53 protein-coding genes (1 of these 53 running past the window's edge) are annotated in these 57671 nt (G+C 42.8%); 36 read left to right on the top strand and 17 right to left on the bottom strand.

What is annotated here, in order from left to right:
• Both ACM0OZ_RS26885 and ACM0OZ_RS26880 read right to left on the bottom strand, forming a co-directional pair.
• Positions 1-218, bottom strand: the 5' portion of a protein-coding gene (locus ACM0OZ_RS26885; RefSeq protein WP_414585885.1) for a hypothetical protein. The gene continues 97 nt to the left of window position 1, outside the view; only the first 218 of its 315 coding nucleotides appear in the window; the start codon lies at positions 216-218; the stop codon falls past the left edge of the window.
• Between the two features lie 457 nt (positions 219-675).
• Positions 676-1083: a hypothetical protein gene (locus tag ACM0OZ_RS26880; protein WP_414585884.1), complete on the bottom strand. Its 408-nt coding sequence runs from the start codon at positions 1081-1083 to the stop codon at positions 676-678.
• Positions 1084-1240: 157 nt separating this feature from the next.
• Here ACM0OZ_RS26880 and ACM0OZ_RS26875 point away from each other — a divergent pair, with 157 nt between their 5' ends.
• On the top strand, positions 1241-1918 hold the full coding sequence (locus ACM0OZ_RS26875; protein WP_414585883.1) for an SDR family oxidoreductase: 678 nt from the start codon (positions 1241-1243) through the stop codon (positions 1916-1918).
• A 210-nt stretch (positions 1919-2128) separates the two neighbouring features.
• Here the strand turns inward: ACM0OZ_RS26875 and ACM0OZ_RS26870 are convergent, their stop codons facing one another.
• From ACM0OZ_RS26870 to ACM0OZ_RS26850, 5 genes are all read right to left on the bottom strand, one after another.
• Positions 2129-3016 carry a HEAT repeat domain-containing protein gene (locus ACM0OZ_RS26870; RefSeq protein WP_414585882.1) on the bottom strand — a complete coding sequence of 296 codons (888 nt, stop codon included), beginning with the start codon at positions 3014-3016 and terminating at the stop codon, positions 2129-2131.
• Between the two features lie 12 nt (positions 3017-3028).
• Positions 3029-3253 carry a hypothetical protein gene (locus ACM0OZ_RS26865; RefSeq protein WP_414585881.1) on the bottom strand — a complete coding sequence of 75 codons (225 nt, stop codon included), beginning with the start codon at positions 3251-3253 and terminating at the stop codon, positions 3029-3031.
• 281 nt (positions 3254-3534) lie between these two features.
• Positions 3535-6570 (bottom strand): filamentous hemagglutinin N-terminal domain-containing protein, encoded by a 3036-nt coding sequence (locus tag ACM0OZ_RS26860; protein WP_414585880.1) that lies wholly within the window; start codon positions 6568-6570, stop codon positions 3535-3537.
• Between the two features lie 463 nt (positions 6571-7033).
• The gene (locus ACM0OZ_RS26855; RefSeq protein ID WP_414585879.1) at positions 7034-7474 is read right to left on the bottom strand and encodes a secondary thiamine-phosphate synthase enzyme YjbQ; all 441 of its coding nucleotides are present in this window, start codon (positions 7472-7474) and stop codon (positions 7034-7036) included.
• 528 nt (positions 7475-8002) lie between these two features.
• Complete coding sequence (locus tag ACM0OZ_RS26850; RefSeq protein WP_414585878.1) at positions 8003-9184, bottom strand: pyridoxal phosphate-dependent aminotransferase; 1182 nt, start codon at positions 9182-9184, stop codon at positions 8003-8005.
• Between the two features lie 466 nt (positions 9185-9650).
• On the opposite strand from ACM0OZ_RS26850, the gene ACM0OZ_RS26845 reads away from it, so the two are divergent.
• On the top strand, positions 9651-10226 hold the full coding sequence (locus ACM0OZ_RS26845; protein WP_414585877.1) for a Uma2 family endonuclease: 576 nt from the start codon (positions 9651-9653) through the stop codon (positions 10224-10226).
• 393 nt (positions 10227-10619) lie between these two features.
• On the opposite strand, the gene ACM0OZ_RS26840 is transcribed toward ACM0OZ_RS26845, so the two are convergent.
• Positions 10620-10958 (bottom strand): carbon dioxide-concentrating mechanism protein CcmK, encoded by a 339-nt coding sequence (locus ACM0OZ_RS26840; protein WP_414585876.1) that lies wholly within the window; start codon positions 10956-10958, stop codon positions 10620-10622.
• A 181-nt stretch (positions 10959-11139) separates the two neighbouring features.
• Positions 11140-11604 carry a hypothetical protein gene (locus tag ACM0OZ_RS26835; protein WP_414585875.1) on the bottom strand — a complete coding sequence of 155 codons (465 nt, stop codon included), beginning with the start codon at positions 11602-11604 and terminating at the stop codon, positions 11140-11142.
• Between the two features lie 79 nt (positions 11605-11683).
• On the opposite strand from ACM0OZ_RS26835, the gene petN reads away from it, so the two are divergent.
• From petN to ACM0OZ_RS26815, 4 genes are all read left to right on the top strand, one after another.
• Positions 11684-11773, top strand: a complete 90-nt coding sequence (gene petN, locus ACM0OZ_RS26830; RefSeq protein WP_071599833.1) for a cytochrome b6-f complex subunit PetN — start codon at positions 11684-11686, stop codon at positions 11771-11773.
• Positions 11774-11780: 7 nt separating this feature from the next.
• Complete coding sequence (locus ACM0OZ_RS26825; protein ID WP_414585874.1) at positions 11781-11987, top strand: hypothetical protein; 207 nt, start codon at positions 11781-11783, stop codon at positions 11985-11987.
• Positions 11988-12693: 706 nt separating this feature from the next.
• Complete coding sequence (gene tcmP, locus ACM0OZ_RS26820) at positions 12694-13983, top strand: three-Cys-motif partner protein TcmP (RefSeq protein WP_414585873.1); 1290 nt, start codon at positions 12694-12696, stop codon at positions 13981-13983.
• An 81-nt stretch (positions 13984-14064) separates the two neighbouring features.
• On the top strand, positions 14065-15030 hold the full coding sequence (locus ACM0OZ_RS26815) for an SPL family radical SAM protein (RefSeq protein ID WP_414585872.1): 966 nt from the start codon (positions 14065-14067) through the stop codon (positions 15028-15030).
• Between the two features lie 63 nt (positions 15031-15093).
• On the opposite strand, the gene ACM0OZ_RS26810 is transcribed toward ACM0OZ_RS26815, so the two are convergent.
• The 3 genes from ACM0OZ_RS26810 to ACM0OZ_RS26800 form a co-directional block, all read right to left on the bottom strand.
• Positions 15094-16500: an NAD(P)(+) transhydrogenase (Re/Si-specific) subunit beta gene (locus ACM0OZ_RS26810; protein WP_414585871.1), complete on the bottom strand. Its 1407-nt coding sequence runs from the start codon at positions 16498-16500 to the stop codon at positions 15094-15096.
• Entirely contained in the window at positions 16497-16790 is a 294-nt protein-coding gene (locus tag ACM0OZ_RS26805; RefSeq protein ID WP_414585870.1) for an NAD(P) transhydrogenase subunit alpha, read from the bottom strand. The genes ACM0OZ_RS26810 and ACM0OZ_RS26805 overlap by 4 nt, the downstream gene beginning before the upstream one ends.
• Positions 16791-16883: 93 nt before the next feature.
• Positions 16884-18044 (bottom strand): Re/Si-specific NAD(P)(+) transhydrogenase subunit alpha, encoded by a 1161-nt coding sequence (locus tag ACM0OZ_RS26800; RefSeq protein WP_414585869.1) that lies wholly within the window; start codon positions 18042-18044, stop codon positions 16884-16886.
• 851 nt (positions 18045-18895) lie between these two features.
• Here ACM0OZ_RS26800 and ACM0OZ_RS26795 point away from each other — a divergent pair.
• From ACM0OZ_RS26795 to ACM0OZ_RS26755, 9 genes are all read left to right on the top strand, one after another.
• Complete coding sequence (locus tag ACM0OZ_RS26795) at positions 18896-19408, top strand: DUF2808 domain-containing protein (RefSeq protein ID WP_414585868.1); 513 nt, start codon at positions 18896-18898, stop codon at positions 19406-19408.
• 126 nt (positions 19409-19534) lie between these two features.
• The gene (rpmH, locus tag ACM0OZ_RS26790) at positions 19535-19669 is read left to right on the top strand and encodes a 50S ribosomal protein L34 (RefSeq protein ID WP_071838482.1); all 135 of its coding nucleotides are present in this window, start codon (positions 19535-19537) and stop codon (positions 19667-19669) included.
• Between the two features lie 27 nt (positions 19670-19696).
• Positions 19697-20116 (top strand): ribonuclease P protein component, encoded by a 420-nt coding sequence (rnpA, locus tag ACM0OZ_RS26785; protein WP_414585867.1) that lies wholly within the window; start codon positions 19697-19699, stop codon positions 20114-20116.
• A complete protein-coding gene (locus ACM0OZ_RS26780; RefSeq protein WP_414585866.1) occupies positions 20103-20492 on the top strand; it encodes a PH domain-containing protein in 390 nt (129 codons plus the stop codon). Before rnpA ends, ACM0OZ_RS26780 begins: the two co-directional genes overlap by 14 nt.
• 44 nt (positions 20493-20536) lie before the next feature.
• Positions 20537-20680, top strand: coding sequence for a hypothetical protein (locus ACM0OZ_RS26775; RefSeq protein WP_414585865.1), 144 nt, complete (start codon positions 20537-20539; stop codon positions 20678-20680).
• An 82-nt stretch (positions 20681-20762) separates the two neighbouring features.
• Positions 20763-21908: a membrane protein insertase YidC gene (gene yidC / locus ACM0OZ_RS26770; protein ID WP_414585864.1), complete on the top strand. Its 1146-nt coding sequence runs from the start codon at positions 20763-20765 to the stop codon at positions 21906-21908.
• On the top strand, positions 21908-22426 hold the full coding sequence (locus tag ACM0OZ_RS26765) for a protein jag (RefSeq protein ID WP_414585863.1): 519 nt from the start codon (positions 21908-21910) through the stop codon (positions 22424-22426). The genes yidC and ACM0OZ_RS26765 overlap by 1 nt, the downstream gene beginning before the upstream one ends.
• Positions 22427-22685: 259 nt before the next feature.
• Positions 22686-23195 (top strand): YceD family protein, encoded by a 510-nt coding sequence (locus ACM0OZ_RS26760; protein WP_414585862.1) that lies wholly within the window; start codon positions 22686-22688, stop codon positions 23193-23195.
• Positions 23196-23419: 224 nt separating this feature from the next.
• On the top strand, positions 23420-23713 hold the full coding sequence (locus ACM0OZ_RS26755) for a hypothetical protein (protein WP_414585861.1): 294 nt from the start codon (positions 23420-23422) through the stop codon (positions 23711-23713).
• A gap of 498 nt (positions 23714-24211) precedes the next feature.
• Here ACM0OZ_RS26755 and ACM0OZ_RS26750 read toward each other — a convergent pair whose 3' ends face one another.
• The gene (locus ACM0OZ_RS26750; protein WP_414585860.1) at positions 24212-24442 is read right to left on the bottom strand and encodes a hypothetical protein; all 231 of its coding nucleotides are present in this window, start codon (positions 24440-24442) and stop codon (positions 24212-24214) included.
• Between the two features lie 60 nt (positions 24443-24502).
• On the opposite strand from ACM0OZ_RS26750, the gene ACM0OZ_RS26745 reads away from it, so the two are divergent.
• Both ACM0OZ_RS26745 and ACM0OZ_RS26740 read left to right on the top strand, forming a co-directional pair.
• Positions 24503-24973 (top strand): hypothetical protein, encoded by a 471-nt coding sequence (locus tag ACM0OZ_RS26745; protein WP_414585859.1) that lies wholly within the window; start codon positions 24503-24505, stop codon positions 24971-24973.
• Positions 24945-25829 carry an RNA-guided endonuclease TnpB family protein gene (locus tag ACM0OZ_RS26740; protein ID WP_414585904.1) on the top strand — a complete coding sequence of 295 codons (885 nt, stop codon included), beginning with the start codon at positions 24945-24947 and terminating at the stop codon, positions 25827-25829. Before ACM0OZ_RS26745 ends, ACM0OZ_RS26740 begins: the two co-directional genes overlap by 29 nt.
• Here the strand turns inward: ACM0OZ_RS26740 and ACM0OZ_RS26735 are convergent.
• Positions 25763-26476, bottom strand: coding sequence for a transposase (locus ACM0OZ_RS26735; protein ID WP_414585858.1), 714 nt, complete (start codon positions 26474-26476; stop codon positions 25763-25765). The genes ACM0OZ_RS26740 and ACM0OZ_RS26735 overlap by 67 nt on opposite strands.
• A 680-nt stretch (positions 26477-27156) precedes the next feature.
• Here ACM0OZ_RS26735 and ACM0OZ_RS26730 point away from each other — a divergent pair.
• The 9 genes from ACM0OZ_RS26730 (at position 27157) to ACM0OZ_RS26690 (ending at position 36138) form a co-directional block, all read left to right on the top strand.
• Positions 27157-27735: a Uma2 family endonuclease gene (locus ACM0OZ_RS26730; protein WP_414585857.1), complete on the top strand. Its 579-nt coding sequence runs from the start codon at positions 27157-27159 to the stop codon at positions 27733-27735.
• A 225-nt stretch (positions 27736-27960) separates the two neighbouring features.
• Positions 27961-29475 carry an AAA family ATPase gene (locus tag ACM0OZ_RS26725; protein ID WP_414585856.1) on the top strand — a complete coding sequence of 505 codons (1515 nt, stop codon included), beginning with the start codon at positions 27961-27963 and terminating at the stop codon, positions 29473-29475.
• Positions 29476-29562: 87 nt separating this feature from the next.
• Positions 29563-30084, top strand: coding sequence for an SH3 domain-containing protein (locus tag ACM0OZ_RS26720; RefSeq protein WP_414585855.1), 522 nt, complete (start codon positions 29563-29565; stop codon positions 30082-30084).
• A gap of 504 nt (positions 30085-30588) precedes the next feature.
• Positions 30589-30858 (top strand): hypothetical protein, encoded by a 270-nt coding sequence (locus tag ACM0OZ_RS26715; protein WP_414585854.1) that lies wholly within the window; start codon positions 30589-30591, stop codon positions 30856-30858.
• Positions 30815-31090 carry a hypothetical protein gene (locus tag ACM0OZ_RS26710; RefSeq protein WP_414585853.1) on the top strand — a complete coding sequence of 92 codons (276 nt, stop codon included), beginning with the start codon at positions 30815-30817 and terminating at the stop codon, positions 31088-31090. Before ACM0OZ_RS26715 ends, ACM0OZ_RS26710 begins: the two co-directional genes overlap by 44 nt.
• Positions 31091-31468: 378 nt before the next feature.
• A complete protein-coding gene (locus ACM0OZ_RS26705; RefSeq protein WP_414585852.1) occupies positions 31469-32998 on the top strand; it encodes a peptidoglycan-binding domain-containing protein in 1530 nt (509 codons plus the stop codon).
• Between the two features lie 92 nt (positions 32999-33090).
• On the top strand, positions 33091-33963 hold the full coding sequence (locus tag ACM0OZ_RS26700; RefSeq protein WP_414585851.1) for an S-methyl-5'-thioadenosine phosphorylase: 873 nt from the start codon (positions 33091-33093) through the stop codon (positions 33961-33963).
• A gap of 410 nt (positions 33964-34373) precedes the next feature.
• The gene (locus ACM0OZ_RS26695; protein ID WP_414585850.1) at positions 34374-34829 is read left to right on the top strand and encodes a pentapeptide repeat-containing protein; all 456 of its coding nucleotides are present in this window, start codon (positions 34374-34376) and stop codon (positions 34827-34829) included.
• An 871-nt stretch (positions 34830-35700) separates the two neighbouring features.
• Positions 35701-36138, top strand: a complete 438-nt coding sequence (locus tag ACM0OZ_RS26690; RefSeq protein ID WP_414585903.1) for a CAAD domain-containing protein — start codon at positions 35701-35703, stop codon at positions 36136-36138.
• Positions 36139-36594: 456 nt separating this feature from the next.
• Here the strand turns inward: ACM0OZ_RS26690 and ACM0OZ_RS26685 are convergent, their stop codons facing one another.
• The 3 genes from ACM0OZ_RS26685 to petH all read right to left on the bottom strand — a co-directional run bounded on the left by ACM0OZ_RS26685 (position 36595) and on the right by petH (position 40760).
• Positions 36595-37617, bottom strand: coding sequence for an S-layer homology domain-containing protein (locus ACM0OZ_RS26685; protein WP_414585849.1), 1023 nt, complete (start codon positions 37615-37617; stop codon positions 36595-36597).
• 337 nt (positions 37618-37954) lie between these two features.
• Positions 37955-39310: a homoserine dehydrogenase gene (locus ACM0OZ_RS26680; RefSeq protein WP_414585847.1), complete on the bottom strand. Its 1356-nt coding sequence runs from the start codon at positions 39308-39310 to the stop codon at positions 37955-37957.
• A 166-nt stretch (positions 39311-39476) separates the two neighbouring features.
• Positions 39477-40760 carry a ferredoxin--NADP reductase gene (petH, locus tag ACM0OZ_RS26675; protein WP_414585846.1) on the bottom strand — a complete coding sequence of 428 codons (1284 nt, stop codon included), beginning with the start codon at positions 40758-40760 and terminating at the stop codon, positions 39477-39479.
• A 1139-nt stretch (positions 40761-41899) separates the two neighbouring features.
• On the opposite strand from petH, the gene ACM0OZ_RS26670 reads away from it, so the two are divergent.
• The 10 genes from ACM0OZ_RS26670 to ACM0OZ_RS26625 all read left to right on the top strand — a co-directional run.
• Complete coding sequence (locus ACM0OZ_RS26670) at positions 41900-42901, top strand: phosphoribulokinase (RefSeq protein WP_414585845.1); 1002 nt, start codon at positions 41900-41902, stop codon at positions 42899-42901.
• A 306-nt stretch (positions 42902-43207) separates the two neighbouring features.
• Positions 43208-44470 (top strand): methionine adenosyltransferase, encoded by a 1263-nt coding sequence (gene metK, locus ACM0OZ_RS26665; protein ID WP_414585902.1) that lies wholly within the window; start codon positions 43208-43210, stop codon positions 44468-44470.
• A gap of 961 nt (positions 44471-45431) precedes the next feature.
• On the top strand, positions 45432-47156 hold the full coding sequence (locus ACM0OZ_RS26660; RefSeq protein WP_414585844.1) for an ATP-binding protein: 1725 nt from the start codon (positions 45432-45434) through the stop codon (positions 47154-47156).
• A gap of 64 nt (positions 47157-47220) precedes the next feature.
• Positions 47221-48891 (top strand): protein kinase domain-containing protein, encoded by a 1671-nt coding sequence (locus ACM0OZ_RS26655; protein ID WP_414585843.1) that lies wholly within the window; start codon positions 47221-47223, stop codon positions 48889-48891.
• Between the two features lie 185 nt (positions 48892-49076).
• Entirely contained in the window at positions 49077-50027 is a 951-nt protein-coding gene (locus tag ACM0OZ_RS26650) for a hypothetical protein (protein ID WP_414585842.1), read from the top strand.
• 213 nt (positions 50028-50240) lie between these two features.
• Positions 50241-50546 carry a hypothetical protein gene (locus ACM0OZ_RS26645; RefSeq protein WP_414585841.1) on the top strand — a complete coding sequence of 102 codons (306 nt, stop codon included), beginning with the start codon at positions 50241-50243 and terminating at the stop codon, positions 50544-50546.
• Positions 50547-50715: 169 nt separating this feature from the next.
• The gene (locus tag ACM0OZ_RS26640; protein ID WP_414585840.1) at positions 50716-53655 is read left to right on the top strand and encodes a CHAT domain-containing protein; all 2940 of its coding nucleotides are present in this window, start codon (positions 50716-50718) and stop codon (positions 53653-53655) included.
• Between the two features lie 227 nt (positions 53656-53882).
• Positions 53883-54530: a Uma2 family endonuclease gene (locus ACM0OZ_RS26635; RefSeq protein ID WP_414585839.1), complete on the top strand. Its 648-nt coding sequence runs from the start codon at positions 53883-53885 to the stop codon at positions 54528-54530.
• Positions 54531-54635: 105 nt separating this feature from the next.
• Complete coding sequence (locus tag ACM0OZ_RS26630; RefSeq protein WP_414585838.1) at positions 54636-55679, top strand: response regulator; 1044 nt, start codon at positions 54636-54638, stop codon at positions 55677-55679.
• Positions 55680-55798: 119 nt separating this feature from the next.
• On the top strand, positions 55799-57671 hold a 1873-nt coding region (locus tag ACM0OZ_RS26625; RefSeq protein WP_414585837.1), incomplete at its 3' end, for an ATP-binding protein.

The raw sequence follows: 57671 nt of genomic DNA, 5'->3' as shown, positions 1-57671 counted from the left end.
AGCAAGGTGGTTACGAAGGCAAAAAGCAAGAAAGGCAACGATAGTAGAACTACAAGTCCGACAGTGGCTAAAGCATAAACCGGTCGTCTAGCACCCATCAGCGCCAAAGCTGACGCCAAACTTATCGTAATGGTAATCAACCAAATAATGATTTGACCGTAGATATCCCCGAAGGTAAGGGTACAGACAAACCGATACTTTTGAATGTTATTCGTCATAATTTGCCTCTAGCATCTCCTTTGGTTCTACCTTAGAACCATGTTTGGATATCCGACGATTTTTAAATATTTTTGAAACAATTGTAATATCACTTCACAATTGTCTAACATTTTTTCTCTAGGAACCAGGCAATTTTACCTATAATACATCAATTATTAAATATAGCAATCCGCGCAGGATTTATGAAAAATCTTAAGTATTGTAGGGTGGGCAGTGCTTACCATATTTTGCCGACTACATCCGGGTTTTGCGTTCGCACTGCCCACCTTACGTGTCCTTCAAAAATCTGCGGAGGAGTCCTATTATATACAATTATTAAATAGTTATAATAGAACGAAAACTCATCAAATGAATAATATTATTTTAATTATGAATGAAGGCAATTGTTTAAAAATTGCCATAGGTTGCCATAAATAGAGTTGCACCTTACACAGACACGGTTTGAATGAAAATTATCTAATTGTCAGGTAGGCGGTGCCCTTGGGAGTTGCGCTCGGTGCGATTGGCTTTGCCACTGCCCCTTGGGCAATCGCTCAGTTCTAGCTGTTTAATTTTCATCCGCAAATCAAAATCCTCACTACTAACAATTGTTTCTAAGTTAGCGATTCTTTGCTCTAACAGTTCTACTTTCTGCTGAGGCAAAGAGCTACTTTTTGATTTTTTGTCATCAGAACGCCACACAGCAGCTGTACCCACTGCTGCGCCTGTCAGAGTCGCTAAAGGTAGAATTGGACCACTTCTCGTCACCACTGAAAGCGGAATACAAATTGCTAGCATTCCCACAGCAATACCCCAAATTCTTGAGGTAGCAGCAACTCGTACATCTTGATGTTCTTCCAGGTCTTTTTTTAATTTTTTACCCATAAGTTTATTTGAGCGCCATTATCTAATACCTTGGCATGAACTTCTACAAAAGTGCTTCCTACTATTGGATTAAGTATATCTGCTTATAATAAAATAATTAAGTAAGATTGCTGTATATTGATGAGTTGTTACACGATTGTTACTTAAAAACATATCTATGACAACGACATCCTATATTTTTGTAGCTGGGGCAAGTCGCGGCGTTGGTTTAGAAATTGCCAAGTGTTTGATCCAACAACAGCTAAAGGTAAAAGCACTTCTTAGAACAGAAGCAGCTCGTGCAGAACTAGAAGCAATGGGCATTAAGGTAGTTCTGGGAGACGCCTTAAATGTGGACGATGTAGAACGTGCCATACTGACAAATGAACCGATTTATGCAGTTATAAGTACAATTGGTGGTTTACCCAAAGACGGTGAAAGAGCAGATTATATAGGTAATAAAAATCTTATTGATGCAGCAGTCAAAGCAGGAGTGCAAAAATTTATTCTTGTTTCTTCTATTGGTAGTGGAAACAGTGTTGTTGCTTTACCTCCCCAAGTTTTGCAAACATTAGGACCCGTTTTAGTAGAAAAGGAAAAAGCTGAAAATCACTTGATTGAAAGTGGGCTGACTTACACCATCATCCGTCCTGGTGGACTTGTGTCGGAACCCGCAACTGGAAATGGAGTTTTAACCGAAGAACCACGCATTTCTGGTAGCATCCATCGTGCAGATGTTGCTCAGTTAGTTTGTCGATGTTTGAATTCTGATCGCGCCAACAATAAAGTTTTCTCAGCGGTAGATCGAAATATGCTGTTTGGGCAACCTAAGTTTGAGGAATTTACCTTGGATTAGTTATTAGTCATGAGTTTATAGCCTAAGGTCGGTGAGATTATAGGTCAATACGCTTCAGTTAAGGTTGATGTGTAAAAAATCACGTGTGTAGAGACGCGCCATCCGAGAGTTCAACATTGTGTTCCTGATAAGGGTTTTGGTCTTATCTGAACCGTATTGGTTTATAGCCTAAGGTCGGTGAGTTTACAGGTGAAATTTAGAATGAAAATTTCACCTAGCCGACTGTGACTTTAGCCGCTTGAGTCTCTCGTTCTTTAAGGCGGCGAGGGGGTCGCTTACAGACGTAATTGCTTGGGGGCGGAATTGTAGTGAAGGGTTTTGCAACACTTTCAAAGCTTTTTCCAAGTCTGTGACAACTGTGTCCAATTCTTTTGTAGATACCTGATTAAGATTTTCCTGCAAACTTAAACTGATATCACCCAAAGCATACGCTGCACTGTAGCGAACTGTTTCATCTGTATCTTGCAAACGAGCAACTAAAGCAGGTACTGCAGGTACTGCTGCTTTCCCAATACTACCTAAAGCAGAGCCAGCATTCTGGCGCATCCAAGGATCTTCATCTTGTAACTTTTTGATTAAAGCAGGTACAGCAGATGCAGCGTCTTTTCCCATAGCGCGTAAAGCATGGGCTGCACTGTAGCGTTCCCATTTCTTCTCGCTGTCTAAAGCAGCGATATAGTGAGGAACGTAGGCTTGTTTGCCAATTTTCCCGATCGCTTGGACTGCATGAGAACGAACGGTAGGATCTTTGTCATCTATTGCTCGTACTAGGGGGACTGCAGCTTGGGCGGCTGCTGGTCCAATTTTACCGAGAATGATTGCAGCACTAGCACGCACTTGGGCATCGCTATCCTGCAAAGCTGTAATTAACGCGGGGACGGCTGGTTTACCCACAGTTGCTAAATAATCTATTGCAGCAGAACGCTGTTGAGGGTTCTTTAACTGTTGAATATAAGAACTAATTTGTGTCTCAGTCTGTGGTTGTGCGCAAGCGGTGTTTATAACTAGTAAAGGTGATGAAAAACAGACTAAAGCGATCGCTATTTGGGATGCAATGACATTGAAGCGCAGTTTCTGGGTATATCTAGTCACAGGCATGATTCTAGAAATTTATTGAGAAAATCTTATAGATATATCAACTTCAAACTCGCGATATAAGAATTGTGCATCTCGTCTCAATTCTTTGAGCGCAAAATCTAAAGTATAAAGGATTTTTAACCCATAGCGTTGTTTTTTGTCTAGATACAGCAATCCTAGACACGGCGTACACATTATGCTTTTCAGATAAACCACCAAGCCAGCCCTCAAGCGATCGCCTAAGGTGGGTGAGTTCATAAGTAAAATCTCGCAATTCTCGCTTTACCCCACCCCGGTTTTGTCTTGCGCCAAAACCTCCCCTCCCCTTAGCAAGGGGAGGGGACGTGAAGCGTAGCTTTACGGGGGTGGGGTAAATCAACGTGGAATCAAGGCTTAAACGTGATTGTTTACACGTATGGCATTTGGTCTGCCCGGATATAGGACGGGCAAGATGCCCATCCCACAAGAATCTAGAACTGTATGCTATTCAAATAATATGTTCTTCACCCAGAATATGCTGAATATAAAGGTATATCCTTTTACTTATTTGAACACCCAGCAGGAGTAGACCCCAAACCATTGGCATTGGATGCATGGGAGATGAGGGTAACATTCCCCTTGCCGTCGAACACCCAACCTGTAGCAGGCACAATTTTCACAACGTTACTCTTAGATGGTGGTTTAGCAGCGCTTCCTTGTGAACGTTGTTGCTGTGTTGTAATAGCTGACAATCGAGTGTCTAACCAGACGACATCAGTGCTGAGGGGTTCGTAGGGGCTGGGAGGCAAACCACCGCGTCCGGTGATCGTAAATTTGTTTTTTTCTATGTCAGAATCTGTGCGAGCAATGGCAGCACAGCCAATGTCTGCTATTAGGTTTGATGTATCTGGTAACACTGTGGGGAGTTCGACTAATCCCAGGCTTTGGTCAGCATCCGGTGTATTGATAATGACCTGACCGCTAAAAGTTGGGTTGGTTAGGGAAATTGCTGTGATGTCGTTAGTTTGTAACCGTTCAGGTTTAAGTAGTTCTGGGTCGTTAGTTCCCAACTCGCGCACCAAGTCTTCTCGACTACGCTGAGTGAAGTTAAAAATGCCTAATGAGTTGATATCGATTGTACCACCTTTGCCTCTGTAAGCATTGGCGGTAATGTCGCTGTTTTCATTTGGAGCGCTGACAATAAAGCCCGACGGAGCATTGATAGTGATGTTACCGCCATCACCTCCCTGCTGTGCAGTACCTGCAGTAGCAGAGATGAGACTACCACGGCGTAGCAGCAGTAAGTCTCCGACTCGCAGGTTGATATTGCCGCCATTACCTGATGCAGAATCAGCGATGAACCTTGCGGAGTTATCCAACTGAACTTTAGGTGAGGTTACTTCAATATCTCCTGCACTTCCTGAACCTTGAGAACGTACAAACAAGCCACTGGCACCATTCTCAATATTTCTTGTAAAACCAAATTTGGCAATTCGCTCATTGAAAGTCGCATCACTGCCATAGACGATTACCTGGTCGGTAGCGTTAACCGTAATCTTACCTGCATTTCCCCTGCCAGAGGAGGTGGCGAGAAACTGTCCCCCATTGATAGCTTCAACCCGGTTCGCAGTCACTTTAATATTGCCACCATTGCCATCATTAGAGGTTGCGGTATTCAAAACTGCACCATCTGACACGGTAAAGGTGCGGGTGTTGATAATCAGATCCCCTCCTCTACCTGAGGAGCCGGTTCCTGTAGATAATTGACTGGAATATCCATAAGTGGAATTCGTTCCAGAAATCCTGACAGCATCAGTAGCATTAATTTGAATTGTGCCTGCATTCCCTTGTCCTGCGGTGTTGGCAGATATGACAGCACCATCAATTAAAGAGAACGAGCCAGCAGTAATATTGATGTTACCCCCATTGCCAACTCCCCCCGATGACAAGCTGACAATGGCGCTGGGGAATTCGTTCACCCCGGCAATCGTCACCCCACCTGTGACATCAATGTTGACATTCCCCGCATCTCCCTGTCCTGCTAACTGGTCAGGATTTACAAAAATTGCGCTTTGTAGTTGAGCGCCATCTGTGACGGACAGTGTTGCTGCACTGATGTTGATGTCGCCTCCTTTGCCCACACCACTTGGGAACACACCGCTAGTAATGAAGGTATTTCTACCTGTTATCGAAATAGAATCCTTTGCTTGCAGGAACACACTGCCTGCATCCCCTTGTCCGTTGGTACGAGTTATTAGTTGAGCATCATTTAAAGACAAGGAACCAGAGGTGATATTAATATTCCCCCCTTTGCCCACACCCCCATATGCCACATTGCTGAAGATGGTGCTCCTATTGGCAAGAGAAACAGAATCCTTTGCTTGCACGAACACACTGCCTGCATTCCCTTGTCCATAGGTGCTGGTATCGAGTTGAGCACCATCAGTTAAGGAAAGTGAGCCTGCTTGTACGAATACACTGCCTGCATCCCCTTGTCCAAAGATGCTGGTATCGACTAGAGCATCATTAGTTAAGGAAAGTGAGCCAGTGGTGAGAATAATGTTCCCCCCATTGCCATTTGCGCCTTCATAGGCTCCAGTGAATATCCCCGTTGGATAAGTGGCTCCTAAACCATCGAGTTGAATTGATTCAGAACCCGTGACTTCCAAGGTTCCTCCTGACTGAAACTCCAAACCTAAAGTACTCGCTTCAATCTGAGACCCTTGTTTGAGGGTGATTCGTCTGCCTTGTACACGAACATTTCCACCCCCGATTCCACTTGCATCTACAATTGCTTGTTGTGAAAGTTGAATATCTCGAAAATTTTGCACACCGCGATAATCCAAACTCCACCCGTTCGCAACCGGCACGAGACCCACCAAACTCTCTGACCCCACACTGCCCAATTCAATCCGCCCGCCTGTACTCTTTAGCGTTCCACCCAAGAATTCTAAATCACCACCAACCAATCCCAGGGTTTGATTGGCTCCTAACCGCAGCGCATTTGCTGTATCAATCAAATCAGTTGTTAACCTTGTCCCTTGACCATCCCCCTGTACTTGAATTTTTCCTGGATTCGCCCCAAATTGCAGACCCAATGGAACACTTATAGTCAGCAATGGTGTTGTTTGGGTACCGTCTGTCCTAAACTCTGTGCCATCAGCAAATTTCAGACTACTAGCGGTACTTGCAAAGAAAGAGCCGCCAATATCCAACCGCGCATTTGGTCCAAAGACAATTCCATTGGGATTAATCAAAAACAGGTTAGCTGTACCATTAGCGCGGATGAAACCATCAATGGTAGAGATTGACCCACCAGTCACGCGACTAATGATATTTTGAATATCTACAGCATTGTTAAAGAAAGCTCCTTCAGGTTGGCGAACAGAAAACTTTTGGAAGCTGTGGAATAGATTGGTTCCTGCTTGCGTTCCACCAGTGATATTGATGGTGTTACCATTGATGTTAACGATGGAATTATTGGGGAGAGTGGCATCCGGTGTAATTTGAGCCTGAACACAATTTGGACTCAAAGTATATGCACCACCAATGGCAATTCCTAATAACCAGCCCCAACGAGTAGTCATGGCAGACATTGCACCCCTCCAGATAGCAAGAGTTACTCAGTGTCTAGGAAACCAAAATTATCAAAAATCAAAATTATTGGTTTGATTTTTATTGTCAACTGCTCTATGCCTAAAATTACCTAAAATTAATAAAATTTTGTAGTAAGCGCTTAAGCGCTCACTACGAGATGCAATTACATTGAGATAAAAAATGTGACGATTTTGTTCAATCTTGTACCTTACTTTTCACGGGTTCGGTCGAACCTCGCTTCCATTCCTCTCTCCTGCAAGGAGAGAGGCTTTGACCTTACCCCCTTCCAGCTACAAACATTATTCCTTTTCCCTCTCCTTTTAGGAGAGGGCTAGGGAGAGGTGGGAAGGGGGCTGGGGGGTTAGGTTTCGCGTTGGTTTTTACACATGACGTGAAAAGTCAGAATCTTGTACTTGTCTGGCATAATTAGCCTTTGTATCGCCAAGTACTTTTGCTAATAGCTCACTCGCCAGAAATTTGGCAAAACACAGTCCTTTTGCGCGGTCCATCTAACTCAAAAAACAACACAGATTGATAAGTTCCCAAACCTAATTTTCCATCCACAATAGGAATGACTTCACTTGTACTTAAAGTCATAGCCATTAAGTGAGAATGAGCATTCATTGGTTCATCTGGTGGAATGTTTTCTCTTAAGTGCAGGTCATTGTGTAAATAGCGGTCTGATTCCGGTGCCAATTTTTGCAAATAAACTTTGATATCTTCTAACAATCTTTCTTCATATTCATTGATAGCTAATGCTGTAGTTGTATGGCGAGAAAAAATTAAAACTTGACCATTGATAATTGAGGTTAACGCTATCAAGTCTTGGATTTGGGGTGTGAGATTATGAATATTAATTTTTGGTTGTCTTTCGATTTCAATTAAGTTATTAATGATTGGCATATTGTCAATATTGTGTTGTTTATTTAGAAAGTTGTAGAGTGGGTATTTGAAAAGGTTCAGATTCCCGACTTCTTCAAGAAGTCGGGAATCTTGTTGTTGACAAATATTTAGGATTGCTATAGTTTCAAGTTCATGCGTTACACTGCCTTAACCCACCTTATACTAAGTTGCAGATCAAAACCTCACCCCTAACCCCTCTCCTTGCAAAGGAGAGGGGAAATAAAGCGCAGCTTTATTGGGGTAAGGTGTAATATCATGTTCGGCTAATTAGTTATAATTCAATACGGTTCAGATAAGACGAAAACCCTTAGTAGAACCACATTGTAGAGACGCGCCATGGCGCGTCTCTACAGAGAACGCGAATGCCACTAAAATCCTTAACTGAACCCTATTGAGTTATAATTCCCACGTTGACTGAACCCCACCCCTTAATCCCCTCCCCTTGCTAAGGGGAGGGGAGCCTAAGCGCAGCTTTGGCGGGGTGGGGTTCTTGAGGAATGATAAGTAATCAACCGAACCTGGTATAAGTCATGAACGCAACTTGGTATTAGAAATTATCCCTTGCAAACCGCGCACTAATCGCTCAATTCCTTCTTGTGCTGTCTCTTTTTGTAGCGCACCATAAGCGACGCGCAGATAGCATCCGTCATCCATGCCAAAAGTCGTCCCTGGAATGACGGCTACTCTATATTCGCGGATGAGTCGTTCGACTAGCTCAAAGGCGTTCATTGTAGTATGAACTTTCAGGAAAAAATAGAAAGCGCCATCAGCAGGGGCAATGGTACATAAGTCTTGTAAGCTGTTGAGATTAAGTACGACTTGCCTAACTTGGGCGATCGCCCCAATATGATTCTTCAAATAGTCCTCTTTTGCTTGCAACGCTCCCAAAGCTGCATACTGAGAAATCACAGGCGGACAAATCAGAATTGTATCTTGAACTTTTTTGACAGCGACAAGCAGGTGTTTGGGAATCACCATGTAGCCAATACGCCAGCTAGCAAAACCATAAGCTTTGGAAAGGCTAAACAGGGAAATAGTATACTCGTTACTTCCAGCGAATGCACCCGGAGAAATGTGTTTCACCCCGTCATAGGTAAAGTATTCATAAGCTTCATCGCTGATGTGGTAGATACCGCGATCGCGACAAATTTGATTTACTTGGCGCAACGCCTCTTGTGAATACACAGCCCCAGTAGGATTATTCGGGGAAATCGTCACCACTGCTCGTGTTTTTGGAGTGATAGCACAGGCGATCGCCTCTGGACGTAGCTGGTAATTTTCATCACATTTCACCAACACCGGATAGCAACCCGCCATTGTAATTGCCATTTCATGGTTGAAATAGTAAGGCGTATTAAGAATAACTTCATCCCCCACCGAAGTGATAGCGAGAATAGCGTTCATAAACGCCATATTGCTACCTGCGGTAACGACGATACAGTTTTCCTCATCAATTTCAATACCGTTGAAGGCTTGCAATTTTGCTGCTAGTGCAGTTCGTAATAAAGGAATTCCCTCAACATCTTTGTATAAATTATGAGTTGGTTCGGCAAGGAATTTCGGTAAAAATTCTATAGCTTCGGGCGGTGGACTATAGGAAACAACGCCTTGTCCAAGAGAAATGGTTCCGGGACAGCTTTTAATCAGTTCCCCAACAACAGGAATAATAGGCGACTGTACCGCCGTCATGCGAGAGATGAGAGATTCCATGCAATGTCACATTTAAGCTAAATTCAATTTTCTCTCAAAAGTTCATCTCATAGAAACTCATGCCAGTTAGAGCAGCCTAGAATGCAATATATAGCCGTTCTCATTTCGATGCAGTACGATTTCTTCCCCTCCCCGAAGCGCGAGGAGACAAAATACCTGACTTTTCACGTCATGTGGAAAAACCAACGTGAAACCTAACCCCCTAGCCCCCTTCCCTATAAGGGAAGGGGGAAAATTAAAAGCCTCTCTTCTACAAGGAGAGAGGAATGGAAGCGAGGTTTTCGGTGATACCGTGAAAAGTCAGGACAAAATACTCCCCCTCTCTGCTTGCGGAGAGGGGGCTGGGGGGTGAGGTTCCAATTCTCCCCCTCTCTGCTTGCGGAGAGGGGGCTGGGAGGTGAGGTTCCGTGTATTGCAACCAAAAGAGAAAAGCTACATATGATTGTTTCTTAACTCTTCACTTCTGATGAACACTATTACCCTCAACCTCAAACCTGTAATTGAACTAACCGACGAGCAATTTTATCAACTTTGTCGGAAGAATCCTGATATAAAATTTGAACGAAATGCTAAGGGAGAACTTCTTATCATGTCCCCAACCGGAGGAGAAACAGGAAACCACAACTCAGAAATTAATGCTGATTTTGTTATTTGGAATCGTCAAACTAAGCTAGGTAAAGTCTTTGATTCTTCAACTGGCTTTAAACTCCCTAATGGCGCTGATCGTTCTCCAGATGTCGCGTGGATAAAACAAGAAAGATGGGATACTCTCACACCCGAACAAAAAGAGAAATTTCCCCCAATCGCCCCAGATTTTGTTTTAGAGTTAATGTCACCTTATGATGATTTACAAAAAGTACAAGAAAAAATGCAAGAATACATGGAAAATCAAGTAAAACTCGGCTGGTTAATTGATAGAAAAACCCGTAGAGTAGAAATATATCGCTTGGGGAAAGAGGTAGAAGTTTTGGAATCACCAACAGAATTATCCGGGGAAGATGTTTTACCTGGTTTTATCCTCAATTTGCAAACTGTCTTTTAAAATTAGTAAGAATAAAAACTCAACATCAAGCCTCTTATACCAATTTTCCATAAAGATGCTCTTAAAAAATGAGGCGGAGCCTCCCTAACTCGTTCCCAGGCTCAGCCTGGGAACAAGAAGTTGGATGCTCTGCATCCTTAAAATCCAGAGGTTTTATAGACTGAGGGAAGATTAAGTGCAAGTTTACAAAGAATTGGTATTACAAAAGTCAAGAGTAATGAAAATTAAACCACAGATGTAGGCGTAAGCCGTGCCGTAGGCTACACAGATGCACACAGATGATTTATCTGTGTTAATCAGTGTTCATCTGTGGTTCTAAATATTCTTATGTTCTTTTTACAAAAAGTCTAATAAGTACGGGTGCAATGTATACACCCCTGTACTCAGCAGTTTTTACGCCGATAATGGCGGTGGAAATTTTATATCAGAATTGAATTGCTCAATATTTCCTGAACGATGAATCGGCAAAACATATTCTAGATTTTCATGGGGACGGGGAATAATGTGATGAGAAAGCACCTCACCACCATTCACTCGCGGTATCGCCTCCAATCCTGCGGCTACAGCAACATTAACTTCACCCACTACCCCCCGAATCAGCACAGTAATTCGCCCTAAATCAGTATTTTCATACCCGACAAGGGTAATGCGAGCAGCTTTACACATAGCGTCCCCTGCTTCTACTGCTGTGGGAACACCATAAACTTCAATCATTCCAAGTGCCAATGTCATGCTTGCCCACTCTAAACACTTGCTACAGCTTTTGGAGAGTTTATACGATTCCGTTTTCCTGTGATGATTATCTTAACTCTACCACTAGGAGCAACAGTGATTCCTCGCCGTTGAGGTTGTTCAGGTTAATTGGCAAAACTTATCTCAGACGAATATGTTGACATAATTTGTGTTTTATGTATTATTTTGATTGAAAAGGCTTAATCCAGCCAAGTTGCATGGCTGTATCCAGGAAAAATGCTGCCAATGCAAACCACAAAATACTCTCGACTCCCAGAACCACAAAAGGCAAAACACTTTTAGAATCGGACAACCCAACTTCCACCTGCGTCAAACCTCGCACTAAGCCAAATGCTAAGACTCCCCCGGCTTTGAGTTGAGGATTTTTATCTGAACGGATGATATAGCGGTAGGTAACACCAAAGAGCAAACCACAGAAACAAACAATTCCAGCACTTACTAACCATTGCAAATTGAACGAACCCGTGGCTAGACTCGCCAATTGGTCAAAATTTGTTGCTAGCACGAGATTATTTACCAAAGTAGTCAGAAAAAAGGCTACTGTCAGGCATAAACCCGCTAAGAACCCAGCTTTGAGGGATTCAATGCGTTCTGCCATGAGTTGATGATCAAAAATCTTGTTCACATCCAAACTTCAGTTCAAAGCGTGGTTCTAGTATTATTAATATTAGAGACGTTTGCTAAATAAGTTTAAAACTATCACTATGGACATTTTGACACTGGGTTGGGTTTCTTTACTGGTTGTTTTCACTTGGTCAATTTCAATGGTAGTTTGGGGTCGCAACGGACTCTAAGAAAATCGTGGAAAGTCCATTCCTGAGTATTTTAGTTTTAGTTGCTGCAGTGCTGCTTGTCGGAGTCACAGGAGGGGTTGGTTATTTGACGCTTGCAGATTGGCGCGATCGCCGTCTGCGAGAACAAGAAAAACGCGAAACACGAAGCACCACTCCTAAGAACACTGCTCCTAAGAAGAGTGATTCTAAGAACACTGCTAAGAAGCGCAAATAATTGCTTTTTTATCTCGCGCAAAGACGCGGAGGCGCAAAGTTTAACGCGCGTCTTTGTGTCTTTGTGCTTCGTTTCTCTGCCACATGGAAAAAGTGCAGAGAGTGTTTGTAGTACAATTGTTTTGTAAGACTACAAGGTAAGACTGATAGTCAAAATCACAATTACCTTAGAAGAAGACGTTCTCCCGTTTATAGATCAGCCAAGGCGATAGCTTCGCTGCTGCCTTCGGCAGATCACAGTGGCTATATTAATGCGCTGCTGACACAACACCGTTGTTAGATTTTGGAAGCAAAAATGATTGCAGCCCTCAAGCAGGATGCTGAAGATCCAGAGTATCAGCCTAAAATTGCTGCTTGGGATAGTGTTGCTAGAGATGCCATTAATGGGTTTATGGTTTAAAGCTATCAAGGAATTATAAAAAAAATTAGAATCAGGCGATCGCATTGTGGAGATTTTTTAGGCGATCGCTGTTCACATTACGTGTTTTCTTGCTTAGCTGGCTAAATAATATACTATATTCTAAAATATTCTAGTACTTTTGGTAAATTGGGTTTCACTTTGCTTAACCAAACCTATACAGGTTTAAGGTGATATTTTTGAACACAACTTGTTATCAGCTAAGTCCTCTTGCTACTTGGCGCAGAAGTAACGCCTACACTGGTATTTCCTTAAGTTAGTATTTCATTTTTTTCTGGAGACAATTAACGTGAGTGGAACACAAGCAACTTGGAGTGCCGATGGAAGCCATATTCCTTTTATAGATCCTCATACCAAAGCCAAGCATCAAATTCTTGAAACATATCTTGAAAATCTAATTTATACATTATATGGAAAAGCCAGGCGTGGAGTAACAACATTCACTTTTGTTGATGGATTTTGTGGAGGTGGTATGTATTATGACCAGGATAATAAAACAGAGTGGCAAGGCTCACCTATCAGATTTATAGAAGCTATTCGCGCAGGTTATAAGAAGTCAAAGCGCCATTATGACTTAAATGTAAAGTTCATTTTTATAGATAACAATCCAGATCATTTAGCTTGTCTTAAAAATTATTCCATGCTAAAAGCTGGTCTAGGCGAGTTAGTTAATGGGCAACCACATGAATTTAAAAGCGAAGTTGGAAAGTTAGTAGAAGAATGTGAATTTTTATGTGGCGAATTTGAGAACTTGGTAAATGAAATTATATTGAAAATCGATATTCGCAAAGGACACTCGTTCTTTTTTCTCGATCCCTTTGGATGGACTGATGTTTCTATGCAAAGTATTAGGAAAATTAATTGTTTAAGAGGATCTGAAATACTATATACATATATGATCAATTCTATTAAAAGATTTGTTCTTGATAGAGATGAAAAAGATAAAGATACATTTAATAGAATGCTAGAGGCAGAAGAATACTATAAATTGGATAACTTGAATAATTTTGAGAGAACTGGAGGTCAATGTTATCTCAGAAATGAATCTATGAGGTTATTTAGAGATAAAGGCAAGGCTAAGTATGTATTTACTTTTTCAATGATTCCTAGAGGAGATGTTAGTGTTTTATATTATCTCATGCATCTTTCTCAAAAACTTACCGCTTTAGAAGTAATCAAAGAAAGTTTTTGGCAAGAAAATAACTTAGATTATCAATATTATTTTGAATTATATGGGCATGGATTTAAAACAGCAGATTTTTATGAAGAAAACCAACTGGAATTGAAATTTGATATTACCAAAAATAGCGAAGACTTTTGTTTACAAAAATTGGATACTTCTTTAGGAAATATTATACGTAATAATCAAGACGGAATCATGTTTTCTGAGCTTTGTCATCAAACTATGGAATGTAATCCAGCTAGTAAAGAGCATTATACAAGGTATATAAATCTACTTAGAAATGAAAAAGAAGTAGAGATTTTGAGAAACGGTGAAATAGTAAAAGGGCGTAAAGTTGATTTATATAAAAAGGATATAATTAAATTAACTAGGTATAAACAGCTTTCATTTTTTTAATTTTTTTATCTAAATTATACAACAAAACTAAAGATGTGAGGGTTGTAATAATAACAAACTATATAAATAAAAGTGTGTGCTATGTCTATTGTTAAAGGCGTTGAAAAAATAGCTAATCCTCTGCAACAGAGCGCTCTTAACAAAAAAGGGCTATGTGATTATGTGGTTAATGTTGCATCAGGGTGTTTGCATGGGTGTACATTCTGTTATGTACCTTCAACGCCTGCAATTAGGACAAAGCAAGCACAATTGCATTCAAAAGGAGTAAGCGATCCTCAAATGGATTGGGGACAGTATTTATTTGTTCGAGAAGAGATACCTGAGCAACTAGAGAAAATCCTCAGCCGTAAAAGGTCTTGGCGTGAAACACCAGCAGGAAAAGGTGTAGTATTAGTCTGTTCTGGCACTGATCCCTATCAAACTAAACAGACTGCAAATGTTACGCGGGGTGTTGTTGAGGCTTTATCGAGATATAACAAAAAAGTCCGGATTCTTACTCGTGGTCTGTTATGGCTAAATGATATTGATATTCTTAATCGTACCAACGTGATTGTTGGCATGAGTTTACCATACCTAAATGATGAACTCAGTCGGCAGATTGAACCTCAAGCTCCTCCTCCTTCCGAACGTTATAAAGCAATGGTAGCAGGTCATCAAGCTGGCTGTAGGATGTATGTTGCAGTTGCTCCTACTCCTCCGAATATGACTTTAGATGATTTCAAAAGACATCTGGAAAAAATAATGTGTATAAATCCAGAGGTTATATTTTGGGAGCCTATTAATGCTCGCGGAACTAATGGAAAACGGATGATAGCAGCAGGCTTGGATTTTACCGATTCCATAAGGCATAAAAACTCATGGGCAGAATGCTTTAAAAGGCAATGGAATGACATTGAAACAGCCGCACGAGAGGTTGGATGTGAGGATCGGCTTCACATTTGGCCCGATCCTGAACTTAGAGGGTTTGTTGATGATCTCAAGCTGGATTATTGGTTGTATAAGCCAACTGTGGAAAAGTGGCATAGCTTGACATCCTCAAAAATGTAGAGACGCGAAATTTCACGTCTCTACATTTCGCGCCCTTCGCGCTATTCGCGCCTTTGCCGTTCCCTACAGTTGCTTCACTTCAGAAACCAACTTCGCCACCATATCCTTAGCACTACCAAAGAGCATCGTGGTTTTATTCTTGTAGAACAACTCATTATCTACACCAGCAAAACCAGTACTCATACCGCGCTTAATCACAATTGTCTGCTTTGCCCGATCTACTTCCAAGATAGGCATACCATAAATTGGGCTATTTGCATCACTCCGCGCCGCCGGATTTACCACATCATTTGCCCCAATCACCAAAGCTACATCTGTCTGATCAAACTGGGGATTGATATCATCCATATCATGCAGTTGCTCGTAAGGCACATTCGCTTCAGCCAGCAACACGTTCATATGCCCAGGCATTCTACCAGCAACGGGGTGAATTGCATACTTCACATCAACGCCCATGCGTTCGAGCTGATCTGCCAACTCGCGTACGCTATGCTGCGCCTGCGCCACCGCCATCCCGTAACCAGGAACAATCACCACGGAACGGGCATAACCCAACATCATCGCGCCTTCTTCTGGATCGATGCTGCGCACGGTTTGATCGGTTGTTCCACCAGCAGCAGCACCACCACCAGATGCACCAGATGAGCCAAAAGCACTGAACAGCACACTGAATAGAGAACGGTTCATCGCCTTACACATAATCTCGGTAAGGATTAAACCAGATGCTCCCACCAAAGCACCAGCGATGATCAACATATTGTTCATCACCACAAAACCAGCAGCAGCAGCGGCTATACCCGACAACGAGTTCAACAGCGAAATCACCACAGGCATATCACCGCCGCCGATGGGGATGACAAACATTACGCCCAGTACCAAAGATACAGCAACCACTCCCAAGAATACGGGTAGGCTATCCGGTGTGATGATTAAATAGGCACTACCTGCCAGATATGCAATCAGGAGAAGAGCGTTGATTGGTTGCTGCAAAGGAAATGTAATCGGGGTACCGCTGATTAAACCTTGTAACTTGGCAAACGCCAGCATACTACCCGTGAAGGTGACACCACCAATTAACACATCCAGCAGCATTGAGATGTTGACATCGAGGGGTATTGCTTCACCATTTCCCAGCAACCGCCAGAATTCAGCAACTGCGACAAGTGCTGAAGCTGCACCACCCAAGCCGTTGAGCAAACCCACCATTTGGGGCATTTCAGTCATTTGGACTTTGTAGGCGGCGATCGCCCCAATTCCAGAACCAATTGCCAATCCCACCAAAATCATCTCGTAGTTCAACACGTGCTGATCTAGCAGTGTTGCCACAATTGCTAACAGCATACCCACAGCTGCGACAACGTTACCTTGTCTTGCTGTCGCGGGTGATCCCAGCTTTTTCAAACCCAGAATGAATAAGGATGCAGCGACTAAGTACGTCAGTTGTATCCCAGTTGGTAAAAAGTCGCTCACGCCTTAATCTCCTTTTTCTTGAACATTTGCAACATTCTGTCTGTGACTAGGAAACCACCTACCACGTTAACCATTGCCAATATCACGGCAATCAATCCTAAAATGACTGACAAATTCGTATCTCTAGCACCAGAAGCCACAATTGCCCCGAGTACAGCAATGCCAGAAATCGCGTTGGAACCTGACATTAAGGGCGTATGGAGGGTTGGAGGAACTTTGTTGATAATTTCAAATCCTGTAAAGGATGCCAAAACAAACACAAATAAAGCGGCGATTAATGCTTCTGTCATCGATAAAAAAACTCCTGTTTGAAGGGAACCGCTGATGTACGCAGATGGACGCTGATAAAAACCAATCATCTGCGGTTAACATTATTCAACGTCCTAGCTCACTGTTGTCAAAGCTTGTAGCGCTTCTCGCACTCTTTGGTTGCGAATTTCGCCAGTGTGGGTAATGCAAGCGGCGTCGATGATGTCGTCGCCAAAGTTCACTTGCAACGCTTTGTCTTTAATCAAAAGCTGCATCAACGATGTCACGTTCTTGGAATATAATTGGCTGGCGTGGACTGGCAGTGATGATGGTAAGTTGATAGGACCAATGATGGTAACGCCGTTCCACACAATATCCTTACCGGGATCAGTGCAGGCGCAGTTACCACCTTGTTCGGCGGCGAGATCCACAATCACCGAACCTGGTTTCATTTGTGCCACCATCTCTTCAGTTACCAAAAGTGGTGCTTTTCTTCCAGGAACTTGGGCGGTGGTAATCACCAAATCAGCATTCTTGACGTGTTCGGCAACAAGTTCCTGGGTGCGCTGTTTGCTTGCTTCAGAAATTTCTTTGGCGTAGCCTCCGGCGGCGGTTGTTTCTTCTTCCAGTTTGACTTCGACAAATTTTGCCCCCAAACTTTGGACTTCTTCTTTGACGGCGGGGCGAATATCAAAGGCTTCTACGATCGCTCCCAAGCGTCTGGCGGTGGCGATCGCTTGCAAGCCAGCCACACCAGCACCCATGACAAATACTTTCGCTGGAGCTATTGTCCCAGCTGCTGTTGTCAACATCGGGAAATATTTTGGTAATGCTGCTGCACCAATCAGTACTGCTTTGTATCCTGCGATTGATGCTTGCGACGATAACGCATCCATACTTTGCGCCCGAGTCGTACGCGGGATCATCTCCATACTGAGAGCAGTTACCTTGCGTTCTGCTAGTTGCTGCGCTACAAATGGATTCCCCAAAGGATTAAGAAAGCTAATGAGCACAGCCCCATCATGAAGCAAGTCAATTTCTGAGCGTCCATCTTCTCGCTCTTGCGGAGGGCTGACTTTAAGCAAAATATCTGCTTCACTCCATAATGTAGCGCTATCAGCGATCACTTTAGCTCCTGCTGCCTCATAAGCAGCATCAGAAAAGAAAGCTCGCTCACCTGCACCCGTCTCTACCCACACTTCCAAACCTTGTTTTACCAATCGGGCAACGGTGTCAGGAATCAAGGCAACTCGACGCTCACAAACTTCAATTTCTTTGGCAACTGCTATTCTCATGCAATCTCCTTAAGATAAGTACCTATTTTCTTCAAGCTGTGAAATTTTTCAGGGTGAGGCAAGTACACGTATAGTGCCAGCAGCTATTAGCAGTTGGTTTGCCAAACTAGACTTAACCTTTGTCACACTTTACAATTACCTACCCAAAGCCTCAATTTTTTTCTCGCAGGATTTAAAGATTCCCATGTATTTGTATGCAAAGCCTATCTATTGCACATCCTATGTCAATCCCCAAATTTTGCTTCTTTGTCTTTAACTTCTTTTAGGAATTGAGAAATTCTGTTCCGATTTTTTTACATTCTGCAATATTGATAAAGTTCTCAAAAGCTCTCCCCAAATAATCTTAATAAATCCTGCTTTGAGTACAACTTATTTTAGCCAATTTCATCCAAGTTCACTACTCATGTCACTATTACATTACTCAATTTTTATAACAATTCTCTTAAATTTAGATACAGTTATACATATTTAGCAACACAATCAAATTTCAACAAAGGGGATTGGGGATTACGGATTAGCAAGAGTATTGTCCAGTCCCCAGTCCCCAGTACTGCCAAAAGGCGTCTCCCGACCGAGGGTTCTGGCGTCCCCCACCATACGTACTTGTTGGTGGGGGACTCCTTGCCGCCACCAGTTGAGTTCAAATCAAGAAATCCTTGTATAATGGGTTTTAAAAGTGCTATATTTTAGCATAAAAAACTTTGAATCCCGGTAAATTCCTTAAAAAGGCACTTTTGTTGGCATTTTACGTCCAATACCAATATCTAAATCTCTAGTAGTAAAGTTTAGTTACGAACCTTTAGTCCCAGTTGTTTAGACAAAAGACTTATTTCTGCCTCAGGAGCTTAACCATGCGACGTTTACTTTCTACTTTAGCCGTGACTAGCTGTTTGCTGGCTGGAATACCAGCCATAAGCTGGGCACAGAGTTTGCCAGGGTTTACGCTGTTTAGCGGTGTCAAAAGCGAAAATCAGCTACCATTCCGGTTAGATTTTGGCGGACAAAGCAATGGCTGGGATAGGTACAGACTGAAAATTTCTCAGAAAAAGCTGAAAACAGCAGTAGCTCATTTTGTCATTTCTTATCCTGATTACTACAAAGGAACCTTTGACCCCAAAGAGATTGAGGTTAGGGTTAGGGACAAAAAGATTGCATTATCAGAGGTGAAGTGGGATAAAGAAAATCGCGTCATTCAAATTTATCCCGAAGAACCAATACCAGCAGGTAACAGTGTCGAGTTGGTTCTCTCTAACGTGAAAAACCCAGCTTTTGGTGGAGTTTTCTATTTTAACTGCTCAATTCAGTCTCCTGGCGATGTGCCGCTATCGCGCTACGTCGGAACATGGATTATCAGCATTAGTTAAGTTAACAGTCCATAGTCAAGAGTGATTGGGCTATGGACTCGTTGAATAATCACATTTTTTGCATATAAAGTGATAAAATTGTAAATTGTGACTTTTTTTATAAAAATTGTCTAAGAGGATAAAAACATGAAGAGAACGCTGGAAGGCACTAGCCGTAAGAGAAAAAGAACCTCTGGTTTTCGCGCCAGGATGCGAACTCCAGACGGTAGAAACGTCATCAAGGCTAGAAGAAGAAAGGGACGCTACCGTTTGAGCGTATAAGGCATCCCAAAGCGATTCATAGCAGTTGTGGCATTGCCTAAAGCAAATCGGCTAAAATCTCACAGAGATTTCCAGGCAGTTTTCCGGGAAGGAATTCGTCGTCATGGTTTACATTTAACATTAAGAGCCTTACGACCGTCACCTTCCTGCAAACCTTCTGCGGATGCTGCTTGTGAAATGCAAACAAACGACAAAGCAAATCTGACTCCAGCCCAGATAGGCATTTCGATCAGCACAAAAGTCAGCAAACGAGCAGTCGTTCGCAACCGCCTGAAACGGCAAATAGCAGCTGCATTGTATCAGTTGTTGCCAAGGATATTACCAGGATGGCGGATTGTGGTTGTTGTCAAACCAACAGCAGCAGATATGAAGTGCGTAAGCCAACAATTTCTGCAAGAATTAGAGCAGTTGTTGGCACAAGCAGAGGTGTTCAATGGGCATTCGTGAAGAAGTTTATTTTGAGGGTGGTCCCCATATTGGGGATTTAATTACGAACATATTGATTGGGCTAACAGTTGTTGGACTACCATTGACAGTCGGGGCGATTGTTAGGGCATTGTGGCTGCGCTACCGTATCAGCGATCGCAGGGTTTCTGTGACTGGTGGTTGGAGGGGACGCGATCGCACCGATGTGATTTACTCAGAAATCGTCAAAATAGTCAAAGTTCCCCGTGGTATAGGAGCCTGGGGGGATATGGTTATCACTCTTAGAGATGGTAGTCGTCTGGAAATACGGGCAATTCCCAAGTTTCGGGAAATCTATGACTACATCGAAGAAAGAGTCATCGCCAAAAACCCTAACTATGCGGGTGCTAAGAAGTGATGCGGGGGATAAGGAGGACAAGGGAGATGAGGGGGATAAGGAGGATGAGGAGGATAAAGAGGATAAACGAGAAATTCTTTACTCCCCCATCTCCCTCATCTCCCTCATCTCCCCCATCTCCCTCATCTCCCTCATCTCCCTCATCTCCCCCATCTCCCCCATCTCATATAATGTGCGGCTATCCGTAGTACGAAGCTAGTCACATAGAAATCACGATTTAGATAAATTAGATTAAGTCAATTTACAGTATCTCAGGTTGAATTCAAAATAATGGATTTTGGTATCGGGTTTCTCTCGAACAACGTGATGCTGCCAATCATAGACTTGTTCTATAGCATTGTGCCTAGCTATGGATTGGCGATCGTAGCATTGACATTGATCATTCGTTTTGCGCTCTATCCCCTGAGTGCTGGTTCAATTCGCAGTATGCGACGAATGCGGATTGTACAACCTCTGATGAACAAGAAGATGCAAGAAATCAGAGAGCGGTATAAGGACGATCCGCAAAAGCAGAACGAAGAAATGATGAACGTCCAAAAAGAATTTGGCAACCCGCTTGCAGGTTGTTTGCCACTGCTGCTGCAAATGCCAGTTTTACTAGCACTATTTGCGACATTGCGGGGTTCACCTTTTTCTGGTGTGAACTATAGTGTTAACCTGCAAATCTTTCCTGCTGAACAAATCGAAAGAATTCAACCGCAAGCCTTTGCCACTCCCCCACAAAACATCTATGTTGCTGAAGGGGAACACCTTAAGGTATCTGCCATCCTTCCCGCAGGTAACAAATTAGCTGTGGGAGAACATACGAAGATAGAATATCAAACCCCTGAGGGCAAACCATTTCAGGCACTTTTAGCAGAACACCCTAACACTCAGTTAACCCCTGAATGGAAAATTACCAAAGGGGAAGAACGGATAAAAATTGATGCTGAGGGTAACATAGAAGCCTTACAGCCGGGAGATGTCACAATCCAGGGAACAATTCCGGGACTCGCAGCAAGTCAAGGATTTCTCTTTATTGATGCCTTAGGTAGGGTTGGTGCAACCGATCCAGACGGCACCATTCATTGGGATATCGTCGCAATGGTCGTCCTGTTTGGTATTACGCTCTACGTCAGCCAAGTCCTTTCTGGACAAAATAGCACTAATGCCAACCCACAGCAGGACACTGTAAACAAAATTACTCCCGTCATCTTTTCTGGGATGTTTTTGTTCTTCCCCCTACCGGCTGGGGTGCTAATGTATATGGTGATTGGTAATATTTTCCAGACACTACAAACCTATATTCTGACGCGCGAACCTCTGCCTGAAGAACTACAAAAAATCGTAGAGACTCAGAAGAAAGAAGAAGAAAGCGCACAACAAAAATCGCTGCCGTTTGAGCCAAAAAGTTCTAAGAAAAAGACTACAGGGTAATGATGACAGACAGTCGAATGGAACGTGGTCAGGAGTGGTTGAAAACACTGCTGCAACTTAGTGGGCTATCTGTTGATATTGAAGGTGAGATAGAAACAATCGTTAATCAGGATGAGGAATCTCCAGAACCTGATATTTACTGGTTAACGATTGATGAAACAAACCTAAGACCGGAACAAATTGAGATTTTAACTGGTCCCGATGGTTCAGTGCTAGATGCAATTCAGTATCTAGCAAATTCTATTCTCAACTTAAATCAACCACAAGAGGAGCAAGCCTCATACACTGTTGAGTTGAATGGCTACCGTGTTAAGAGATTTGCAGAAATTCGCGCAATGGCTGAAGCAGCAGCAGCGCAAGTGCGCTCTTCTGGTCAAGAAGTAGAAATCAAGTCACTCAGTTCAGCCGAACGTCGTCAAGTTCACACATTATTTAAGGAATTTGATGACTTAGAAACCTTCAGCCGAGGGAAAGAGCCGTTTCGTCAGCTTGTTGTACGCCTTGCATCAATCGAATAACTGAACAGTTAGAAGTCAACAGTCAACACTCAAGAGTCAACACTCAAGAGTCAAGAGTGAGGAGTGAAGGGTTAACACAAAAATTGATAACTCATCACTCATTACTTTTATCTCAAAATTTTCGGAAATCCGAATTTAGTAGTTATAAAACTAATTTTTAGAAAAGCTAGACTTAAATATGTATTAACAGCTGCATCGCTGATGATACGCATAATTTCTAGTTACGCACAATTTGTAGTGAGGATGTCTCACAAGTCCTATGGACGCAATTTTTATTCCGCAGCTTACTAAAGCGCCGGAACGGACAGAAGAAATCCAAGTCAATGAGTTTCTGCCCGGTTTAGAAACTTTGACACCAGTTCGCGGTCGCATTCGTGTGCAACATCACGGTAATTATTTAGATGTTTCTAGCCAAGCAGAAACAATCATTACTTGTACCTGCAGTCGGTGCTTGCAAAACTATAATCATCGTTTGACGGTTGAGCCCAAGGAAATCATCTGGTTAGATGAAGCAGCTAACGAAACAGATGACCTGCCATTAGAACGGGAAGTCGCTTTAGATGATTTAATAGAAACCCTCTCACCTGAGGGATATTTTTATCCTGATCAATGGCTGTACGAGCAAATGTGTTTGGAACTGCCCCAGCGACAGTTGTGTGATGCCAATTGTCAGGGGATTCAACCAAGCGCTGAGAGCAAGTTCAATCATTCTGTTGACAGGCGTTGGTCTTCTTTGGAATCTTTGAAAAACCAATTACCAGGAGCGTAGTTTGATAATTTTGTAGTAAGCGCTTTAGCGCTAAAGCACTTACTACAAATTAGGGTTGACTTTTGACGAGTTGACAAAATATCATATATATAATGGTAAAGGTGTGCGCAGGTAAGGTCAACCTTTCAAGAATTGTATTAGCTAAAATACTAACGCTGGATGAAACCCCGCAGTAGTCGCCACAGTATCAGCGGTGGAGTAACCTTACAGCCATTGGTGTTAAGTTGAGCTTTAAGCGTTTATTGCACGTTGATTTTACCCCACACGCCAGTCGCCTGCGGAGGGAAACCCTCCTGCAGCGCTGGCTCCCCTTAATCCCCTCCCCGCCAGCAGGGAGGGGAGGTTTTGGCGTAAGACAAAAGCCGGGTGGAGTGGAGCGAGAATTGTTGCCTCGTTCCCAGCCTCAGGCTGGGAATCCCTACTGGAAGGCTCTGCCTTGCTTAACAGCTGCTCTGCCGCTTCAAGGGCATTTCCAGGTGGAACCACCGAAACGAGATTTTAGAAGGGTTTTGGGTTAAGTTGACACCAATGGGCACAGAACAGCCCCTACAAAAAACCTGTAATTTACCCAATTGAAAACTGCTATAAGTCTACGTGGAATGAGGATGTTTTCATTTTAGGGTTGACTTTTGAGGAGTTGACAAGATATCATATATAATATGGAATAAGTGTACGCAGATAAAGTCAACCTTTCAAGAATTGCAGTTCTTAAGATTGATGCTGGAACAAGCCCGTAGTAGTCGCCACAGTATCAGCGGTGCAGCAACCTCACAGCTATTGGTGTCAACTTAAGGTTCAACCCTTTATTCCACGTTGATTTTACCCCACACGCCAGTCGCCTGCGGAGGGAAACCCTCCTGCAGCGCTGGCTCCCCTTAATCCCCTCCCCTTGGCAAGGGGAGGGGAGGTTTTGGCGCAAGACAAAACCGGGGTGGGGTGGAGCGAGAATTGTGGGCAAGTATAAAGGCATGATGTAAGGTAATTAGAAAGCTTTCAGGTCAAGTTGACACACCAAATTAACCGCGCCGGGGTAGCCCCGGGACTAGGACATGGGGGCTAGGCGCGGGCGATTTTAATCGCCGTCCAAATTCTTCTATCAATTCACTAATGCTCATGCCTCTCAAATCAGCTTCGCGCTTCATATTTTCCCAAGCTGTAGGAGTAACTACAATTTGATGTCTTTGTTTAACTTCATCGTGTAGTATTGGTGTGTTTTTTAGTCTTTTTTGCCCTTTTTTAGTTGTCATTTAACTAGATATTGTGTATGTTCTAATGATAGTCTAACATTTACAGGAGGTGATTTAATTTTGGCAGCAAAAACAACCAGTTTCGTTACAGAAATACCTTTAATTACGACTTCTAAAGACTTGTCAGTACTTGCTGCAAGATGTGAGGCAGGAAGACAACTATATAATGCCGTATTGTCTGAAGGTAAAAGCAGACTCCAGTTAGTAAGAGATTCTGACCTTTACCAACAAGCCAAACAAATAAACAAAACGGATAAAAAAGCCAAGGTAGGTGCATTTCAAAAAGCTAGGGATGTTTATCGTTTTAGTGATTATGATCTACAAGCTTTCGCTAATAAAACAGCCATTGCAAGTGTTTGGATTAAATTGCACCTTGATGCTAATACCATTCAGAAGATAGCTAGTAGAGCTTTTAAAGCTTTAGAGCGGATGGCTTTTGGTAAAGCTAAAAAGGTCAGATTTAAGCAAAAAGGTCAGTTTGCATCTCTAGAAGGTAAAACCAATAAACAGGGTATTCGCGCTTACTGGTAATGGTGTTGAATGGTCAAAGTTAAAACTACCTGCCCTCATTACTAATGACCCTGTAATATTACATGGTTTAAATTCAAAGATTAAATATGTGCGCTTGGTGCGTCGTATTCTTAATCAAAAAACCTATTGGTTTGCTCAATTAGTTTGTGAAGGCGAACCATATCAAAAGCCTAAAAATATTATCGGTGATGGCACTGTTGGTATTGATTTAGGAGTATCAACAGTTGCAATTGTTGGTGATACAGAGACTATTTGGACTCATGCGGCTGTTGAATTAAATTCAAAGCAAAAAGAGGTTAGAAAACTGCAACGTAAGATGGATAGACAGCGCCGTGCTGGTAATCCTGGTAATTTTAATCCTAACGGTACTGTCAAGAAAGGTTCAAAACGCTGGAAGAAATCCAATCGTTACAAAAAAACTGCGGCTAAAAAACGCGAAATAGAGCGTAAACAAGCGGCTTACCGTAAATCTTTACATGGCAAGCTGGTTAATCAAACTTTGAAACTCGGCAAAAATATCAAAACCGAGAAGGTATCTGTCAAAGCCTGGCAGAAAAATTGGGGTAAGTCTATTGGCTTTAAGTCCCCATCAAGTTTTCAATCAGAACTGAAACGTAAAGCTGAAAACGCTAACGGAGAAGTTCTAATGTTTTCGACGAGGTATACTGCACTGTCTCAAACCTGTTTGTGTGGTAATAAGCAGAAAAAGTCATTATCTCAACGAGTGCATAACTGCTCTAAATGCGGTTTGACAATGCAACGAGATATTTTATCTGCTTATTTGAGTCGTCACGTTGACCCTAAAACCACTTGCGGGCATTCCAATACCTGGTACTGCGACCAAAGTGTCAGCTGACCTGGTGAGCATTTCTGCTTATCCTTCTTCCGGGTAATTTTATGACCAGCCAGCAGCTGACTTCCCCAGTTAGAAAGCTTGGCTGGTTTTGTTTTCGGTTTATGTCGTTGACAAAAGCCGCGATACTTTTTAGCACATTCATCCAATGTTTTACCTAGTCCTAGAAAAGCCGGATGCCATTGAGTCAGTCCATCATTCGTTAATTGGTCATAAGTGCCGTAGTTGCTGAAATCGTAGAAAAAACTGCGTCGCATTTGGGCAGCTCTAGGATTGCCGTGAATGTAACGTAGGGTATTTAATGCTCGTTGTGTATCGGTGGGTGGAAACCCGTCACAGTAATACCGTTGTTCCCAAAAATGTCCAGTACGATTGAGCATCCGGTTGAAGCACATGGCTGTGTACCAGTTGAGAAAATGCATGATTTTAGGCAAATCTTCTGGAGTGGCTGGTTCTATCAGGTAGTGGACGTGGTTTGACATGATGCACAATGCATAAAGTTTGAAGCCATATTTGTCCAAACTTTTTTTGATTGCATACAAGAAGACTTCCCGGCATTCCCGGCGTGCTAGGTTGAATTCGCGGTTGTTGCAGCGGGTGGTAACGTGGTAGGAAAATCCGCTTTGTAAATTTCTCTTCTGGCGAGTCATTTTGTAGTGCAGGCATCTTGCCCGCTTTGTGTTCGATGTCCGGTAGAAGATATTTTATAGCGGTTCTCGGTTGGGTGCAGTACATTTTTAACCTCGCTTCCATTCCTCTCTCCACCTCTGGCTAACCCTCTCCTAAAAGGAGAGGGAAGAGGAGAGGCTTTGAATCTTACTCCCCTTCCCTACTAGGGAAGGGGTTGGGGGTTAGATCTGTATTGGACGAAACTGCAAACCGCTATAGTCCTTGTACTGGGTCATCAAGTCAATTACCAAACTATGAAGGTAAAATACCGATTCAAAAAATGTTTGCGACAGATACCCCACCCGCGAAGAGAGCGCACGCTCCCCGATTCATGGGGAGGGTTAGGGAGGGGTATTTTACTATGTGTTGCATTCTTTTTTCAAATTGGTATAACCTATGGCGATTGTGCGATCAAACTTGAAAATAATGCAAGATATCCGTTGAATCAGGCGAGGCGTGGATTGAACGATCGCAAACAGAGGAAACACAACAAGAAAGTTGTTAGAACCATAACAAACCTGAACAATGAGAGAAAGAACTGCGATGCTTCGATGATCATACCTTGTCGCCTACAACAACAAGATTCCCGACTTCTTAAAGAAGTCGGGAATCTGAACTTGATAAATGCAAAAATTGGAGAAAGTATGACAGAGGTTGTCTGATGACATCCACGACTACCCAACATTTGCTCACCTTTGAGGAATATCTCGCTTGTAAGGATGATACTGATAACCGCTATGAACTCGTGGACGGTAGGTTAGAACTGATGAATCCACGAACGTTCAGGCATATTTTAATTGCTAAGTTTATTGAAGGACAGTTGGATGGAGAAATTCGTCGTCTTGGCTTACCTTGGCTGTGCTTTCGGGAGGCTGGCGTTAGAACAGGATGGCGCAAGTCGAGATTAGCGGACGTTTGTGTCGTAAGTGCGGAACAAGTGACAGATATGCTGGATGAATCTGCTGTTTGTCAAACGCCACTACTGCTGACTGTGGAGATCATCAGCCCAGAGTCTATCAAACGCGACTATCGCTATAAGCGTTCTGAATATGCTGCTTTGGAAATTCCAGAGTACTGGATAGTAGATCCCCTAGAAGGAAAAGTGACAGTCCTGTTGTTGGAAGAAGGACTGTATGAAGAATCTGTTTTTACAGGTAAGCAGTGCATCGCCTCTTGCACTTTCCCACAGTTGACTCTTTCGGTGGAGCAAGTTTTAGCAGCAGGTAAGATTGGTGAATGAGTTGACTTTTCACTTCTGCTGTGGAAAACCTCTCTCCAAACCTCTCTCCTACAAGGAGAGAGGCTTTGAGTCTTACTCCCCTTCCCTCGTAGGGAAGGGGTTGGGGGTTAGGTTTTTCGTGGATTTTTCTACATGGCGTGAAAAGTCAGGGCGAATGAGTTGTTAGAACGATGACAAACCTGAACAATGAGAAAAGAACTAACAACTCACTCCTAACATCTACTTATGAGCTTCCGTGACGAGTTTAAACTCCTATTACGCGCCCGCTACCCCTTAATCTACATTCCTACTTACGAAGAGGAACGGGTGGAAGCGGCTATCCGGGAAGAAGCAGCGAACCAGGGTAATCGTCCAGTGTATACTTGGGATTTTGTGGATGGTTATCAAGGTAATCCCAACGATGCAGGGTTTGGTCGGCGTAACCCCTTACAAGCTTTGGAATTTGTAGAAAAACTCCCAGCTTCTGCGCCTGCGGTGTTTATTCTCCGAGATTACCATCGGTTTTTAGAAGATGTGGCGATCGCTCGCAAACTCCGCAACCTCGCCCGACTCTTCAAGTCCCAACCAAAAAATCTCGTGTTGCTGTCGCCGAGAATTGCGATTCCTGACGACTTAACAGAAGTTCTTACTGTCCTTGAATTTCCTTTACCCGCAGCCGCCGAAATTAAAGTGGAAGTGGAACGTTTGATAGCCGCGACTGGTAACTCGCTTTCTGGTAAGATATTGGATGATTTGGTGCGCTCTTGTCAAGGGCTATCGATGGAACGCATTCGTCGGGTTTTGGCACGAGCAATAGCTACCCACGGAGAATTACAACCAGAAGACGTGGATCTCGTTTTGGAAGAAAAGCGGCAAACGATTCGCCAAACTCAAATACTCGACTTTTACCCAGCCACTGAGCAAATTTCTGATATTGGTGGACTGGATAACCTCAAAGACTGGCTGCTCCGCCGAGGTGGAGCATTTACCGAACGAGCGCGACAGTACGGATTACCGCACCCTCGTGGTTTGATGTTGGTGGGAATTCAGGGAACTGGGAAATCGTTAACTGCAAAGGCGATCGCCCATCATTGGCACTTACCTTTGCTACGTCTCGATGTGGGACGATTGTTTGGGGGTTTGGTAGGTGAATCGGAATCCCGCACTCGACAAATGATACAAGTAGCAGAAGCCCTCGCTCCTTGTGTATTGTGGATAGATGAAATAGATAAAGCCTTTTCCGGGCTTGGTAGCAAAGGTGATGCGGGAACTACGAGCCGTGTTTTTGGTACATTTATTACTTGGTTAGCCGAAAAAACCTCACCTGTCTTTGTTGTTTCCACCGCTAACGACATTCAAGCGCTACCACCAGAAATGCTGCGAAAAGGGCGGTTTGATGAAATTTTCTTTGTTGGTTTGCCGAGTCAAGAAGAGAGAAAAGCAATTTTTACCGTGCATTTATCTCGACTGCGTGCGCATAACTTAAAAAATTACGATATCGACAGGTTAGCTTACGAAACACCTGATTTTTCTGGGGCAGAAATAGAGCAAACTTTGATTGAAGCAATGCACATCGGGTTTAGCCAAAACAGGGACTTCAATACCGATGACATATTAGAAGCTGCCAGTCAGATCATACCCCTAGCACGAACCGCTGTCGAGCAAATTCAGCAACTGCAAGAATGGGCGGCGGCTGGTAGAGCGCGTCTGGCTTCCAAACACAATCCTTTGAGCGATCGCATTCAACGCCAGTTGCAATAATGAGTTAAAAATTATGAATTATGAACAGTAAAAATTTTCATAATTCATAATTTATAATTCATAAATTTGTAGGGTAAGTTGTCCACTATGATTAACATACTGAAGTATACACTTGGGATTTTCTTGGCGCTTGCTATCTTAGCTGGCGGTGGAGTCGCTGCTGCTTTGTATTTTATGAATCGAACCTCAGCACCTCCCAGCAAACCCATTTTTGCCAATGATAGCCCGGCTGTGAGAGGGGTAAAGCCAAAACCAACTGTACCTAAAGCAGCAAAAGTAGCGTCTAAGCCTGAAGCGAAGGGTAAAGCTTCTCCTAAGCCAACCCCCACTCCAAAGGCTAGTGAATCGCCCAAGCCATTACCACTAGGAGCTTACCAAGCGCGTGTCACTTGGAAGCAAGGCTTGATTTTGCGATCAGAACCAAACTTGGATGCTGAACGTGTTGGTGGGATTGGTTTTAATTCAAGAGTGATCGTTCTCGAACAAAGCGAAGATAATGTCTGGCAAAAGATTCGCTTGGAAGGTGAGGAACAAGAAGGTTGGGTGAAAGCAGGTAATACCCAGAAAGTGGACGAAGAGGATTCCCAGGAGACACAGACAGACCAATAACCTAAAGACAACAATAACTAGACAACAACAGTAAAACCAGCAACCTCCCAAGACTCATAAACTAAAACACAAATAAAAATGCACAATCATTTATTAGAATCGTTGCCCGCTAACTGTTGAGAGTCAACAGTTAACAGTGAACGGTCTACACGATAAAGCAATGTAACTTTTCTGTGGAACAGCTTACTATTCTTTTCATTGCCTGCTCGGGATGAAAATACAATCGCTTTGCTTTTAAAAATCAAACTCTCATAGGGACTTAGCATGGGTTTAGGCTTTTCCATCACCTAATTTGTCTTTCATTGAAACGAGAAACGCTATAGCAGCCATTTTTTTATTAAGAAATTTAGTCAAATTTAAAGCTTCATTGCAATCATTTGAGAAGTTGAAAAAACACGATTCTACACAATCAGCAGCTTTGGCAATTTTTGACTGGCTTTGAGCTGATCTTTTACAACAGCAGGTTAGCTTAAGCTTAAGAAAAAGGAAATTTATACAATAAAAATGACAAACAATCATGCGATTGTCATAGGCGGTAGTATGGCTGGGTTAGTCGTGGCTCGGATTTTGAGCGATCGCTTCCTTGCAGTCACGCTCATTGAACGAGATCAATTTCCTGAGAAAGCTATTCCGCGCAAGGGCACTCCTCAATTTCGCCACATACATGTACTTTTGCTACAAGCTCAGATCATCCTCGAAAAACTTTTCCCTGGACTGCCTAAGGAAATGATTGCTATTAGTCACAAGCGAAGATTACCGTTATCGAGGCACTGAGGGTCAACCACCCAGCCTACTGACCCGACTTATGCACCGATACATGGATGAAGTTTTGCAGTTGACGACAAACAACGCTGATGTCCGCTTAGCACTGCTGGAAGTGATGCATATGCTCAAACCGCCCGCCAGGCTGTTTCAACCCAGGATAGCTATCCAAGTGCTGAAGCAGGCGTTCAAGCTGAGTTCTGTGTTCCCGGCAACAACTTCACATAGCCAGCAGGTAGGATAAAGGCTGCATATTATAACGAAATTGGCTTCCACGTGCTTCCACATATAGATACCGATTGCTACATAAGATCAACAGATAAACGCCGTATGTCTCAAGCTAAATAAAGCAATTTACTTAAGAAACTGGTATATTTTTTGTAGAAGTCGATTTGTGCAATTAAGTCAATTGGGGGGTTAGTTGCTTGCTGTATCAAACCTCTGTAAACAGTATTTTCAAGGTTTTCTTAATCTAGGGTTTTCAGCAGTAAAGATTTGGTACGACTTCCGTGCATTTACGTAATCAATAAGTATTTAATTATTATAAAACAAGTTGTAAGAAATTACCTGTTACACAGGTGTATCAATAATGGTATATACAAACAATTAACTAACGCTCTGTATGGGGTCAAATCTACAACAGGGAAATATTGGAAACTACAAACTTGAAACAAGTATGGAAAAAATTGGTTATCTTCAGCTTGCTTCAGCAAACGAGGCATCAACAAGAAATGAGGATGTTCCTGTCCGAGTTCATTCTAATCTTTTTGCACACTTAAATTGGAAAACAGTCTCTAGCAGTGCTGCAATACATCTTTTATCTGTAGCACTGACTTTAGCAGTTCTAAGTCTAGCTCAGCGTGCGGTAGCAGCTGAGAAAGTAGGAAGTAGCGGTTCTCAAGTCTCCGAAATCCAAAGATGTTTGAGCAGGCTGGGCTATTATAATGGTCCGGTAACAGGTAAGTTTGCTTCCTTAACCCAGAATGCTGTGATTCGGTTCCAGCGAGCCAATGGACTACCAGCTGTTGGAGTTGTGGGTGCTAGAACTCAACAAGCCTTGCAATCTCAATGTCAAAGTAGAAGACCTGGTAGTAATGTAAGCGGGGCTTTGCAACCAGGTAGCAGAGGTCCAGCCGTTACTAGGTTACAAGAGGATTTGCGGCGTTTAGGTTACTTTAATGGTCCGATTACAGGCAATTTTGGTTCAGAAACTCAACGAGCAGTCGTGAGATTCCAGCAATCAAATGGAATACGTGCTGATGGTGTTGTCGGTGCGACAACAAAACAAGCAATACGTATCAGTCTTAACACAAATAATTCTTCAAGTTACACCTCAACTTACAATTCCTCAAATAATTCCTCAAATTACTCCTCAACTTACTCCTCAACTTACTCCTCAGACGGTATTGGTGGAGATAACTCGCCCTATGCTTTAAATTTGGGTGACTCAGGTGCCCAAGTCAGAGAATTACAACAGGATTTGCAGCAGTTGGGCTACTTTAGAGTGAACCCCACTGGCTACTTTGGTCCAACAACCCAGGAAGCTGTGGCACGTTTTCAACAAGATTATCGAATAAGACCCAGCGGTGCCGCCGACTCACAAACCTTAGGAGCCATAACGACAGCTCTTAGAGGGCAAAATTATGGGCAGTATCCTGAGCAAAATTATGGGCAATATCCTGAGCAAAATTATGGTTGTTCAACAACCGGAGATATTTGTCAAGGTGAGAGGAGTCAACGAGTTAGAGTCGTGCAACAGCGTTTGCAGAATTTGCGATTCTTTAACGGTGATGTCACTGGTTATTATGGTTCAGCAACTAGAGATGCTGTAGCTCAATTCCAGCGATCCTATGGACTGGAAACGACTGGGTTCGTCAATTATCAAACCTGGCAAGCATTAGGGATAAGCAATAATCCAGACAATTCTACAGGATGGAGCCCTAACCAGGAGAATCGCTTTGTCGTGGTCGTACCGATTTCTAGAAATGACACTTTGAATCAAGTGCGTCAGTACATTCCCGAGGCTTTCCAAGCTGAATCTAGACTTGGTCCTTTTGTAAATGCTGGACAATTTAGAGAACGCTCACAAGCGGAAGAGTTGTCTAAATGGTTACGTTCGCGTGGGTTAGATGCACGGGTAGATTACTTCTAAAAGTTAAGAGTTAAGAGTTATGAGTTATGAGTTATTATTTATAACTCGTAACTCTTAATTTTATTCCCTACCCCTAACGAAATTTAAAGATAATGGCAGAAACTCGTATTGGAATTATTGGTGGCAGCGGTTTATACAAAATGGATGCCCTCAAAGATATCGAAGAGGTGCAAGTCCAGACGCCCTTTGGTTCACCATCTGATGCTTTGATAGTAGGAACTTTAGAGGGTACGCGAGTCGCTTTTTTAGCGCGACATGGTCGTAATCACACGTTGTTACCTTCCGAATTGCCATTTCGTGCCAATATCTATGCAATGAAGCAACTGGGTGTAGAGTATTTAATTTCTGCTTCAGCTGTCGGTTCATTGAAGGAAGAAGTGAAACCACTGGATTTGGTGGTTCCCGATCAATTTATTGATAGAACGAAAAATCGGGTTTCAACGTTTTTCGGTGAGGGAATTGTTGCTCATATCGCTTTTGGCGACCCAATTTGTAAAAATTTGGCTGGAGTTGTCGCTTCGGCGATCGCATCTCTGAACTTACCAGATATCACGCTTCATCGTAGCGGTACCTATGTGTGTATGGAAGGACCAGCATTTTCGACAAAAGCAGAGTCAAATCTTTACCGCAGTTGGGGTGCAACGGTGATTGGGATGACGAATTTGCCAGAAGCGAAGTTAGCACGGGAAGCAGAAATTGCTTATGCGACTTTAGCGCTAGCGACAGATTACGATTGTTGGCATCCAGATCACGATAACGTGACGGTGGACATGGTGATTGCTAATTTGCAGCGAAATGCAGTTAATGCTCAGAAAGTAATTCAAGAAACAGTGCGGCGTTTAAGTGAAAACCCACCCCCAAGTGATGCACATTCAGCCTTAAAGTATGCGATTTTGACGAACCTGGAAAAGGCTCCAGCAGTCACCAAAGAGAAGTTAGGGTTGTTGCTGAAAAAGTATATGTAGAAACCTCTTTACCATTGTTTATTGTGGTCTTTTAGCAAAAATTCATACCACCCTGGTAGTAGTACTATCAGGGTGTTGCTTTGCCAGTAAATACCTATAAAGTAAGAAAGCTTTGCTCAGCTACCTGTTCTGCCATTTACGCCTCATAGCAGATATTGATTAACGCCCTATGGCAGAACTTACCGCTGAAACCAGGTGTTATTATTTTTTTCAGTGGTGGATGGATAAGGTTCATATATTCATACATCAGCGGTTCCTCAAAACCAAGAGGACTGTCTACCATCACAAAAAAAAGCTGACGTAACTCACAACCTATTTATGTCGTCAATCTATACCAAAAAAGCTATACAGGCGATAATGGAACTGTGAGGAGAAAACGGAAGCGACTTGTATTAGAAAGGGGAAATATCATGAAATCCAAGATTTTAGCAGCTCTAACCTTAGTAACTCCCCTGCTCTTAGCAACTTCAGTTAACGCTGCTAATCCGCAGCACGTAAAAAAGCTAATTTCAACTGGGGAATGTAGCGGGTGCGATCTATCGAAAGCTAACCTCAGTGGTGCGCATTTAATTGGTGCTGACTTGAGAAATGCGAATCTCAAGGGAGCTAACTTGACAAACGCGAATCTTGAAGGCGCTGACTTAACGGGTGCGAACTTAGCAGGAGCTAATTTAACGTCAGCTTTCGCAACAAACGTTGACTTCAAGAAAGCCAATCTTAACGGCGTCAATTTTAGTCGTGCTACGATTTATGACTCTAATGTTTATGGGGCATCCATGAATGACCTCAATATTACCAACGCTGAAATATTTAACACAGGTATCGGTGTTGGTGGTGAAGATGGAGAAATTCCTGATTGGAAATAGAACCTACCATAGCTTCGATTGTGGGAAGTAGGGACTAAAGATTGGTAAATTCCTTGCACACGAATTTTCTGAGTCGATTGATTAGTTTTGCTTATCTCTGTCATTAGGTGGCACAGCTTGAGAAACAGGCTAACTATGGAGATGATTCCATAAACCTACTTCTTTTGAAAAGATTTTTGTTTTGATTTTGCATTACCTTGCGTGGGAAGCTAAAAATTCCTTGGCAATAGCAATAGGGATTTAGGGATGACTCGTTTAATTATCATGGCTAATTTAGCTTCCCCCCTAATGCATAAATTATTCAGGTGTAAACTTACAATATGTTGACACTGCCTGAAGATACTTATGTTAATTGTTGGTAGATATAAATATTTTTAAATTATCAAACTTATTTTTAGTGGCAATTTAGTATAAGTAATAACTTCTCTCAACTGGAACTATCAATATAAATGTATTAATTGAGGACGACACCTTAAAATAGCTTAAATATCGGGTAAAATCGGCATTTAGACTTGTATAAATGAAAGGTGGACTGATTTTTGCATGATTTGTACTTAGACGAGTACCATTGTTCGCAACTCATAGGTATGGAATAGCCCTAGATTCAAGATTCTAGTTCACTCAAAAATGAACTTAGAATGCTATTTCCCAGTCATCCTACTGCATTATGACTGCTACCCTCTGAGTGGTTTTCTACCTTGTAGTTGATGAAGTAATGGTTCAGGGACAATTATGGTTATAGGCAACTAAAACCTCGTTGTACCCCAAAGTCAGTTGTGCTGATGCGCTGGTGCATCGCCTAGTCAACAGCCTTTTGGATGTAACAGTCCGGATTTAAAGTAACTGAAGTGTGAAAATTAAGGAAGCCCAAATGCAAGAACCGGAAATTGTGGAAACTAAGTCTCCAGAGGCAACAGTGCCAAATATTAACAACCAAACAGGAACCATAACTAAACTCCAGCCAAGCGCCCAGTCTCAAGATCAATGGCTAAAATACGGAGAGCAAGTTTCTGGTTTTTTAGCGACACTGCCCGACTATCTGGGAACCTTCTTTAATAGATACAAACAGCCCCTGATTACCATTGGTTTGATTGTGACAGCGATTGTCACCGTTAGGGTTGTCTTGGCAATCTTGGATGCTTTGAATGACATTCCCTTAGTCGCACCTACCTTTGAGTTAATTGGTATTGGTTACTCTGCATGGTTTGTTTACCGCTATCTACTCAAAGCTTCAAATCGGCAAGAGTTAACCAATGAAATTGCAGCGCTCAAATCACAAGTTGTTGGCAAACAAATTCCAGAAAGCTAAATAGCTGCTATTGATGTAGTGCATAAGCCATTCGGGCTTATGCACTATCAATTTTTTCTAAAGCCCTGCCTCCCTCATTTTACGCCCTCACACTGGGAGTTCAGGGCTACCAAAACAAAGCCTGCCCCTACGCAGGCTTTTAGTTTACAGTGGTTTTCGCGCGTTGCTGAATCAAGATATGAATTTATAATTCATGGCTGTGTAGAGACGTTGCATGCAACGTCTCTACAAAGATTTTCCATCAAACTAAAAAAATGTCTACAAACATAATTCATGACTAAATTCAGCAACGCCGTTTTCTATAAGGTGGGCATTGCTTACCAATATCTCAAATGTCTACCACATGAGCTTTAAGAAGCAATGCCCACCCTACGATTTGTGGTCTAATCATAAGAATCACCGCTGTGTGAGTCCGTCTACTCGGTTAATTTTGCTTGCCCACTTGCACAGCAAAGCTTAACGAGGCACTGTCACGATGCTCTGAGATTTCATCGGTTGTAACTTTCCCATTCGCACCAAAGCTTGATGAACCATAGCAGCTACCTCAGCACGGGTAGCTTCTTGATTTGGAGCAAAGGTTTGTGGATCTGGATGGTTTACCACAAGACTATTTTCTGTAGCTGCTGCTACCTTATCAAGAGCATATTTAGGAATTTCTTGGGCATCTTTATAAACGCTTAAAAGTTTATCTGGAGAAGAAGGTACTTTTAGATTCAACCCACTCACAAGAGCAACTAAAACTTGTACTCGTGGAATCTTTTGCTCTGGTTGGAAAGTTTGGTCTGGGTAACCTTTTAAAAATCCAGTACTGATCGATTGGTTAATGGCTGGAATTGCCCAGAACTGCGCTGGTACATCCTTGAAACTTGTTGTTGAAGTACTATCAACTCTTTTACCAAAAGCTTGTTGCAAAATGGCAGCAAATTCCGCACGGGTGACAGGCTGATTCGGTCTAAAAGAGTAATCAGCAAAGCCTTTGATTATCCCACGAGAAGAAAGAACATCAATAAAACGCCGTCCCCAAAACTCACTAGGTACATCCGTAAAAGCGAGTGGCGGGGGAATTGTTGGCAATTTTTCACCAGGGGCGACTACAGAATATTGTTCTCTAGTTGTTGTCTGAGAAGATGTTGATTCGTCTTCTGGCTGTGGCTCGTTTGGGGCTAAGTTAGAAACCGGAGGTAACTCATCTTCAAAGGTATTTTGGTCAGTTGGGGATGGAGTGACTGTTGGCTTTACACTAGGAACAATAAATGGAACGACTTGTTGACGAGGGGTAGCGGGGGTAACAGGAGGAGTAGAGGAACTAGGGGAGGGCAATAGCAAATTATTTATGTTCCAACCAGAATCTTTACGGGAAAATGACCAAAATAAAATCAACCCAATGGTAGAAAAAGCAACAAGAATACCGATAAATTCATCAAAGCCAAGGGTATTTCTTTGAGATGACTTTGGATCTGAAGGAGGGATATCTGTCATCTTTTTGGGGATAGGGAATAGGTTTGAGGGTCTTAGGTAATAGGTTACAGCTTTGCGGTTACGGATTTATTAAATTCCGCCTGTCCACTATAAACTTTGTTTTCTGAGATCTTGCACCCTTCGGGTTCGCCAGTCCCCTAGGTTGGGAAACCCGCCTGCAGGGCTGGACTCACCATTCTCAATAACTGTAGGGTGGGCACTGCCACAACGTAAAAATAAGGTTTTGATCGAACTCTAGGCAGTGCCCCGAAGTTCCCTACGGCGGGAAACCCGCCTGCAGGACTTCTCTCCACCTTACAAAAATTGCAATAACGCAACTGGTGCAAGATGTAAGTTTTCAAACTACTCGCAGCAAGCTAGGGATACTGTCTACTGCTGTGAGGCTTTGAATTTCTGTTAATGCTTGCCGAAAATCACCTTCTCGGACATCATGAGTGACAACAACAATTTCTGCGAGTTCTCCCTGAAAGCCTGTTTGAACGACGGACTCTAAGCTGACTCCGTGGTTGCCAAAGCAAGTTCCCAATTTCCCAATCACTCCGGGTTGGTCTTTTGTAAGAAAACGAGCATAAAATCGGGTGACGAGTTCTGCCATTGGCACAATTTGGCAGTAGTCTTGATGTGCGCAAGCAAGCAGCGGATTTAGTGCTGTTTTGCTCTTTTTGAGTGCTGCTACTAAGTTCAAAATATCCGATGATACAGCACTAGCAGTTGCCCCAGCACCTGCACCAGGACCAAAAAACATTACCTGTCCTATAGGTTCGCCTTCAATCAGAATGGCGTTATTTACGCCGTTAATGCTGGCTAAGGGGTGTGCTTTAGGAACTAAGGTGGGATGGACTCTGACTGAGATGAGAGGGGATGAGGGGGATGAGGGGGATGAGGGGGATGAGGGGGATGAGGGGGTCGTTCTGTTGGCGATCGCCGCAAGCGGCGCTGCGCTTTGCGCAATCGCCAGGAGTTTGATCACAAATCCTAATTTCTCGGCATAAGCAATATCTGTTTTGCTGACTTGCCGAATTCCCTCACTGTAGACATCTTTTAACTTGATGCGTCCACCAAAGGCTAATGATGCGAGGATGGCGATTTTATCTGCGGCGTCTAAGCCATCGACATCAGCAGTGGGGTCAGCCTCAGCATAACCTAAGCGTTGCGCATCCGCTAAAACATCGCTAAAGTTACCACCTTCTGTTTGCATCCGTGTGAGGATGTAGTTTGTCGTGCCGTTAATGATGCCAGTGACGGTGTGAATGCGGTTGACACTTAAAGATTGCTTCAAAGGTTGAATCACTGGAATACCACCACCAACGGCGGCTTCCAGCATGACGTATACCCCAGCTTGATTCGCTGCTGTAAAGATTTCATCACCAAAACGGGAAATCACCGCTTTGTTGGCAGTCACCACGTGTTTGCCATTTTCAATTCCCTTGAGGATGAGCGATCGCGCTGGTTCGAGTCCACCCATCACCTCAACTACAATATCTACCGCAGGGTCAATGACAATTGCTTCTAATTCTGTTGTCAATACGGACTCTGGCAATGTGACGGCGCGGGGTTTGTCGAGCGATCGCACTCCCACGCGATAAATTTCTACTTCCTCTAACAACGGGTGACGAAAACTTTTATCTTGTAACAATTGCACTGTACCCGTTCCTACCGTGCCTAATCCCAGTATTCCCAGCTTTACACCCACAAGCTTTATACCAATTTTATATTTTGAATTTTAGATAATGTTGTCAAATACACAACAACAATTGTAGGTAGGGCATATGCCCTACCTACAGATTATCTTTATTTAATTTAGTCTATAGCCTTTTGTCAAAAGTCTAATGACTCACGACTGATGACTCATGACTAAATTAGTAGGTTTCTACGTGCCAACGACCAGCTTTCTTGAGGTTTTTCTGGTAATCACTCCAAGTTACGCCTTCTTTTGCAGCAGCGGCTGTCAGTGCTGCATCGATACCATCTTCCATACCCCGCAAACCACAGATGTAGGTGTGGGTTTTCTCTTCTTTAATCAGCTGCCACAGTTCATCTGCGTGTTCTGCTACGCGGTCTTGGATATACATTCTGCCACCTTGTGCGTTTTTCTGTTCGCGACTGATGGCATAAGTTAGGCGGAAATTATCGGGATACTTTTGTTGGATTTCTTCTAGTTCTTGCTTGTAAATAATGTTGGGAGTTGTGGGAATACCAAATATCAACCAAGCAAACCCATTAAACTGGTATCCTGGGTTAGCGGCTCTTTCGTTGTCCTTGAACATCCGCCACAGGTAAGCCCGCATTGGCGCGATACCTGTTCCTGTTGCCAACATGATGACTTTAGCATCAGGATCAGCGGGTAACAACATTTCTTTACCTACAGGACCTGTGATTTTTACGTCGTCTCCTGGTTTGAGGAAACACAGGTGAGTCGAGCAAACACCGTACACTGTTTCGCCAGTTTCTGGGTGCTTGTACTCCAATTGACGGACGCAAAGAGATACAGTTTTGTCATCCACATCATCGCCATGACGAGTTGAGGCGATCGAGTACAGTCTGAGTTTTTCTGGCTTACCGTTCTTGTCAACACCGGGTGGGATAATGCCGATACTTTGACCTTCTATATACCGCAAATCACCGCCGGAAATGTCGAATTTGATGTGCTGAACAATACCAATTCCGCCTTCTTGCACTAACGCTTCATTAGATATGCATTTTCCTACAAATGGAGCGTTTGGACGGTAAATATTGACGGGAACGTCAGCGTGGGCGTCTTTTTTAGCTTTCGCTTGAGTCATGGTGTTGCCTTCTTTATCCTTTTTGTTGGGCTGTTGCTCAGCTACAGGTGTGGCTTTACCATTTGCAATGTTAGCAGTCTCACCAGATGTGGCGTTGCTCGTGGAAGCTTTACCGTTCAGTTGGTCCACAGCACTCAAAGGCTGAATGCTAACAATCTTGCCACCTAGGCGAGTAATACGCCGCATCTCCTGATTCATACGGTTGTAAGGCACTCTGATGAATACACTGCCACTGTTACGAATTTGGTAGCTCGTTTTATCAGTTTCTTCGCTCTGACGTAGACCCACCACTTCGTACACGAAAACGCGGCTACCTGATTCTGTGTTGGCAGCACCTTCAACAGCACCTTTAATGTACATTTCTTCTACCACTCCGATGTCTACTTAACCTTTTGGTGGAAAACCCTTTCCAGCACAATCCGCCAGCTTTAGTTTACCTGATTTTGGCTTGACAAAACTGGCGCTTTTACCGAAAGCGGCATCTCTACCCAATGCGTTGCTGCGTACACTCACCAAAGACAAGCAGGAATTGCAAAAAAACACACCTGTTCACCTTCTAAATTAGACGATAAGTCTTTTGGAGAATGTTAATAATGAGTCAATTTAATTTTTTTTCCTGAAGTACTACCTCCAAAGAGGGAGATAACTTCTTACCGCTTGTTAGGTAAATAACCCTAAAGAACGTAATAATTGGAGAATACCAATCACGAGTATATTGTTTGCGATTCGTTTTACTTCTCCAATTTTGCAATTTTCCCTCTTTCCACAGAAAATGAGTCTGGGGATTTTAGACAGAATATTATTTGCTGAATTTTCATCCACCATTATGGGTATTTCCACAATTGAGGCATACTCCAGCTACTAAATTCTGATAGAGAGAAATCTTACATAAGCAACTAAAATAAGTTTTACGTGATGTGAAAAATCTGTCAACCACTATGAGCGTGTCATGCTAAATTTTTCTACTTCATATTTGATCATATACGCAATAATACTGCCAAAAATCTAACTCTTTGGGTTAGTTGCTTAATTTTGTGAGAAATTGCTAATTTCATCTAAGCGAGCATTGTTCATAAATTAAAATTCAAAGGATTCTATTTTCTTTGACAAAAAAATTGAAAAGAAAAAAGATACCGTATAAGCTTATATTCATGGAGTCACAAGCAAAAACTTGACATGACTACGCCTGTTATGGGTGCTTGTAAAAATTTTATTCGGTTCCTACTTGGTGGAAAACTCATTGAAAGGAAATACCAGCAAGCCTTGTATAGAGTACTCCATTCTGTTACAATCCAATATAACACTAGGATTAAATACTTACCAGTAACGAGTTCAGACAGATCAGACAGGTGTCTGCAGCCACTGTGTTGTATAACCATTTGATGTGTCATAGCGCTGCTGGAGGCGACAAAGCAGGATAAACCGTTGAAGGGTACTCCTGGCTAGAAAAATGTTGTGAGAAAAATTATTGATTCATCTTTAGTATCTCAAGGAGATTTATGAGTAAGCCGGAACGCGTGGTCTTGATTGGAGTCGCTGGAGACTCCGGGTGCGGTAAATCTACTTTTTTGCGTCGCCTGATAGATTTATTCGGTGAAGAGTTAATGACAGTCATTTGCTTAGATGACTATCACTCATTAGACCGTAAGCAGCGCAAAGAAACAGGAATAACTGCACTTGACCCAAGGGCAAACAATTTTGACTTGATGTATGAGCAAATAAAAGCGCTCAAGAATGGTCAAGCAATTGATAAGCCAATTTACAACCACGAAACCGGCAATATCGATCCACCAGAGCGAATTGAGCCGAATCATATTGTAGTGGTTGAGGGATTACATCCTTTGTATGATGAGCGGGTGCGCGAACTTATCGATTTCAGCGTGTATTTTGACATCAGCGATGAAGTCAAAATTGCCTGGAAAATTCAGCGAGATATGGCGGAGCGTGGTCACCGCTATGAAGATGTCTTAGCTCAAATCAATTCCCGTAAACCTGATTTTACAAAGTACATTGAACCACAAAGAGAGTTTGCTGATGTGGTTCTCCAGGTATTGCCCACAAACTTAATTAAAGACGACAAAGAGCGCAAAGTTTTGCGGGTACGTATGCTCCAGCGAGAAGGCAAAGAAGGCTTTGCCCCAGTCTACCTCTTTGATGAAGGGTCAACAATTCAGTGGACTCCCTGCGGACGTAAACTGAGCTGTTCTTACCCTGGTATGCAACTGTATTATGGCTCAGATGTGTATTACGGTCGCTATGTCTCTGTGTTAGAGGTAGATGGTCAATTTGACAATCTCGAAGAAGTGATTTACATCGAAACTCATTTGAGCAATACATCCACCAAGTACAAAGGTGAGATGACTCAGTTGTTACTCCAGCACCGCGAGTATCCAGGTTCCAATAATGGAACTGGTTTGTTCCAAGTTCTAACAGGTTTGAAAATGCGTACTGCTTACGAACGGTTGACATCCAAGGAAGCAAAGCTAGCTGTTAACGTTTAGTGACAGTCGCTGTATTTGTGTGGAAGCTTTTGGGGGTGCTTACGGGTACCCCCGATTTTTTTATGGTGTAGGAAACAAGTCAGAGGTTTCAGACCTTAAATTACTGAGTTGACTCTAAACAACGATAAACAAGTAGGGTAACTTTTATCTATCTTTAAAATAATCAGTCTTAGGTAATAATTTTTATGAAAGTCGCATAAGTAGGAAGTGTGATTGTAAAAATCTTGTTATGATTGCAGATTGAACTGGATAAACTAAATGCTTTGGTTTAGTCAGTTGGAAAAACCTTCTATGGAGGAACTCCACTTGTCTCGTCGTTATCTATTTACCTCCGAGTCTGTGACTGAAGGGCATCCAGATAAAATCTGCGATCAGATTTCTGATACAATTTTAGATACCCTTCTTTCACAAGACCCCAGTAGTCGTGTTGCTGCTGAGGTTGTGGTTAACACTGGTTTGGTCTTAATCACTGGTGAAATTACCACTAAAGCAAATGTGAATTATGTCAATCTCGCTCGCAAGAAAATTGCCGAGATTGGTTACACCAACGCTGATAACGGGTTCTGTGCTAACAGCTGTTCGGTGATTGTCGCATTAGACGAACAATCGCCTGATATTGCCCAAGGTGTTAACACTGCTCAAGAAACCCGCGAAGAGCAAAGTGACGAACAATTCGACACAATTGGTGCTGGCGACCAAGGTATCATGTTTGGCTTCGCTTGCAACGAAACACCAGAACTGATGCCGTTGCCCATCTGTCTTGCTCACCGTATTGCTCGCCGACTGGCTGCGGTTCGTAAAACAGGTGATTTGCCATACCTGCGTCCTGATGGGAAAACACAAGTCACCATAGTCTATGAAGACGGACGACCTGTAGGAATTGATACCATCCTGGTTTCCACCCAGCATACAGCTACGATTGGCGACATCACTGATGAAGCCGCAGTGCAAGCCAAGATTAAAGAAGACCTCTGGACAGCAGTGGTTGAACCTGTCTTTGGAGACATTGATGTTAAGCCAGATGAGCAAACTCGCTTTTTGGTTAACCCCACAGGTAAGTTTGTCATCGGCGGTCCTCAGGGAGATTCTGGTCTGACCGGGCGTAAAATTATTGTCGATACCTACGGTGGCTACTCCCGACACGGCGGTGGAGCCTTTTCTGGCAAAGACCCCACCAAGGTAGACCGCTCTGCAGCTTACGCTGCTCGGTATGTGGCGAAAAATATCGTCGCCGCAGAGTTGGCAGAAAAATGTGAAGTCCAACTTAGTTATGCTATTGGTGTAGCGCGACCAGTCAGCGTTCTGGTAGAGACTTTTGGTACAGGCAAGGTCGATGACGAAATCTTGCTGGAATTGGTCAAAACGCATTTTGAACTGCGTCCAGCAGGCATTATCCATGCCTTTAATTTACGCAAACTGCCCAGTGAACGAGGCGGACGTTTTTATCAGGACGTCGCGGCTTACGGTCATTTGGGGCGGAACGATCTAGACTTGCCTTGGGAGCGTACCGATAAGGCGGAATTGTTGAAGCAAGCAGTTAACAGTTTACTGTCGGCAGCGATTGTATAGATAGAGTTAGGAGTTCGGAGCTTGAATCAGTTTAACTCCTAACTCATCAAATTCCTGCAACCCCCCTTTCCTTGGGGGGTTATACCAATTCAAAATTAACAAACTGCCAAAAAACCTACCCTTGAAAGGGAATGCCACCCCGGGACTGGCTCAAGAGTGGAAAAATGCTCCCGACTTGGTAATGGTCAATATTTCCCCGGACATAATTTTGAGGCTCCGTTACCCAATCCCCAATCCAAGGATCCCCAATCGCCAGAGATTTGTGAGAAAATAGTAGATTAGCTGTAGCTTATCCACAAAATAGCAGTTCTACCTTTTTGTATAATACAAATATTGTAGGGTGAGCATCTTGGTCGCCCGAATTTAGGACGGGTTGTCTGGTTCATCCTACAAGGATCTACAACTGTAGTATTCTCTTGAATTAAAAACCCCTATATGGAGCCTGGGTGCATGACGCTGTCAATAACCTGATGAAGGTGACTATTGTTGGCAGCAAAAAATATCGTTAAAAGTTCATATAAAAATTGCTTAGATATAATAGAAATCGTGCAAACTATACTAATAACTGAAGACAGCGGGAAACATAAAATGTGTATATCGTCAAGAAAAAGTATAGTTTACCACAAGGGCAGGAAGGGTTGCTAAAAGCAGAAAATAAGCACAAAGGAACAAGCTAGTACAAGCCTTGAAAAAGGATGAAAGATGTAGATGCCTTTTAGGCAGCTTTGTCTAGACTAAAATGAAGGCGCTTTATAAAAATTTCATAAAACACACTTTAAAAATTAGCTTTTCTTTGATACTTTAAACTTCATCCTTAAGTAAGAAACGCTTTGCTTCTGTTAAAAAAGAAGATAATGATAATGTAGTAGGTGGCAATCACAAATTGAACCAAGTTTTAGGCCAAGTTTTAGCTTTGATACAAATCCGATAATTTTTGCGGGAGGGCAAGGAGACTTGAGGAATGCAAACTCAAAAGCCAACCGCTGTTGACAGCAATTGGGAAATAACACAAGTGTCAGCCGAACAGCCCTCTACCGAGGATGAACTCCCAACTATAGAATTTCCCTCCCGAGGGAAACTTAAAGCAAGTTCTTGGCGTATTCATCAGAAAATTGGCTATGGTTACTTTCTGGCAATCGGAATTGGCTTTTTGGGTTCGCTGACTGGGTTTGTCATCGCTAATTACTACCGAGGTATAGAAACGGGGCAATTAAGTCATGCCCAGTTTCAAACAAAAATGCTTGGTAGCTACAAAGATGCTTTAGTAGATGCACAATTGCATAGCTCAAACTTGGTTGCTGTTGTGGACGATCCGAAACGCCTTGATAGCAAAAGAGCCGAATTTTTAAACAGTGTTGACAAAGCCAAAAACATTGAGAAAGACATTACAAGTTTTATAGACAGCAAGCCAGGAAGGCTAGCAGCAACGGAAGCCACGCTACGAACTATATTGAATGACTACTCGACTAACCTAAAATTTTACGTTATTCAAATTGAGTCAATATTAGAGCAGCTTGAGCAGCAGCCACAAGATCAACAGGAGATTTCTGCAGCACGAAACAAGTTGCTGGAAATTATGAGCGGTGGAACAACCAGACGGTTAGATGAGATACGTCAACGATTAACTGACACTTTGCAAATCGCTCAACAGCAAGAGAAGGCAATTGAAAGGAATGTGGGCGTAGCAAAAGGAATCGAGCAAATGATTGCTGTAGTGAGTATGCTGCTGTCGGTAGCTATTGCCGCAATTGTAGCATGGCGTACTTCTCGGGCGATCGCCGAACCAGTCATTCTAGTGACTCAAGTCGCGGAACAAGTAGCGAAAAAATCTAACTTTAATTTGCGCGCCCCTGTTAGCACCGAAGATGAAATTGGATTACTCGCCAAATCTCTCAATCGTTTGATTGAACGGGTATCAGAGCGTACAAAAGAACTACAACAAGCAAAGGAACTCGCAGAAGCAGCCAGCAAAGCAAAAAGCCAGTTTCTCGCCAATATTAGCCATGAGTTACGCACGCCGTTAAATGCCATCATTGGCTTGAGCCAACTGCTTAAAGATGATGCTGTTGATTTTGAAATGACAGAAGATTTTATTGAGGATCTTGAATCTATCAATGGTGCGGGTAGGCATTTACTGACATTAATCAACGACATCCTCGACTTATCACGAATTGAAGCGGGGAAAATGACTTTCTACCCAGAGACATTTGAACTCGCCACGCTCATCAATAACGTTGTCCTAACAGTCAAGCCTTTGGTAGAGAAAAATGCCAATGTTTTAGAAGTGAATTTTCATGGGGAACTTGGCATCATGTACACTGACCAAACTAAGCTACGACAGGTTCTGTACAATCTCCTGAGCAATGCTGCCAAGTTTACCACCAACGGCAAGGTGACACTAATAGTGAACAAGCAAATGGTAGACTTCCACGGGGATGCTCCTGCAATGATCACGTTTACTGTTCAAGATACAGGCATTGGTATGTCCTCTCATCAACAGCAACAGCTGTTTCAGCCTTTTAGCCAAGGGGACGCTTCGACAACAAAAAAATATGGTGGTACTGGACTGGGGTTAGCAATTAGCCGTCACTTTTGCCATATGATGGGTGGTGAAATTTTTGTGAAAAGTGAACCCGGAGTCGGGTCTATTTTCACTGTTCGCCTTCCACTGATAGCTAGAGATTAGTTTTCTGGAATGAGCCGATTTTCTTATGTAGAAGAATCAACCTGCTGGAGCAAAGACACTCGCCATGATGGTTGTCGCCATTCGTCCAGGAATGTTACTTCAAGGACGCTACAAAGTTATCCGTCAAATTGGTGGCGGTGGTTTCGGTAAAGTGTTTGAAGTAGATGATAATGGCACGACAAAAGTATTAAAAGTTCTCAGTCTAGAGCGTTTCCACAACCCGACAATCAAACTCAAGGCGATCGCTCTATTTCAACGAGAAGCCGAATTATTAGCTCGCCTAAAGCACCCTGGTATTCCACGTGTAGAGCCAGATAGCTCTTTTACTTGGTCTGATGGCAATAGTGAAGCGTTACACTGCATCGTGATGGAGAAAATACCAGGTTCTAACTTGCAACAGTGGTTGCAAGCTAGAGGAAATCAACCACTCACCACAGAACAAGCGCGCGAATGGTTAATCCAACTGGTAGAGATACTGAACGAACTGCATCAGCACCAGTATCTGCACCGCGATATTAAACTCTCTAACATCATGCTGAAACCGGATGGACAACTGGTGCTGATTGACTTTGGTGCTGTTAGGGAAGTGACAACGACTTACCTGGAAAAACAACAAGGTAAACAAACTGGTACTGTACTTGTTTCTCCTGGGTTCACCCCTCCAGAGCAAGCTGAGGGTTATGCTGTTCCACAATCAGACTTTTTTGCTCTAGGACGAACTTTTGTTTGTTTGCTGACTGGAAAATCTCCTCTCGATTTTCCTAAAAACTCAGAAACTGGGGAATTAATTTGGCGTGATCATCTCACTGATGTTTCGCCGGAATTAGCAAACTTAATTGACCGCCTCATAGCGCCTTTCCCCGGACAGCGACCTCAAAATTGCCAGGAAATATTAAATTGCCTAAAAGGCACTCAACAAAATTCTCAACTATCGCAAGATAGAGGAGATACTATGCCAGAGACAGGGTTTGGAGTCAGTTATGTAGCGCTGAAGCGCTTACTACAAAATACATTTACTCTTCAAATGAAATCAGATGAACGACTAGCTGATAAACAGAAAACAACACAGGATAAATTATCCAAAAAACGTAGTTTTCAGTTTTTGCTAGCTGGCTTCTTGCTCTTGAGCAGTGGCGGCATCAATTTGTGGAAATCTGCACCTGATATAGCTTTAAACCTCAACGATTGGGGATTTGCCAACTATCAGCAAAAAAGTTTTGACGTTGCCAAGATATATTATCAATTGGCTCTGTTTTTTAACCCAAAGATGCCAGAAGCTGATTACAATTTAGGCTTACTTTATGAAGACAAAAATAAATTTGCTCAAGCTCGTGTTGCTTATAAAATAGCTGTGCAAAAGGGTTACGACAGAGCTTACAATAACTTAGCGCGTTTACAGATTTTAAATAAAGAATATACAACAGCAGTAGGGCTACTGCAAGAGGGACTACCATTTGCTTACGATAACAAAGCTAAATATGCAATGCTGAAAAATTTGGGGTGGGCGTATTTAGAACTAGGGAATTACCAAGAAGCGAAAAACTATCTTGAAAAGGCAATTCATATCAAGGGCGATCGCGCCGCTGCATATTGTCTGCAAGCCAAAGTTTTAGAAAAACAACAAAATAAGCAAGGGGCATTTTTGGCTTGGAGCAATTGCTTGAAATATGGCAATACTGCTGGAACTCCAGAGGAAAAACAGTGGGTTAATGAGGCGGCGAGAAATATGAATTGAGGAGAGTTCAGAATTCAGAACGGGTGAATGACAAGATTCCCGACTTCTTTAAGAAGTCGGGAATCTGAACCAATGGATTTTCAGTAATAAGGAAGCAAAACGTCAAAAAGAATGAAATTGAACCACAGATGGACACAGATAATCTATGTTAATCTGTGTCCATCTATGGTTATAAACATCATTGTATGTATAGTGCACTACTAAAAAGCTGGAAAGCAAAGAGTAGAAAAGCTAAAATTTCCCTTTGGTTTTTTGCTGTTTGCTTGTTGCTTTTGATATTAACAGCAGTAATTATCCCAAAAGCACTTAGCACTCAAGTTAGTCAAATATCCATTATTGCCCAGTCCCAGTGCAGACGCGCCGAAAGCGGCGATCCTCGTAGCCCTAGCAACCCAGATATTCCCTACATTATTAGTCCCCGCCAGACATTGCTTTTGACTAACAAGCCGAGGCTACGTTGGAACCAAGTTTTGGGTGTCAAAAGCTATGATGTCAGTTTACAAAAAGGTGATTTAGTTGTTTGGCAAACAAAGGTGAATACCAATGAAATTGTATATCCTGGGAAACCAGAACTGGAACCTGGCGGGGAATATTTGCTGATTGTTAAAGCTGACAACGGTAAGTTTTCAACAGATGAAAAACCAAATGCAAGGGGTTTTAGCCTATTGTCAAAGCAAGAAGCGCAAGTTGTGAAAACAGCGATAACTCAACTGAATAATCAACAAGTTCCCGACAAAGTAAAGGCTTTACAAAGTGCTTTTTTTTATATCGGTTCTGACCTAAAATCAGAGGCGATTGAGACGCTAGAAGCTTTGATAAGTGGTGGTAGTAAAGAGGTTTCTGTCTCTCGAAAGCTTGGCGATCTCTATTGGCAAGCAGGAGTCGATGTGCTAGCGGAAACTCATTATTTAAATGCACATACACAAGCGATCGCAAACAAGGATATGGTACAGCAAGCACAAATTGCTGAAGCTTTGGGCGATTTGTATGTCGCGCTAGATGACCAAAAAGCTGCCATGAAGTGGCTGACTCAGGCACGAAATAGTTACAAAACTTTAGGTAACAAGCAAAGAGTAGAGGAACTGGATACGCAGCTTAAACAATTCAAATCTACGTCTGATGCTCTTGAATCTTAAGGAATCCTAAAAACTTCCTTTGATGCTGTGGTATTGGCAATTGGCTACTACGCTGTAAAGACGTTGCATCCTTTGAGTTCTACAACTATGAGTAAATTTAGCTAGTTAATTGTGATACGGATATCCGGAATGATGTGATTTCAGTGGGTATACATATTTGTCTTTAGTCAAAGTCAATGTACCTAGGAAATTACCGTTAAAAAGGAGTATCAAATGACTAACCAAACTTTACCTCAAAATGAAAATCCCCGTAAAGCGCAAGCCGAAAAGTTACTAGAACAAGCTAATAAACAGTTAGGGGAAGCTTTAAAAGCTTACCAACAAGCACTAGATGTCTATCAGGATATTGGCGAAGATACTGTTGCTACTCTCATCTCTTATGTTATCTCTGAGAGCAAAATTGTGACTGTTACCACCACAGATGAATCTGGTGATTCTAAAATCAACTTGACTGCTGCTAGTGGTATAATAGCTGATTCTTCACGGGTAAAGGGTCCTAAGAAAAAGAAAACTAAGTAGGTCAGTATTTCAATGATTGAAGGTGATTTAAATCAAGTTTAGTATAGGTGCATCACAATATTACCCAAATTCAATATTACTCAAAAACAATTTTTCATGATTAAGTGTTTCAGTTGCTTGTTTGTTCAATAAGCAACTCTTTAATTTAATAATATTGAAATATTCATTCATGCATTTGTCTCATCTTACTCGCTTTGGTGCTATCACTCTCACTCTTTTATGTTTCTTGAATCCAGTTTACGGAGCAAGCAGTCATTCTAACTTCGTGAGATATTTTTTTGGGACGTTGCAAGCACAAAAATCTGAAAACCGGAAGACACAAGCAGACCGATTGTATGACCAAGGGGTTGACCAATATGAAAGCGGTCAGTTTCAAAAATCCTTAGAAACGTACCAAAAAGTTCTGGCAATTTATCAGCAAATTGGCGAAAAAGATGATATTGCTAAAACTCTCTACGCAATTGGCATTATTTACAATCAAACCTCTCAATATTATAAAGGAATAGATGTCCTCAAACAAGCATTAGTTGTTTATCAACAGATAGGTGACAAGGAAGGCATTGGTGACACGCTTAATAGTTTAGGGGCGGTTTCTAAAAATTTAGGTCAGTATCCACAAGCACTAGATTTTTATCAGCAAGCATTGGCGATAAGTCGAAAAGTAGATGTTGGCATTTCTAGTAAAGAGACACAGGAAACGGTTGCACTTATCCTTAATAATATTGGTTTAGTTTATCAATCTATGGGGCAGTATTCTCAAGCACTGGAATACTATCAGCAAAGCCTTACTCTCAAGCAAAAAATAGAAGATAAACTAGGCGTAGGGCATTCTCTTAATAGTATAGGAGGAGTTTATTACGAAACAGGACAGTATTCCCAAGCACTCAAGTTTTTTCAACAAGCTTTAGCAAATGTTCCAAATGGCAAACAACCTACAGAGTCAGCAAATATCCTTAATAATATTGGACTTGTTTACAGCGAACTGGGTCAATATTCCAAAGCACTAAAATTTTATCAGCAAGCTTTAGCAATTCGGGGAAAAATTGGTGATCAAGATGGCGAAGCTACGACTCTACATAACATTGGCTTTGCCTACAATCAGATGAAGAAATATTCCCAAGCTATTGATTATTATAGGCAAGCTTTAGCAGCTTTTAAAAAGATTGGTAATCAGCCAAAGATGGGCAGTACTCTCAACAATATCGGGTTTGTCTATCAACAATTGGGGCAGTATTCGCAAGCACTAGAGTCTCTTCAACAAGGGTTAAGAATTCTTCAACAAGTAGGCGATCGCGCTGTAGCTGGGCGTACTTTTGATAGTATGGGAAGCGCTTACAAAGGTATGGGGAACTATTCCCAAGCTTTAACATCATATCAGCAAGCGTTATTCTTGAGTCGAGAAGTTGGTGACAAACCTGCTGAAAGAATTACCCTAGGAAACATCGGCGATTTACTGGCGCGACAAAACAAGCTACAATTAGCAATTATTTTCTACAAGCAATCTGTTAACATAACCGAAAGCATACGCGCGGAATTGCGATCGCTTCCACGGGAACAACAGCAATCTTACACAGCAACTGTTGCTGATACCTATCGCCGCTTGGCTGACTTACTGCTGCAACAAGACAGAGTCCTGGAAGCACAGCAAGTTTTAGATTTACTCAAGATTCAAGAACTAGACGATTATCTGGGTGATGTTCGGAGTCATGAAAGAAGCGCCAAAGGAGTTGAGTCACTGTCTCCAGAACAGTCAATTAATCAAGGGTTGAAAGTCGTAGCTGATAGACAAATTAAAATCAGCAGACAACTCGGCGAACTGCAAAAAATTCCATCAACCAACAGAAAACCTGACCAAATCGCAAAGATTGTCGAATTAGAGGCAAATTTAATCACAGAATTTAACCAATTTATCGACAGTCCAGAAGTGAATGCTTGGTTAGAACAGCTTAGCCCAAAAGCGGCACAACAGATTATACCACTGGACAATCTGAACAGCTTGCGAGACAACTTGAAGCGTCTCAACCAAAGCGCTGTTTTGCTGTATCCATTAATTTTAGACAACCGTTTGGAACTGGTATTAACAAGCCCAAATACACCACCAATTCATCGTACTGTTTCTGTCAAGAAAGAAGAACTCAATCGGGCAATTATAGATTTTCGTCGCGCATTAGAAAATCCCGAATCTGATGCTACAGTTCCCGCGCAAAAGTTGTATGAGTATTTAATTAAACCGATAGAAAAAGACTTGGCAAACGCAGATGCTAAAACAATCATCTATGCGCCAGATGGACCGTTACGTTACATTCCCCTAGCGGCTTTATACGACGGTAAAAAATGGTTAGCGGAGCGCTTCCGTACTAACAATATTACTGCGTTGAGCTTAACCGAACTCGATACTCAACCTTTACCCCAAGTCAAAGTCTTAGCTGGGGCGACGACACAGCGTCACATCGTAAAACTTGAGTCTACCTCATTACCATTTAAAGCGTTGGAATATGCAGGGGCGGAAGTCAACAACCTTGCTACGATGATGCCAGGAACCAAGACACTTTTAGATAATGATTTCAACCGCGAAGCGATAATTTCTTATTTAAATGTCTACCCAATTATTCATATGGCGACTCATGCCAAATTTGTTAATGGTAAGCCGGAATACTCTTTTATTTTAATGGGCGATGGTAATTTAATTACCCTACCAGATATTCAAAAGTTATCTTTGCCAAATGTAGATTTGGTTGTGTTGAGTGCTTGCGAAACAGCAGTTGGTGACCAAATAGGCAAGGGAGAAGAAATTTTAGGCTTTGGCTATCAAATACAGCGTACAGGAGCAAGAGCTGCGATCGCTTCTTTATGGGCTGTCAGTGATGGCGGAACACAAGCTTTGATGAATGCCTTTTACGCGTTCTTAAGTCAAGGCAAAATTACCAAAGCTGAAGCTTTACGTCAGGCGCAAGCCGCTATGATTACAGGCGACTATTCAGGGATAACTCAAGACCAGGATAGAGGAATTCTCAAATTTACACGTGAGAAGCTACCACCAAAAGTGGCAAATCGTCTAAGTCATCCTTATTATTGGGCTCCTTTTATTTTAATTGGTAATGGTTTGTAAGAGTTCACAGCTAAGCGAGTTTACAATGAAAGAAACTTTTGATTATGCCTTTTGTTCTGATAGAAAGGAATAAGTCAATACGGTTTCGTTAAGGTTGATGTGTAAAAAATTACTTGTGTAGAGACGCGCCAGGTTGCGTCTCTACATTGTGTTTCTGATAAGGGTTCTGGTTTTATCTGAACCGTATTGGGATATAAGTGAACTCTATAGCTCTAGGATTATCAATTATGCTGCTGGAATTAAGTCAAATAATAGTACCACCTGGTCAGCAAGTATTATTAAACAATGTATCCTGGCAGATGTATGAAAACATTTTAGACGATTTGGGAGAATGTCGTGGTGCCAAAATTAATTACAGCCAAGGAATGTTGGAAATCATGACACCGCTGCCAGAACATGAAGATAACAAAGTTATTATTGGAGATTTAGTAAAAGCATTACTTGAAGAACTAGATATTGAATTTAGGAGTCTTGGCTCTACTACCTTTAAAAGCAAAGGAATGGCAGCAGGTATAGAAGCAGACGACTGTTTTTATATCCAAAACGAAGCACTCATTCGAGGTAAGAAGCGGATAGACCTAACTGTAGAACCACCTCCTGATTTGGCAATTGAAATTAATATTACATCCCGTAGTCGCTTCAATAATTATGAAGTTTTGAGAGTACCTGAGCTTTGGCGATATGATGGGCAAAGTTTAGAGATTAATGTGTCGGAAGATGACAGATATCTCAAGTCAAACCTGAGTCGCTTATTTCCCCAATTTCCACTCAATAATGTTATTCCTCAGTATGTTGAGCAGAGTAAAACCGCTGGTAGGAATGCGACAATGAAAGCTTTTAGAAATTGGATGAGAGAACCAATAGATAATGTATAAACTAAAGATAATAAAATAAAAATAATAAAATAAAAATAATAAAATAAAGATAAAGATATTTTGTCAGTCGAGAAAGCCCGAAGTCGTAAATGAGGCAAGTTAGTTGTGAACGAAGATGAGTTTACCCGATATATTCAAATTATCCGTCAGCAGATAGAAGCGCTGCACAGATACACAATGCACTCGCCAACACAGCAGCAGATGGTGGTGGAAGCATTGGAAGAGATCGCCTGCTCGTTGGAGAACCTGCAGTTACTCCAAGAACAAATGCAGGGTAGCTTAGAAACAATGGAGGTTATTCAGGAGGAACTGCTGCAGCAAAATGAGTATCTAGCAAAACAACGTCAGCGTTATTATGATCTGTTCGAGTTTGCACCTGATGCCTCTTTGCTTACAAATGCTCAAGGAATCATTCTGGAAGCTAACCGCGCTGCTGGCGAATTGTTAAACGTGTTGCCCAGCTTTTTGGTTGGTAAACCATTAGTCAATTTTGTGGCTGAGGCAGAGCGTTCGGTCTTTCGTACCAAACTGAACCAACTGTCCTCTGTAAACTCTGTGCAAGAGTGGGAAATACCTATATGTCCACGTCGTGGTCAATCTTTTGATGCTTCGCTTATGGTGGCACCTGTCCGCGACTCTTTCAACTCGCTGGTTTCCCTGCGGATAAGTGTGTGGGATGTTACAAAGTACAAGCAGGCGAATTTACAACAACTCCAAGCAGCAGCAACTCAGCTGCTGCCTTTGGCAGCAGCTGTAGAGCTTCCTCGTTCGCTCGATGGCTTGCAGGTACTGTTTGTGGATGATGAAGCCGATGCCCGCGAGTTTATCACTGCAGTGCTGGAGCAACATGGAATTTCTGTGACAGCAGTTGGCTCAGTGGGTGAGGCGTTGGAGGTGTTGGAGCGATCGCGCCCCGATGTGATACTCAGTGACATCAGGATGCCGGATGAAGATGGCTACGCTTTGATTAAGAAAGTACGGGCACTAGAAGCTCAGAAGGGATGGCAGATTCCTGCCGGTGCTATAACAGCTTATCTTGCAGAAGACCGAGCAAAGGCAATAAAAGCAGGTTTTCAATCGCACTTGCATAAACTTGCTGAGCCAACGGAGTTAATTGCAATGGTTGCACAGCTTGCTGGGCGAGCTTAAATCAGTGAACAGTGAACAGGAAACAGTGACCAGTAAATAACTAATAACTGATAACTGCTAACTGCTAACTGCTAACTGCTAACTGTTACGAGCACTTTAGCAGATTTTTCCCAGGTAACATGGACTACTTTACCGAAAGCAAGAAAGACGCGATCGCAATGAATGTGTTTGCAGGCGGTGGCGAAATGGGTGAGTTGATGCGATCGCACGATTGGTCGCACACCCCACTCGGTCCGGTCGAGAACTGGTCGCCAAGCCTTCGGATTTCCGTCAGCACAATTCTCGCTTCTCGCTTTGGCAGCGTTCTGTTCTGGGGGCGTGACTACATCGAGCTTTACAACGATGCCACAGTTTTTATCCATGCGGTAAAACACCCAAAGGCTCTGGGACGACCTGCTCGTGAGAATTGGGCGGAAATTTGGGATGTGATGGGACCGATGTTCGATCAGGTCATGACCACGGGTGAAGTCTTCTTTGATGAAGACCGCCTTTGGCCCCTCTTTCGCTTTGGCAACCTGGAAGAGAGCTATTTCACGTTCTGCTACAGTCCGGTTCGGGATGAGACGGGTACTATCGTTGCGGTACTCTCTACCGTGACCGAAACGACAAAGCAGGTGATTAGTCAACGTCGCCTGACGATGCTCCGAGAGTTAGCCACAGCCGGAACCGGAGCAAAAACGCTCAGGTCAGCCTGTCTCGCCGCCGCCGATACGCTCAACCCTTACGATGTTCCCTTTGCCTTGATTTATCAGGTCAACTTGCAAGGCAACTCGGCAGAACTGGTTGCTTCAACCGGACTTCCGCCACAGAGTGCCGCTGCACCCCCGACGATCAATCTTACCGAGCATTTGAGCGGCTGGTCGCTGGTTGACGTGCTACAGAGTCGTGAAGCCCAGCTTGTTACTGATGTGGTCAATCGATTGGGAGCGCTACCCGGAGGACCGTGGTCAGAAAGTCCTCATTCTGCGTTGATTCTACCGTTCCTAACGAGTAACAAAGAACAGGTGGAATGTCTGCTGGTTGCAGGAATCAGCCCCCGGCTTGAGTTCAATGCCGAATACCGCTCATTCCTCGAACTGGTCGCCCAGCAGGTTGAAAGTTCCATTGCAACGGCTCGGAGCTATGAGCAAGAACGCCAGCGGGCAGAAGCATTGGCAGAACTCGATCGCGCTAAGACAGCCTTTTTCAGCAATGTCAGCCATGAATTTCGCACGCCTTTAACGTTGATACTCAATCCACTTGAACAACTCATCGCCCAAACACACAGTTCACTCCTGCCCGAACAGCACGAACAACTGGCGATGGTTCAGCGAAACGCGATGAGGCTGCACAAACTAGTCAATACCTTACTTGACTTCTCCAGAATCGAAGCAGGCAGAATACAAGCAGTCTATGAGCTAACCGATTTAGCTGCATTCACAGCTGATCTTGCGTCAGTGTTCCGTTCAGCTATTGAAACAGCAGGGCTGCAATTGATTGTGGATTGCCCACCCCTGAGCGAACCTGTATATGTAGACCGGGAAATGTGGGAGAAGATTGTTCTTAACTTAATCTCCAATGCGTTTAAGTTTACCTTTAAGGGTGAAATTGCCGTTTCATTACACTCAATTGGTGACAAAGTAGAGCTAAAAATACAGGATACAGGCGCAGGCATTGCCCCTGAAGAGTTACCCCGAATTTTTGAGCGCTTTCACCGCATACGAGGCGTACAGGCAAGAACTCATGAAGGGTCGGGCATTGGGCTAGCTTTGGTGCAAGAACTCGTTCACTTACATGGGGGAACTGTAGAGGTAGAAAGTGTTTTGGGTGTGGGAACAACTTTTACAGTGACACTGCCCACAGGTTCATCGCACTTGCCGACTAAGCAAATTAGTGCTGAACGCACACTGATATCAACTTCAGTAGGTGCTGCCCCCTTCGTGGAAGAAGCACAGCGGTGGCTACCGGAAGAAGGTGGGGAAGATGAGGGAGATGAGGGAGATGAGGGAGATG

This window comes from Scytonema sp. PCC 10023 (assembly GCF_963920835.1).
Lineage (GTDB): Bacteria > Cyanobacteriota > Cyanobacteriia > Cyanobacteriales > Nostocaceae > Kalymmatonema.
The sequence above is the reverse complement of the archived record's forward strand: the minus strand, read 5'-3'. Positions and strand labels throughout refer to the sequence as shown.

What these genes read in the sequence shown, in the direction of transcription:
- ACM0OZ_RS26880 (WP_414585884.1), bottom strand. Translation starts at nt 1,083, where the DNA reads ATGGGTAAAAAATTAAAAAAAGACCTGGAAGAACATCAAGATGTACGA.
- ACM0OZ_RS26875 (WP_414585883.1), top strand. Translation starts at nt 1,241, where the DNA reads ATGACAACGACATCCTATATTTTTGTAGCTGGGGCAAGTCGCGGCGTT.
- ACM0OZ_RS26870 (WP_414585882.1), bottom strand. Translation starts at nt 3,016, where the DNA reads ATGCCTGTGACTAGATATACCCAGAAACTGCGCTTCAATGTCATTGCA.
- ACM0OZ_RS26865 (WP_414585881.1), bottom strand. Translation starts at nt 3,253, where the DNA reads ATGAACTCACCCACCTTAGGCGATCGCTTGAGGGCTGGCTTGGTGGTT.
- ACM0OZ_RS26860 (WP_414585880.1), bottom strand. Translation starts at nt 6,570, where the DNA reads ATGTCTGCCATGACTACTCGTTGGGGCTGGTTATTAGGAATTGCCATT.
- ACM0OZ_RS26855 (WP_414585879.1), bottom strand. Translation starts at nt 7,474, where the DNA reads ATGCCAATCATTAATAACTTAATTGAAATCGAAAGACAACCAAAAATT.
- ACM0OZ_RS26850 (WP_414585878.1), bottom strand. Translation starts at nt 9,184, where the DNA reads ATGGAATCTCTCATCTCTCGCATGACGGCGGTACAGTCGCCTATTATT.
- ACM0OZ_RS26845 (WP_414585877.1), top strand. Translation starts at nt 9,651, where the DNA reads ATGAACACTATTACCCTCAACCTCAAACCTGTAATTGAACTAACCGAC.
- ACM0OZ_RS26840 (WP_414585876.1), bottom strand. Translation starts at nt 10,958, where the DNA reads ATGACATTGGCACTTGGAATGATTGAAGTTTATGGTGTTCCCACAGCA.
- petN (WP_071599833.1), top strand. Translation starts at nt 11,684, where the DNA reads ATGGACATTTTGACACTGGGTTGGGTTTCTTTACTGGTTGTTTTCACT.
- ACM0OZ_RS26815 (WP_414585872.1), top strand. Translation starts at nt 14,065, where the DNA reads ATGTCTATTGTTAAAGGCGTTGAAAAAATAGCTAATCCTCTGCAACAG.
- ACM0OZ_RS26805 (WP_414585870.1), bottom strand. Translation starts at nt 16,790, where the DNA reads ATGACAGAAGCATTAATCGCCGCTTTATTTGTGTTTGTTTTGGCATCC.
- ACM0OZ_RS26800 (WP_414585869.1), bottom strand. Translation starts at nt 18,044, where the DNA reads ATGAGAATAGCAGTTGCCAAAGAAATTGAAGTTTGTGAGCGTCGAGTT.
- ACM0OZ_RS26795 (WP_414585868.1), top strand. Translation starts at nt 18,896, where the DNA reads ATGCGACGTTTACTTTCTACTTTAGCCGTGACTAGCTGTTTGCTGGCT.
- rpmH (WP_071838482.1), top strand. Translation starts at nt 19,535, where the DNA reads ATGAAGAGAACGCTGGAAGGCACTAGCCGTAAGAGAAAAAGAACCTCT.
- ACM0OZ_RS26780 (WP_414585866.1), top strand. Translation starts at nt 20,103, where the DNA reads ATGGGCATTCGTGAAGAAGTTTATTTTGAGGGTGGTCCCCATATTGGG.
- ACM0OZ_RS26775 (WP_414585865.1), top strand. Translation starts at nt 20,537, where the DNA reads ATGAGGAGGATAAAGAGGATAAACGAGAAATTCTTTACTCCCCCATCT.
- yidC (WP_414585864.1), top strand. Translation starts at nt 20,763, where the DNA reads ATGGATTTTGGTATCGGGTTTCTCTCGAACAACGTGATGCTGCCAATC.
- ACM0OZ_RS26765 (WP_414585863.1), top strand. Translation starts at nt 21,908, where the DNA reads ATGATGACAGACAGTCGAATGGAACGTGGTCAGGAGTGGTTGAAAACA.
- ACM0OZ_RS26760 (WP_414585862.1), top strand. Translation starts at nt 22,686, where the DNA reads ATGGACGCAATTTTTATTCCGCAGCTTACTAAAGCGCCGGAACGGACA.
- ACM0OZ_RS26750 (WP_414585860.1), bottom strand. Translation starts at nt 24,442, where the DNA reads ATGACAACTAAAAAAGGGCAAAAAAGACTAAAAAACACACCAATACTA.
- ACM0OZ_RS26735 (WP_414585858.1), bottom strand. Translation starts at nt 26,476, where the DNA reads ATGACTCGCCAGAAGAGAAATTTACAAAGCGGATTTTCCTACCACGTT.
- ACM0OZ_RS26730 (WP_414585857.1), top strand. Translation starts at nt 27,157, where the DNA reads ATGACATCCACGACTACCCAACATTTGCTCACCTTTGAGGAATATCTC.
- ACM0OZ_RS26725 (WP_414585856.1), top strand. Translation starts at nt 27,961, where the DNA reads ATGAGCTTCCGTGACGAGTTTAAACTCCTATTACGCGCCCGCTACCCC.
- ACM0OZ_RS26720 (WP_414585855.1), top strand. Translation starts at nt 29,563, where the DNA reads ATGATTAACATACTGAAGTATACACTTGGGATTTTCTTGGCGCTTGCT.
- ACM0OZ_RS26715 (WP_414585854.1), top strand. Translation starts at nt 30,589, where the DNA reads ATGACAAACAATCATGCGATTGTCATAGGCGGTAGTATGGCTGGGTTA.
- ACM0OZ_RS26705 (WP_414585852.1), top strand. Translation starts at nt 31,469, where the DNA reads ATGGGGTCAAATCTACAACAGGGAAATATTGGAAACTACAAACTTGAA.
- ACM0OZ_RS26700 (WP_414585851.1), top strand. Translation starts at nt 33,091, where the DNA reads ATGGCAGAAACTCGTATTGGAATTATTGGTGGCAGCGGTTTATACAAA.
- ACM0OZ_RS26695 (WP_414585850.1), top strand. Translation starts at nt 34,374, where the DNA reads ATGAAATCCAAGATTTTAGCAGCTCTAACCTTAGTAACTCCCCTGCTC.
- ACM0OZ_RS26690 (WP_414585903.1), top strand. Translation starts at nt 35,701, where the DNA reads ATGCAAGAACCGGAAATTGTGGAAACTAAGTCTCCAGAGGCAACAGTG.
- ACM0OZ_RS26685 (WP_414585849.1), bottom strand. Translation starts at nt 37,617, where the DNA reads ATGACAGATATCCCTCCTTCAGATCCAAAGTCATCTCAAAGAAATACC.
- petH (WP_414585846.1), bottom strand. Translation starts at nt 40,760, where the DNA reads ATGTACATTAAAGGTGCTGTTGAAGGTGCTGCCAACACAGAATCAGGT.
- ACM0OZ_RS26670 (WP_414585845.1), top strand. Translation starts at nt 41,900, where the DNA reads ATGAGTAAGCCGGAACGCGTGGTCTTGATTGGAGTCGCTGGAGACTCC.
- ACM0OZ_RS26660 (WP_414585844.1), top strand. Translation starts at nt 45,432, where the DNA reads ATGCAAACTCAAAAGCCAACCGCTGTTGACAGCAATTGGGAAATAACA.
- ACM0OZ_RS26655 (WP_414585843.1), top strand. Translation starts at nt 47,221, where the DNA reads ATGATGGTTGTCGCCATTCGTCCAGGAATGTTACTTCAAGGACGCTAC.
- ACM0OZ_RS26650 (WP_414585842.1), top strand. Translation starts at nt 49,077, where the DNA reads ATGTATAGTGCACTACTAAAAAGCTGGAAAGCAAAGAGTAGAAAAGCT.
- ACM0OZ_RS26645 (WP_414585841.1), top strand. Translation starts at nt 50,241, where the DNA reads ATGACTAACCAAACTTTACCTCAAAATGAAAATCCCCGTAAAGCGCAA.
- ACM0OZ_RS26640 (WP_414585840.1), top strand. Translation starts at nt 50,716, where the DNA reads ATGCATTTGTCTCATCTTACTCGCTTTGGTGCTATCACTCTCACTCTT.
- ACM0OZ_RS26635 (WP_414585839.1), top strand. Translation starts at nt 53,883, where the DNA reads ATGCTGCTGGAATTAAGTCAAATAATAGTACCACCTGGTCAGCAAGTA.